We start from the raw sequence: 56,760 nt of genomic DNA on the forward strand, positions 1-56,760 counted from the left end.
GAACGCATCCATTTCATGCTCGCGCATCGTCCCGGCTTCACCGCGCCGACGCTCGCCGCGCGGCAGATCGCGACGCTCGACCAGTTCAGCCGCGGCCGGCTCGCCGTGCACTTCATCTCCGGCGGCTCGGACAGCGAACAGCAGCGCGACGGCGATTTCCTCGACCACGATGCGCGCTATGCGCGCACCGACGAATACCTCGGCATCCTGCGGCGGATCTGGACCGAAGCGCAGCCGTTCGATCACGACGGCACGCACTACCGGTTCAGACAGGGCTTTTCGGAAGTGAAGCCGTTCCAGCAGCCGCATGTGCCGATCTACTTCGGCGGCGCATCGGAAGCCGCGCTCGCCGTGGCCGGCAAGCACGCGGACGTCTACGCGCTGTGGGGCGAATCGCTCGACCAGGTGCGCGACCTGACGACGCGCGTGCGCGCCGAAGCCGCGAAGCACGGCCGCCAGGTGCGCTTCTCCGTGTCGTTCCGCCCGATCCTCGCCGCGACCGAGGACGAAGCGTGGGCGCGCGCGCATCGCATCCTCGACGAAACGCGCCGGCTGCGCGAAGCGGCCGGCCTCGGCGCCGGCGGCCCGCAGCAGAGCGAAGGCGCGCGCCGCCTGCTGGCCGCGGCCGAACGCGGCTCGCGCGTCGACAAGCGGCTGTGGACCGAGATCGCGAAGCTCACCGGCGCGCGTTCGAATTCGACGGCACTGGTCGGCACGCCCGAACAGGTTGCCGATGCGCTGCTCGACTACTACGACCTCGGCGTCTCGACGTTCCTGATCCGCGGCTTCGATCCGCTGGAAGATGCGATCGACTACGGCCGCGAACTGATTCCGCGCGTGCGCAGCGCCGTCGCTGCACGCGACGCGGCGCGCCGCGCGGCCTGACGCAACCAGGGAGACCCATACGATGTCCGCCGTTCTGTCCACGCCCGAACGCACTGCGTCGGGCCTTACGCTCGCCGCGTCGCCGCGCCAGCACTTCTGGTTCGACCCGCCCGCGCCACGCGTCGATGTCGCCGCCGAGCGCCGTCACCGTCAGGAACGGCTCGCGGCCGCGTTCCGCCTGTTCGCGCGCTTCGGCTTCGCACAGGGGCTCGCCGGTCACATCACCGCACGCGACCCCGAACTGCCCGACCACTTCTGGGTGAACCCGCTCGGCGTGCATTTCTCGCAGATCAAGGTGTCCGACCTGCTGCTCGTCAACGCACGCGGCGAAACCGCGATCGGCACGCGGCCGCTGAACAAGGCCGCGTTCGCGATCCATGCGGCGATCCACGAAGCGCACCCGCACATCGTCGCCGCCGCGCATACGCACTCGACGTACGGCAAGGCGTGGTCGACGCTCGGCCGCCCGCTCGATCCGCTCACGCAGGACGCATGCGTGTTCTACGAAGACCACGCGCTGTTCGACGACTTCACGGGAATGGTCGTCGACACGAGCGAAGGCGCACGGATCGCAGAGGCGCTCGCGAAGCCGGACGGCACCACGCACAAGGGCGCGATCCTGAAGAACCACGGGATCCTGACGGCCGGCCCGACGGTCGAGGCCGCCGCATGGTGGTACATCGCGCTCGACAACGCCGCGCACACGCAATTGCTGGCCGAAGCGGCCGGCACGCCGCAGCCGATCGATCATGAAACCGCCCGCCACACGCACGGCCAGATCGGCGGCCCCGAAGGCGCGCTGCATGCGTTCGACAGCCTGTTCGCGCGCGTCGTCGCCGACGAACCCGACCTGCTCGACTGAGCGCCCTTCCGCACGACCGGAGACCAGACCACATGACCCGAACCACCGTACCTGCGCCGTCGCGCGCCGACGCGCACGACGACAAACGCCGCAAGCTGCTGCGCGCGGCCGGCGCCGCCGCACTCGCCGCGCCCGCGATCACGCTCGGCCGCAAGGCCTGGTCCGCACCGCCGCTGAAGAAGCTCACGTTCGCGTGGAACCAGAACGCGTTCTGCCTGACGCCGATCGTCGTTGCGCAGGAGCGCGGTTTCTTCGAGAAGAACGGCCTGAAGGTCGAGCTGATCAACTACAGCGGGTCGACCGACCAGCTGCTCGAATCGATCGCGACCGGCAAGGCCGATGCGGCGGTCGGGATGATCCACCGCTGGCTGAAGCCGCTCGAAGCCGGTTTCGACGTGAAGATCATCGGCAGCTCGCACGGCGGCTGCGTGCGGCTGGTCGGCGCGAAGGCGGCCGGCGTGACGACGCTGCAGGCGCTGAAGGGCAAGACGGTCGGCGTCAGCGATCTGGCCGCGCCCGGCAAGCATTTCTTCTCGATCCTGCTCGCGAAGAACGGGATCGATCCCGAGCGCGACATCACGTGGCGGCAGTATCCGGCCGACCTGCTCGGCGTCGCGGTCGACAAGGGCGAGATCCACGCGATCGCCGACGGCGACCCGAACCTCTATCTGCTCGAGAAGCGCAGCAACGGCGCGTATACCGAACTGGCGACGAACCTGTCCGGCGAATACGCGCGCAAGGTGTGCTGCGTGATCGGCGCGCGCGGCGACCTCGTGCGCAACGACCGGCCGTCGGCCGCCGCACTCGCGCGCTCGATCGTGCAGGCCACCGAGTTCACCCACGACAACCCGAACGAAGCCGCGAAGGTGTTCGCGAAGTATTCGCCGAAGATCAGCCCCGAGGATCTGCGCAAGCTCTACGCGACGCTCACCTACACGCACCACCCGACCAACGTCGACCTGCAGCAGGAAATCGCGTTCTACGCGGACGATTTCCGCCGCATCAGCGTGCTGAAGAAGAGCACCGACCCGCAGCGCTTCGCGCAGCAGGTCTATGCGAACGTGCTGGGGTAACGCCATGTCGACGATCGAACACGCTTCTCCCGCACGCACCGCGTCTGCCCCTTCAAGCAGCAGTGCCGCCGTATCCGCGGCGCGCGTCGCCTGCACGGCGTGCGACGCCACGCTGGCCGCCGAAGCCCGCCGCGCGCGCACCTGGCCGACCGGCATCGCCGCCGCGCTCGCGTGGGCCGCGCTCGGCGCACTCACGCAACTGTGGCCGAACCGCGTCGTCGGCTTCACCGACTGGGCGTACACGGACACGTTCGGCACGGCCGCGTGGACGATCGCCGCGCTGCTGCTCGTCGCCGCAACGCTCGGCCATTTCGCCCCCGCGACGCGCACGCGGCTCGCGCGTGTGCGCCCGGCCGGCCCGTGGCTCGTCGCGCTGCCGCTCGTGCTCGCCGCGTGGGAAATCCTCACCGCGAAAACCGGCTGGCTGCCGACGCCGTTCTTCGCGCCGCCGCAGGCGCTGATCGAGGTCTACGTCGACGACTGGCCGCGCCTTCTCGGCAGCGCCGGCAACACGCTGAAGCTGCTCGCGCTCGGCTTTGCGTATGGCGTCGCGGTCGGTTTCGCGGTCGGCGTCTCGATCGGCTGGTCGCGCCGGATCGGCTACTGGGTGCATCCGGTGCTGCGCGTGCTCGGCCCCGTGCCGGCCACCGCACTATTGCCGCTCACGTTCTACTTCTTCCCGTCGAGCTATTCGGCCGCCGCGTTCCTGATCGCGCTCGCGACCGGCTTCCCGGTCGCGGTGCTTACGTGGTCGGGTGTCGCAAGCGTCAACAAGCAGTATTACGACGTCGCGCGCACGCTCGGTGCGAACGCGCGCTTCCTCGTGCTGCGCGTCGCGATTCCGGCCGCGCTGCCGCACGTGTTCGTCGGCATCTTCATGGGGCTGAGCGCGTCGTTCACGGTGCTGGTCGTCGCCGAGATGATGGGCGTCAAGTCGGGGCTCGGCTGGTACCTGAGCTGGGCGCAGGGCTGGGCATCCTACGTCAACATGTATGCGGCGCTGATCGTGATGGCGCTGCTGTTTTCCGGGCTGATCGCGCTGCTGTTCGCGGTGCGCGACCGCGCGCTCGCCTGGCAGAAAGGAACCGTCAAATGGTGAGCGCCGCCGTACTCGAATCGCACGTTGCCGCCACGCCTGCCGCCACGGCACCACGCGGCGCGCGCATCGACATCCGCCGCGTGAGCCATGCGTTCGACGGCCCCGGCGGTGCGCTGCCGGTGCTCGACGACGTCACGCTGTCGGTCGCGGCCGGCGAATTCGTCGCACTGCTTGGCCCGAGCGGCTGCGGGAAGTCGACGCTGCTGCGCCTCGTCGCAGGCCTCGACGCCGCGCGGCAAGGGACGATCGCGCAGGACGGCGTGCCGATCGCACAACCCGATCCGTCGCGCATCGTCGTGTTCCAGGACCCGACGCTGTACCCGTGGCGGCGCGTGCGCGCGAACGTCGCGCTCGGCCTCGAGGCGCGCGGCGTGGCGCGCCTGTCGCAGCATCGCGTCGACGATGCACTCGCGCGCGTCGGGCTGCAGGAATTCTCGAACGTGTTCCCGCATCAACTCTCCGGCGGGATGGCGCAGCGGGTCGCACTGGCCCGCGCGCTCGTCAACGATCCGCGCCTGCTGATTCTCGACGAGCCGCTCGGCAAGCTCGATTCGCTGACGCGGCTCACGATGCAGGCCGAACTCACCGCACTGTGGCAACGCGACGGTTTCTCCGCGCTGCTCGTCACGCACGATGTCGAGGAAGCGCTGTTCCTCGCGCAACGCGTGATCGTGTTCGGGCCGCGCCCCGCGCGGATCGTCGCCGAATTGCATGTCGACCTGCCCTACCCGCGCCATCGCGGCGACCCGCGCCTCGCCGAACTGCGTCACGACGCGCTGCGGCATCTCGGGCTCGATGCGAGCTGGTAGATGCGCGGTGCCGTTCGACGAGGGGCCGCCGCCCGGCGGGAATCCAGCCGATGAACGCGCCGACGTTCGCCGACTGGGCGCTCATGTTTCTGCAAGGGCTGTATCGCGCGCAAATCGTGCTGGTGCGCGTGCTGCATACGCTCGGGCTGACGGGTGATGCCGACGGTCAGCCTGCATGGCCGTGGCCCCATCGCATCGCGCTCGAAACGCTGCGCATCGACGCGGGGCTCACGCGGCAACTCGCATTCGCCGCCGCGGCGACGGCGCTGGCCATCGTGCTCGCGGGCGTCGCGCTCGCTTCGCGCAAGTGGCGTGTCGCGTCGGCGCTCGCCGCGCTGGCCGTGGCGTGGTTCGCGCCGTGGCCGCCGTCTTCGCTGTGGCTCTCGCCCGCCGTGCCGACGAGTTTCCAGCGCGATCCCGCGCCGTTTTCGGTAGCGAACGTGATGCGCGGCGCGCACCTGTATGCACAACACTGCGCGGCGTGCCACGGCGTGGACGGACGCGGCGAAGGGCCGCTCGCGGCCACGCTCTCGCACTGGCCGCCGACCTTCGCCGGCGCGCTGCTCGCCCGGCGTCTCGACGGCGAGCTGTTCTGGCGCGTGCGACACGGCACGCGCGACGAACACGGCGCGTCGACGATGCCCGGCTTCGCCGCGACGCTCGGCCCCCAGGACACCTGGGCCGTGCTCGACTACCTGAAGGCACTCGCCGCGGGCAGCGGCGCGCAGGCAGAAGGCGCGTGGCCCGTGCCCGTCCCGCTGCCGGCGCTCGACGTGCGCTGCGGCGCCGCCGCGCCCCAGCCGCTCGATCGCTGGCGCGAAGGCCAGCGCGTGCGCGTCGTCGCGCTCGCGCCGGGCGCGACGCCCCCGCCGGAAGACGCGCGCTGGCAAACCCTGCTCGTCACGGCACGCGGCGCGCCCGTGGCGCAGGCGGCCGCCACGGCGCGAGCCGATTGCGTCGCGTCGACGCCCGATGCGTGGCTCGCATTCGCGACGATCGCCGGCGTGGCACCCGACGCGCTCGGCGGCACGCAGCTGCTCGCCGATCGCCGAGGCTGGTTGCGAGCGCGCGCGTTGCCGGGCAGCGCCGGCTGGTCGGATGCCGACCTGCTGTGCCGTTCGGACGCCACCGCACGACCAGCGGCACCCTCGGCGAACGGCGATCCGCTGACTGCGCTGCTAATGCGCGTCGACGCCGAACCCGTACGCGACGTGCAGGCCGGGCTCCCGCATTGAATAAATCCCTGAACCGCTCTTCCTACCGACTTTCACGATGAATCCGACCCGACGCCATTTCCTCGCGCAAGCAAGCGCCCTCGCCACGATCGCCGCGGCCCCCGCTGCACTGCGCGCGCAATCGGGCGCGCGGCCGCTGCTGCGCGCAGGCGACCAGAAAGGCGGGCTGCGCGCGCTGCTCGAAGCGGCCGGCGAACTGAACGGCCTTGCATACGACATCGCGTGGACCGAGTTCCCGGCCGCCGCGCCGCTTGCAGAAGCATTGAACGCGGCTGCCGTCGACTGCGGGCCGATCGGCGACGCGCCGGTGATCTTCGCGCTCGCGTCGGGTGCCCGCATCAAGGTGATCGGCGCGAACCGTTCCGACCCGTACGGCACGGCGGTACTCGTGCGGCCCGATGCGGCGTTGAAAGGCGCCGCTGACCTGAAGGGCGCGCGCATCGGCACCACGCGCGGCTCGATCGGCCATTTCGTCACGCTGAAGGCGCTCGACGCGGCCGGCCTGCCGCCCGACGCCGTGTCGTTCCGCTTCCTGCCGCCGGCCGATACGATGCTGGCGCTCGCCACCGGCTCGATCGATGCCTGGGCGACCTGGGAACCCTATACCGCACTCGCCGAAACGAGCGGCCGCGCGCGCGTGCTCGTCAACGGCCGCGGGCTGTGGTCGGGCCTCAGCTACATCGCGGCGACCGACGCGGCGATCGCGTCGAAACGCGACGTGCTGCACGATTTCCTGCGGCGTGTCGTGCGCGCACAGACGTGGTCGTACCGGCATGTCGACGCGTATTCCGCTGCACTTGCACGCATCATCGGCATTCCGCCGGCGGCCGCGAAGCTGCAGTTCGAGCGCCGCAACACGCGCTGGCTGCCGATCGACGCGACGGTCATCGCCGAACAACAGCGCACGGCCGACTTCTACCTGAAGGCGGGGCTGCTGCGCCAGCCGCTCGACGTGCGCACGACGTTCGACCCGAGCTTCCCGCTCGCATGACCGGCCGCGCGACGGTGCGTAGCCGTCCAAACGGCTGCGGCACGATCTGGCACAATCGCAATCTCGCCATCCGCCTTCAGCCAGCGTCATGCCAGCCATCGCCGAACTCTTCGTCTACCCGATCAAATCCTGCGCCGGTATCGCGCTGTCGCGCGCGCAACTGCTCGAAACGGGCCTCGCATACGACCGCCACTGGCTGATCACCGACCCCGACGGGCTGATGATCACGCAGCGCACACACCCGCGCCTCGCGCTGATCCGCACCGCGCTCGACAGCGATGCGCTCGTGCTGAACGCGCCGGGCATGCGCGAGATCCGCACGCCGCTCGACGGCGACGTATCGCCCGCCACGCCGAAAATGGCCGCGACCGTGTGGCGCGACACCGTCGACGCGATCGACACGGGCGCCGAGACGGCCGCGTGGCTCACCGAATTCCTCGGCAAGCCCACGAAGCTCGCGCGCTTCGGGCCCGACGCGCGCCGCGGCTGCAATCGCAAATGGACCGGCGAGATCGATACGCACACGCAGTTCGCGGACGGCTACCCGCTGCTCGTGATCGGCCAGTCGTCGCTCGACGACCTGAACGCGCGGCTCACCGCGAAAGGCGCGCCGGCGATCCCGATGAACCGCTTTCGCCCGAACATCGTGGTGTCGGATCTCGATGCGTACGAAGAGGATTTCGTCGAACATCTCGATACCGAAGGCGCGACGCCCGTGCGGCTGCGCCTCGTGAAGCCGTGCACGCGCTGCCCGATGCCGACGATCGACCAGGTCACCGGCGCACCCGATCCCGCGTGGCCGCACGAGCCGACCGACACGATGCAGACCTATCGCGCGAACCCGAACTTCAACGGCGAACTGACGTTCGGCATCAACGCGATCGTCGTCGAAGGCGCGGGCACGTGGCTCGAAGTCGGCCAGTCGCTGGAAGCGGAGATCGGGTTCGGCGATTGAGCCGGGCGCACGGAGCCGCTCACCCAATCACATAGTCTGCGCAGCCGGGAAGCCGCCGCATACGGCAAGCCGCTTCCCGCATCGCCATTCGCCATCACGCAGCGCGCGGCCCCGCCTCGTTCGCCGCCGGCAACCGGATCGTCACGATCAGCCCGCCGCCGGCCGCATCGGCAAGCGTCACGCTGCCTTGATGCACGCGCGCGATCTCGCGCACGATCGACAGCCCGAGCCCCGTCCCTTCGACCGTCTGCGTCTTGCTGCCGCGATGAAAGCGCTCGAACACCGCATCGCGTTCGTCCGCCGGAATGCCCGGCCCGTTGTCGATGACGTCGAGCCGCGCATGTTCGCCATCGCGCGACACGCGCACCGTAATCACCGCGCTGTCGCCCGCATAGCGGATCGCGTTGTCGATCAGGTTGCCGATCATCTCGCCGAGCAGGTCGGACTGCCCGTGCACGTCGATGTCGGCCTCGTGCTCGAAACCGAGATCGATGTCGCGCGCACGTGCCACCGGCGACCAGTCGAGCGTCGCGCTGCGCGCAAGCCGGTGCAGCGCGACCGGCTTGCGTGCGACCGCATGGCCGCTGTCCGAATCGAGCCGCGACAGCGACAGCAGTTGCTGGACGATCTTCGCGGCCTGCCGCACCGCGCCGTTCGCACGCCGCAGGTGCCCGTTCGCGCGCAGCTGCTCGTCGGGCCGCAGCGCGAGCTCGACGCCCGCCTGCACGGCCGCGAGCGGCGTCTTCAGTTGATGCGCCGCGTCGGCGAAGAAGCGGCGCCGCGCGACCTGCATTCGCTGCGTACGGCCGATGTACTGGTTGATCGACTCGACGAGCGGCGCGAGTTCGCTCGGCACCGTGCCGGTATCGAGCGGCGTCGTGTCGTCCTCGCTGCGCGCGGCGACCGTCGCCGACAGCCGGTTCAGCGGCCGCAGCCCGCGCCCGACGCCGAGCCACACGATGCCGAGCGCAAGCACGACGAGCAGCCCTTCCTGCAGCAGCGACCCCACCAGAATCTCGCGCGCGAGCGCCTGGCGCGCCTCGATCGTCTCGCCGACCATCACCCACACGATGCGCGACTGCGCGGTCGGCACGTCGTGCACCGGGATGCGCAGCGCGGCCATCCGCAACTGCTCGCCGCGATAGACGACGTCGTAGTAGCGCGTGACGAACAGCGCACCGTCGCCCGCGTCGCGCCCGAGCGGCAGCGGCAGGTCCGGGTAGCCGGTGATCGTGTGGCCGTTGTCCTCGCGGATCAGGTAGTAGATCTTGCCGCCATCGCTCGATTCGAGCATTTCGAGCGCGAGATACGGCAGGTCGACCTCGATCTCGCCGTCGTTGAGCCGCACGCCTTCGCGGATCGACTTCAGCGACGACGACAGCGTGCGGTCGAACGCAACGTGCGCGGCGCTCATCGCGCGCTGGTACGTGAGCCACGAGTCGAGCGCGAGCAGGCCGAGCAGCGGCAGCAGCAGCCACAGCGCGACCTGGGTGCGCAGGTTCGGGCGGGTCACCCTGCCTCCCGCCGTGCCGTCTCTCGGAGGGCATGCGCCCCCTCGCGGGGCAGCGAACAACCGTGAGCGCAGGGGTGGCTCATTCAGCGGTCTCCGCCTTCGCTTCCAGCAGATAACCGAGCCCGCGCAACGTGACGATCGCGATACCCGTGTTCTCGAGCTTCTTGCGCAGCCGGTACACGTAGATCTCGATCGCATCGGCGTTCACCGACTCGTCCAGCCCGAAGATCTTCTCCGACAGCGTTTCCTTGTTGATCGCGCGGCCGTTGCGCAGGATCAGCACCTCGAGCACCGAGCGCTCGCGCGGCGTAAGCGACAGCGGCTCGCCGGCGAGATGGAAGCTGCGGTCGATACTGTCGTACGAAAGCGGCCCGCATTCGACCCGCGAATGCTCGTGGCCGAGGCTGCGGCGGATCAGCGCGCGGGCGCGCGCCTCCAGTTCGGTCAGTTCGAACGGCTTCGCGAGATAGTCGTCGGCGCCGAGATCGAGCCCTTTCACGCGATCCTCGACCGAGCCGTGCGCGGTCAGGATCAGCACCGGCACCGGATTGCGCCGCGCGCGCAGCCGCCGCAGCACTTCCAGCCCGTCGAGCTTCGGCAGCCCGAGATCGAGGATCACCAGCGCGTAATCCTGCGTGCGCAGCACGTGGTCGGCCGCCTCTCCGTCCGCCATGTGATCGACCGCGAAGCGCGCCGCGCTCAACGCGTCGTTCAGCGACTGGGCAAGGTTCGGATTGTCTTCGACGAGCAGCACACGCATGGGGATTCCGGGAAGGTCAGCGACAGGCCGCTACATTACATGATCCTTTCCATGGCGACGCCTCGCGGAAACACGGGTTGCGCCGCCGGCCGGCCCGGCCGACCGTCGCTCAGCGCTCGGCGGCGGGACCGTTCCGCGTCGCGAAGCGTGAACCGTCGCCTGCGCGCCGCCGCTCGCGCAAGCCGACCGCCACCGCCAGGAACGCGACGCTCGCGCCGACCGTGACGACGATCATCGGGCGTGCGGTGCCGTCCGACAGCCACGCCAGCACGCCGCCGCACGCGGCCGTGATCGCCATCTGGATAAAGAAGAACAGCCCGGACGCCGTCCCGGCGATCGTCGTATACGGCTGCATCACCGCAAACTGGCAGGCCGGAATCGCGATCCCGACGGCAACCATCACGAAGAACATCGGAATGACGAGCGCCGCCACCGCCGCCGGCGCGATCGCACCGCCGATCCACAACACGGCGGCGCTGGCCAGGTTGACACCCGCTGCCGCCGCGATGACCGAATCGGCCTTCCAGCGGGTGCCGGTCCGCGCGAACACGTTCGAGCCGATCAGGTAGCCGAGCACGGTCAGGCCGAAGATCGCCGCATACACCGGGCCGGATACGCCCCGTTGCCGCTGGAACAGCGTCGACGATTCCGCGATGAACGGGTAGTACGTGCAGTACGCAAAACTGATGGCGAGCGAGTAGCGCATGAAACGGCGTTCGCCGAGCAGGCCCGCGTACGTTCGCAGGAGCCCCTTGCCCGGCGCTGGCCGTGCGTCGCTTTCGCGAGTCTCGGGCAGGTAGCGCAACACCATCGCCGTCGCGACCAGCCCGCCCGCCGCCAGCACGCCGAACACGCCGCGCCATCCGAGCCACTCGGCAACCGCACTGCCGGCGAGCGGCGCAATCACCGGCGACAGCGCCATGCCGGCCGAAATCCGCCCCAGCATCGTGGCCTGCATCGCGGTCGGGAAGCGTTCGCGCACGATCACCCGGCCGATCACCGTTCCGCTGCAGCCGCCCAATGCCTGGAAGATGCGTGCGGCGACGAGCGACGTGATGCCGGTCGACCACGCGCAGGCGACGCTCGCGACCACGTAGAGACACAGGCCGCCGAGCAGGACGGGACGGCGGCCGTAACGGTCGGACAACGGCCCCGACACCAGCATCGACAGCGCATAGCCGACCATGTAGAGGGTCAGCGTGAGCTGCAACTGGGCGTCGGTGCCGCGCAGCGAGTCCGCCATCGCCGGCAGCGACGGCAGGTACGCATCGATCGTGACTCGCGGCAGGCACACGACGAGCAACAACAGGAACAGCCAGCCCCGCTGGGGTAATGAACGCGTTTTCATGCAGTGTGCCCGTCTCTGGTCGGATTGATGTGGTCGACTGCAATCTAAGGTCAAAGTGATATAAGCTGAAGGGCCATTAAATCCTCCATCGACTGGACCACTATGCCGCGAGGCAAAGCCGCGATTCCGCTTGATCTGCCGTGCCCTGCCGGGCTGTCCACGGGCAGTCCGCAGTCGAAGCAGGAGTGCATCGCCGACGCGTTGCGCGACGCGATCCTGAAGCGCCTGCTGCCCGGCGACAGCCCCCTGCCGTCCAGCCGCACCCTCGCCGCACGCTGGGGTGTCGCCCGGGGCACCGTCGAAGCGGCATACGACCGGCTGTGCTCCGAGGGCTACATCGCCCGCACGCAAGGGTCGGGGTCGCGGGTATGCGCGGTGGTGCCCGACAGCTATCTGCGCGCGGCCGCGCAGTCGCGCGACAACGGCCTTCCTCCTTCCGACGCACGCCCCGCAGCAGCGCGCACGACCGATGCCGCCGTGCCGGAACAAGGCGTGCGTCCGGGCGTCCCGTTCGTCGCGCGGCTTGCCGATCCCGGCCTGCTGCCGATGCAGCAATGGAAGAAGGCGCTCGGGGCCAGCCTGCTTGCCGCGACGGCGAACGACCTCGGGGCCACGCCGGCGCAAGGCGTCGAGGGCCTGCGCGACGAAATTGCCGCGTACCTGCGGGAATACCGCGGCATCCCGTGCGACGCCGGCGACATCTTCATCACGACCGGCATCCGCCATTCGATCGACCTCGTCGCGCGCACGCTGCTCGCGCCCGGTTCGACGGTGCTGATGGAGGATCCCGGCTATGCGTCGGCCTGGCAGATTTTCACGATCGCGGGTGCAACCGTGATCGACGTGCCGGTCGATCGGGAAGGCATCGACACGGCGTCGCTGGACCGCTATCCCGAAGCGCGCGCAGCCTATGTGACACCCGCCCATCAGGCGCCGCTCGGCGTCACGATGTCGGTGTCGCGCCGGCTCGAACTGCTCGACTGGGCGCAGCGCAACCGCGCGTGGATCATCGAAGACGACTACGACGGCGAATTCAGCTACCAGACCGCCCCGCTGCCCGCGCTGAAATCGCTCGACGCGTGCGATCGCGTGATCTACTGCGGCTCGTTCAACAAGACGCTGTTCTCGGGGCTGCGCATCGGCTTCATGGTCGTGCCGGCTGAACTGCGGCCGGCGCTGTCGGCCGTGTGGCATGCGACCGCGCGCTCGGTCGGCGCGGCACCCCAACTGGCGCTGGCCCGCTTCATCGCGCACGGTGATTTTGCGAAGCACCTGCGCGCCGCGCGTCACGCCTACCGCCAGCGGCGCGACATCGTGCTCGACCAGCTGGCGAAACACGCCCGCGGACGGTACACGGTGTCCGGCGAACACGCGGGCTTTCATTTCGTACTGTGGCTGCCGCCCGGGATGGACGACGCAACGTATGTCGCGCAAGCCCATGCGGACGGCGTCGAATTGCAGCCGATCCGCGGATTCTGTCGAAGCGCCCGGTGCGCAGCAGGCGTCGTCGTCGGGTATGCCGCGCTGACAGCCGCGCACGCGCGGCACGGCGGCCGACTGCTCGGCAAGCGGCTCGCGCAACCCGCGTAGCCGCCGTTGCCATCGTTGCCGCGCCGCCGGCAACCCGTTTCCCTCCCTTGTCAGAACGTGCCGCGCGCCGCGAAACGCGTGGCCGCCGCCGCTTCGACCTCGGGAAATCCATGACACAAAGGACACGATTGTGAACCGAAATGAAAGCAGGCTGAAAGTGCGCCGCAATTAACATCCGCTGCACTCGAACAACACTAGACGTAACTGGAGGAAGACATGCCGTTTGCACCGAAACACCTCGCCGCCGCGCTGGCGGTCGTTCTGGGCACTGCCGCCGGCAGCGCAGCCGCGCAGGTTCCGGCCGGGTATCCGGGGAGCTACCAGGGCGTGATCGACGCCGCGAAGAAGGAAGGCAAGCTGATCGTCTACTCGACGACCGACACGGGCCTCGTGCGCCCGCTGATCAAGGACTTCGAAAGCCTGTACGGCGTCAAGGTCGAGTACAACGACATGAACAGCACCGAGCTGTACAACCGCTACATCAGCGAGAACGCGGCGAGCAGCACCAGCGCCGACGTGCTGTGGAGTTCGGCGATGGACCTGCAGGTCAAGCTCGTCAACGACGGCCTGATGGCATCGTACGATTCGCCCGAAAGCCCGAACGTGCCGCAATGGGCGCAGTACCAGAAGCAGGCGTACGGCACGACGTTCGAGCCGCTCGCGATCGTCTACAACAAGCGCCTGATCCCCGAGAACGAAGTGCCGAAGACGCGCGCCGACCTGATCAAGCTGCTCACGTCGCAACCGGCGAAGTTCAAGGGCAAGCTCACGACGTACGACGTCGAGAAATCGGGCGTCGGCTTCAACGCGCTGACGCAGGACGCGCACCTGAACGAGAAGGTCACGTGGGAACTCGTGAAGGCGATCGGCACGACCGGTCCGAAGCTGCAGTCGAGCACCGGTGCGATGATGGAGCGCATCTCGTCGGGCGAGAACCTGATCGGCTACAACATCATCGGCTCGTACGCGTATGCGAAAGCAAAGAAGGACAAGTCGATCGGCTACGTGTTTCCGAAGGACTACACGCAGATCGTGAGCCGCCTGGCCACGATCTCGAAGAAAGCGAAGAATCCGAATGCCGCGAAGCTGTGGGTCGACTACCTGCTCTCCAAGCGCGGCCAGACGCTGATCGCGAACCAGGCGAACCTGTACGCGATCCGCACCGACGTGACCGGCGAAACATCGGCCGCGAGCCTCACGAAGGAACTCGGCGATTCGCTGAAGCCGATCCAGATCGGCACCGGCCTGCTCGTCTATCTCGACCAGTCGAAGCGGCTCGCGTTCCTGAAGCAATGGCAGCAGGCGATCAAGAGCTGATCGGCTGACCCGCTGACCTCGAGCCGCCCGCCCCGTACCGCGCGGGCGGCTCCTTCCCCTTACCGACTTCCTTGAGGCGGCCATCCGGATGGCCGCAGGGGCGAACTCATGCTTTCAACCAGCACACGGGCAACGGCACCGGCCGTTCCGCCCGCCACCGGCCCGCGCGACGCGATTCCCGCGCTGCCGGCCAACGGCCTGCAGCCGCTCGCCGGCATGCTGCGCTGGATCGTCGTCGCGGTACTGACCGTCGCGGTCGCGCTGCCGCTCGGCTTCATCCTGTTCCAGAGCCTGCTGTCCGCGCCGTTCTTCGATGCGAACAAGACGCTCGGCATCGAAGGCTTCCGCTTCGTCTTCACCGACCCCGACTTCTGGTCGGCCGTGAAGAACTCGTTCATCATCGCCGGCGGGATGCTGTTCATCTCGATCCCGCTCGGCGGCATCCTCGCGTTCCTGATGGTGCGCACCGACCTGCCCGGCCGCCGCTGGCTCGAGCCGCTGCTGCTCACGCCGGTGTTCGTGTCGCCGATGGTGCTCGCGTTCGGCTACGTGGTCGCAGCCGGCCCGGTCGGCTTCTACTCGGTGTGGTTCAAGGAACTGTTCGGGGTGCAGAACGTACCCTGGAACGTGTACTCGGTCTTCGCGATCACGATGATCGTCGGCCTCACGCACGTGCCGCACGTGTACCTGTATTCGTCGGCCGCGCTGCGCAACCTCGGCTCGGACGTCGAGGAAGCCGCGCGCGTGACGGGCGCCCGCCCGTTCCGCGTTGCGCTCGACGTGAGCCTGCCGATGACGATGCCCGCGCTGCTGTTCGCCGGCGTGCTCGTGTTCTTTCTCGGCTTCGAAGTGTTCGGGCTGCCGCTCGTGCTCGGCGACCCGGAAGGCCACCTCGTGCTCGCGACCTACCTGTACAAGCTGACCAACAAGCTCGGCGTGCCGTCGTATCACCTGATGGCCGCGGTCGCGGTGTGCATCGTCGCGATCACGTTCCCGCTCGTGCTGCTGCAGCGCCGGCTCCTGAAGACCGCGAACCGCTTCGTCACCGTGAAGGGCAAGGCCGGCCGCGCGACGGTGCTGCCGCTCGGCGTATGGCGCTGGGTCGCGCTCGCGATCGTCGCGCTGTGGCTGATGTTGACCGTGATCGTGCCGATCTCGGGCATCGTGCTGCGCGCGTTCGTGACCAACTGGGGCGAAGGCGTCGCGCTCGCCGAGGTGCTGACGCTGTCGAACTTCATCGAGCTGTTCGAGCAGGACAACCTCGTGCGTGCGATCGTCAACACGCTCGGCATCGGCGTGATCGGCGGCGCGCTCGCAATCGGCTTCTATTCGCTCGTCGCGTTTGCCGGCCACCGCCGCAACGACTGGGCGACGAAACTGCTCGACTACCTCGTGCTGCTGCCGCGCGCGGTGCCGGGCCTGCTCGCCGGCCTCGCGTTCCTGTGGATCTTCCTGTTCGTCCCCGGCCTGCGCGAGCTGAAGAACTCGATGTGGAGCATCTGGATCGCGTACACGGTCGTGTGGCTCGCGTACGGGATGCGGCTCATCCAGAGCGCGCTGCTGCAGGTCGGCCCCGAGCTCGAGGAAGCCGGCCGCAGCGTCGGTGCAACGCGCAGCCGCGTGTCGCTCGACGTGACGCTGCCGCTCGTGCGTTTCGGCCTGCTCGCCGCGTGGCTCCTGATCTTCATGATCTTCGAGCGCGAATACTCGACGGCCGTCTACCTGCTGTCGCCCGGCACCGAGGTGATCGGCGCGCTGCTCGTGTCGCTGTGGGCGACCGGCGCCGTCGACCAGGTCGCCGCGCTTTCTGTCATCAACATCGCGATGGTCGGTGCCGGTCTCGGCGTGGCCCTGCGTTTCGGAGTGAAACTTCATGGATAAGCTCATCGTCGACGACCTGCATCTCAGCTACGGCGCCAATCCGATCCTCAAGGGCGTGTCGTTCGAACTGAAGGCCGGCGAAGTCGTGTGCCTGCTCGGCGCATCGGGCAGCGGCAAGACCACGCTGCTGCGCGCGGTGGCCGGCCTCGAACAGCCGTCCGACGGCCGCATCCAGCTCGACGGCCGCGTGTTCTTCGACGGCGCGAACCGCGTCGACCTGCCCGTCGAGCAGCGTTCGCTCGGCCTCGTGTTCCAGTCGTACGCGCTGTGGCCGCACCGCACCGTCGCCGACAACGTCGGCTACGGGCTGAAGCTGCGCCGCGTCGCACCGGCCGAACAGAAGCGCCGCGTGCAGAGCGCACTCGACCAGCTCGGCCTCGGCCATCTCGCGGAGCGCTTTCCGCATCAGTTGTCGGGCGGCCAGCAGCAGCGCGTCGCGATTGCACGCGCGCTCGTCTACAACCCGCCGGTGATCCTGCTCGACGAGCCGCTGTCGAACCTCGACGCGAAGCTGCGCGAGGAAGCGCGCGCGTGGCTGCGCGAGCTGATCGTGTCGCTCGGGCTGTCGGCCCTGTGCGTGACGCACGACCAGACCGAGGCAATGGCGATGTCCGACCGCATCCTGCTGCTGCGCAACGGCCGCATCGAGCAGGAGGGCACGCCGGCCGAGCTGTACGGCGCGCCGCGCTCGCTGTATACGGCCGAGTTCATGGGCAGCAACAACCGGATCGATGCGCGCGTCGCGGCCATCGACGGCGAGCGCGTGACGCTGGCCGGCGACGGCTGGGAACTGCAGGCGCTCGCCCGCGACACGTTCGCGCCGGGCCAGGACGCGCAGGCCGTGATCCGCCTCGAGCGCGTGCAGGTCGCCGACGGCCCGGGCGCGAACCGGCTGCAGGCCGACCTCGTCACGTCGATGTATCTCGGCGACCGCTGGGAATATCTGTTCCATTGCGGCGAGATGCGCCTGCGCGCGTTCGGTCACGTGCCGCGCGCAGCGGGCAAGCACTGGATCGAATTCCCGGCCAACGACTGCTGGGCGTTCGCGAAAGCGGGCTGACCCGGTCGCGGCGGCACGCTCGCCGCTGCGCAGGCAGTCAAGCGCGCATCCGTTTGCAACTCGCATCGGCGGGCGCTTCATGGCGTCCGACGATGGCGCGCCGCGTACCCGTTTTCAGTTTCAACCCGCCTAAAACAACCAAGGAGACACCGTCAAAAATGAAGTCACGCGCAGAACTTTCTATTCGAGCAGTCGTCCTCACCGGTTCGGCTGCAGCCGCCTGTCTCGCCGCGCCGGTCGCGCACGCGCAGTCGTCGGTCACGATATACGGGATCATGGACGCCGGCATCGAATTCGCGAACCATGCGGCACCGGAAGGCGGCAATTCGTTCAAGCTGAAGTCGGGCAACAAGAACACGTCGCGCTGGGGCTTGCGCGGCGTCGAGGATCTCGGCGGCGGGTTGAAGGCCGTGTTCCGGCTCGAAAGCGGCATCGATCTCGCGAACGGCGCGTCCGACGACGGCCCGGACTCGATCTTCGCGCGCCGTGCGACGGTGGGCCTGAAAGGCAAATGGGGCGAGCTGACGCTTGGCCGCAACTTCACCGTCACGTACGACTACATGATGCCGTTCGACCCGATGGGTTACTCGCAAAACTATTCATGGGCATCGTCGTCGATGGCCACCGGCGGCCGCAAGGACGGCATGTTCACGCGTTCGTCGAACGCGGTGCGCTACGACGGTGAATTCAGCGGCTTCAAGTTCGGCGCGATGTACGGCTTCGGCAACGTGCCGGGCAGCGTGAAGACCAGCTCGAAGTACGACGCGGCGATCGGCTACGAGGGCGGCCCGTTCGCCGCGGTGGTCGCGTTCGACCGGCAAAACGGCGCGTCCGACAGCGTGACGCCGGCCGATCCGGTCAACTACATCCAGGGGATTCATGCGGGCCTGAGCTACGACTTCGGCAACCTGAAGACGATGGCCGGCTACCGCAACTACAAGCGCACGTATCGCACGAGCGCCGCGAACCAGTTGAGCGACATGTACTGGCTCGGCGGGTCGTATCAGTTCACGCCGACGTTCTCGCTGATCGCCGCCGTGTATCACCAGAACATCAAGGGCGGCACCGATGCCGATCCGACGCTCGTGTCGATGCGCGCGCAGTACGCGCTGTCGAAGCGAACGGTGCTGTATGCGGCAGGCGCATTTGCGATCGGGCAGCATGGGCAGAAGGTCGGCGTATCGCGCGATGTCAATGGGTACGGCACCACGCAGGTCGGAGTCACGGCGGGGATTCAGCAGCGGTTCTGAATCTGACCGAGTGGCGCGGGCGGCGGTACATGTGGCCGCCCGCCTCCATTCGATGCGGCACCGGTCCTCGTGCGCCGTCGCGCATCATCCTGCGCCATTCGAGCGCGCAATACGGCATCGGATAGGCACGAAGTGCGGTCTACTACGGCAACATAGCCTTGAATCGATCGAACAGTGTAGGCGGCAGCCTGATCTCGCCATCGCTATCAACGGCAGAATCAAATATCAAGGATTCCTTAGTCCATACCAAACGGACGGCATTCGGGTACGTGTAAGTACGCTCGGCAAGCAATCGCCTGTCAGATGTCCGATAGAGTCGCAAAAGAATGCGGTCCCCAGGCAGATAGGAGTATTGCGCCGTGTAGCGCCCCCCATCGTTCCTGGAGAGTTCGGTATCAAACTGCGTCGCTCGTGCGCGGACGTGCGCATCCTGATAGTAAGAACCGGCGCAGCCCAACACAGTCACAGCTGCCACGCCCAAACCGAGTGCTCTCATTCCAGATCTCATTCGTGCGGCGCGCCCCTCTTGGTGCGCGAGGCTGTATAGGACTAAGGCTAGCGAGCCTCGCTATCAGTCAATACGCTCCGTCAACCGTCTTCTGATCCTTCCCGTGGGAGAGCGGCCGCTGCATGCCGGTCGCCGTTCAGTCTGCGCGAATCACAAACACCGGTCGAACCCGGCTATCCGTATCGCTCCAGTGCTCACCGACCTCCGACAGCGGCACCGTGCGCGTATCGATCGTCAGGCTCGCCGGCCCGGCTGCCTCGAATACGCCGCGCACCGCGGCCAGCAGGCGCGGCAGCGACACACTGCCGAGGCCGCTGCCCATCAATTCGATTGCCGTTGCCCGCAGCACCGCGCCCGGCAACAGCACGTCCGCGCCGCCGATCGAGCCGATCTGCACAAAGCGCAGCCGGCGGCCATCGGGCGTCGCTTTCGCCGCGGCAACCAGCAGCGCCTGTGCGCTGCTTCCCCACAGATAATCGAGCACGACGTCCACGCCCGCGCGGAAATGCGGCTCGAGTGCACGCGCCAGATGCGCGTCGTCCTGCTGCAGCGACACGACAGCGTCCGCGCCCGCGTTCAGCAATGCTTGAAGCGCGGCCGCGTTGCGGCCGGTCGCGATCACCTTCGCGGCGCCGAGATGCTTCGCAATTCGCACCGCCAGCCGCCCCGACGTACCCGTCGCGCCGTTCACGAGCACCGTCTCGCCCGCAACGAGCCGCGCGCGCTCCGTCAGCGCGGCCCACGACGACATCCCGGGAATCGCGATCGCCGCGGCCGTGACGTCGTCGAGCGCGTCGGGCAGCGGCACGCACCGCGTATCGGGCGCGATCGCGCGCTCGGCCATCGCGCCGAACGGTGCGGGGGCGCCGAAGAAATAGACGCGCTGCCCGTCGTCGAGACGGCCCACGCCGTCGACGCCGACGACGAACGGATAGCGTGCGTCCGACGAGTAGTGCTTGCCGGACGCACGCGCCTGCGCGATCCGGCTCAACGCAGACGCCGCCACGTCGATCAGACGGTGACCCGGCATCGCACGCGGCGCGTCGAATTCCATATGGACGGGACGCTCGCCGGCGCCCGTCACGACTGCTGCTTTCATGGTGACTCCTTGAATCGGGGATCTCGATCGACGGTTCCGTTGCGTATCAGCGTGCGTCGAGCCACGCGCGCAGCGCGGGATCGCGTACGTCCAGCACGTCGAACAGGCCAAGCGCGCGCAACGCGGGCAATGCATCGATCGTGTCGGCTTCCGCGCGTGCCCGGTCGGCCGGCGCGGCGTTCGGGTCGGTCAGTACCCGCGCGTTGACCAGGAACGCGCCGACGGTGCCCTTGCGGATCGTCGTTCCGCCGGTTTCGATCCGGTCGGCATGGTCGGGAAGCATCTGTTCGGCTCGCATCGTGTCGTACTCCGGTTGTCATCGATGGACGCAGTGTAGGCGTGCAAATTCGGCCGATCTCCGGTATAACAGCCATTCGATACCGATATCCGGCCATGTCCGATCCACTCCTGCCCGCCCGATTCATCACGTCCGACGACGGCCCGTTCGTGGTCGCCGCCGTGCTGTCGCAACGTGACCCGCGCGTAACCGCGGCGCATTCGCATGCGCGTGGCCAGCTCGTCGGCGCGCTGAGCGGGCTGGTGACGATCGGTCTCGACGATCAGGACTGGGTCGTGCCGGCGATCCATGCGATCTGGATTCCGCCGCATTGCCGGCATGCGCTGCGCTCGTTCGGGCCGATTTCCGGTTGGTCGGCGTTCGTCGCCGAAGCACGCTGCGCGGCACTGCCGGCTACGCCGCGCGCGCTCCGCACGACGCCGCTGCTGCGCGAGGCCGTGCAACGCGCGGCAAGCTGGGGCGATTCGGAACTGGATGCCGCGCAGACGCGGATCGCCGACGTGATCCTCGATGAAATCGCGTCGTCGGAGGCCGAAGCGCTGGGACTGGTGCGGCCGCAGGATCCGCGGCTGATGAAGATCACCGATGCGCTTGCCGCGGATCTCGCGGACAACCGGCGGCTGGAGGAATGGGCCGAATGGGCCGGCATCAGCGCGCGGACGATGAGCCGTCGCTTCGTTGCCGAGACGGGGCTGACGTTCGCGCAGTGGCGTCAGCAGGCCAGGTTGCTACGAGCGCTGGAGAAAATCGCCGACGGCGTGCCGGTGACGACGATCGCGCTCGATCTCGGGTACGACAACGTGAGCGCGTTCATCGACATGTTCCGACGCGCGCTGGGGACGACGCCGGGGCGGTATATGGAGGATGGGCGGGGCATCGGTGTCGCGCATCGGCAGGTATGAAGCCGTCACCGCGGAGGGCGGCCGGAAACCGCCCGCCGCTCCCGATTCGTCAATACGTCCCGTCCCCCTTCTTCACGGCCTCGCCGCCCTTCCCCTTGAACTGCGCCGCCAACCGTTCCGCACTTCTCGCCAGCAGCGTCGTATCCACACCCACCGCGACGAACAGCGCACCCGCTTCCAGATAGCGCCGCGCGGCCGTCTCATCCGCGCTCAGAATGCCCGGCGCCTTGCCGGCCGCCTTGATCGTCCGGATCGCGCCGTCGATCGCGGCCTGTACGTCCGGATGCCCCGGATTGCCGAGATGCCCGAGATCGGCCGCGAGATCCGCCGGCCCGATGAACACGCCGTCGACACCTTCGACCCGCGCAATCGCATCGATCGCCTCGAGCCCCGCCCGCGTCTCGACCTGCACGAGCACGGCCATCTCGCCGTTCGCGCGATGCAGGTAATCACCGATGCGATTCCACCGCGACGCACGCGCCAGCGCACTGCCGACACCGCGAATCCCGTGCGGCGGATAACGCGTCGCCGCCACCGCCGCGCGCGCCTCGTCTGCGCTCTGCACCATCGGCACGAGCAACGTCTGCACGCCAAGGTCGAGCACCTGCTTGACGATCACCGGATCGTTCCACGGCACGCGCACGACCGGATGCGACGGATACGGCGCGATCGCCTGCAGTTGCGCGAGGATCGTCGGCACTGTGTTCGGCGCATGCTCGCCGTCGATCAACAGCCAGTCGAAACCGGCGCCCGCGACCACTTCGGCGCTGTACGGATTCGCGAGCCCGAGCCACAGCCCGACCTGCGCGTCGCCGCGTGCAAGCGCGGCCTTGAAGACATTCGAAGGGATCTGCATCGTTCGCTCACCTCATTCGAAGTAGCACTGGATCGTCCCGAGCGGGCCGTAGTCGACACTGAACGTGTCGCCCGGCCGCGCCGCGCACGGCCGCGTGAACGAGCCGCCGAGCACGATCTGCCCCGGCTCCAGCGCGACGTCGAAGCGCGACAGCCGGTTCGCGAGCCACGCGACACCGTTCGCCGGGTGGTTCAGCACGCCGGCCGCGACGCCCGTTTCCTCGACTACGCCATTGCGCGACATGATCGCCGCGACCCAGCGCAGGTCGACGTCCTGCGGCTTCACGGGCCGCCCGCCGATCACGACGCCCGCGTTCGCGGCATTGTCGGCGATCGTGTCGAAGACCTTGCGCGGCCGCTTCGTGTCGGGGTCGATCGACTGGCTGCGCGCGTCGATGATCTCGAGCGCCGGCACCACGTAGTCGACCGCGTCGTACACGTCGAAGATCGTGCAGTTCGGGCCGGCCAGCCGCTTGCCGAGCACGAACGCGAGCTCGACCTCGACGCGCGGCACGATGAAGCGTCCGGTCGGAATCGTGCCGCCGTCGGAGAAGAACATGTCGTCGAGCAGCGCACCGTAGTCGGGCTCGTCGATCTGCGACGTGTTCTGCATCGCCTTCGACGTGAGGCCGATCTTGTGGCCCTTCAGCGCGCGGCCTTCCGCGAGCTTGAGGGCCACCCACGCGCGCTGGATCGCATATGCGTCGTCGATCGTGATGTCGGGATGGTCGAGCGAGATCTGGCGGATCTGCTTGCGCTCGCGCTCGGCGTCGTGCAGACGCTGCGCGAGCTGGTCGATGATGGCGGGTTCGAGCATGGTCGGATCGGGAATGGGGTTCAGCCGGCCCGCTTGTAGCGAGCGTGGATGTTGTTGTGCTTGTACGAGCCGCTTTCGCTGAACTCGGTCAGCTCCATCGACAGCGCGAGGTAGCGTTTCGCGTACAGCGCCGCGAAATGCGCCTTGATTGCGTCGAACAGTGCGTCGCACGCGGCCTTCTTCTGCTCGTCGGTGCGGCCCGAGCCGATCTTGAGCGTCACGTGGACGAACGCATCGTCCTCGGTGCCGTCGGCCACGCAGTAGTCCTGCAGCTCGATCGCGCGCGAGCGGATGCCGCCCGTCGGGAACACGCCGCCCTGCGCGATCAGCGTGGCGTTGATCGTGCGCAGCAGCGCGGGAATGCGCGCGTCGTCGCGGATATTCGCGGTGTATTCGACGACGATATGTGGCATGGCTAGTCTCCTGTCGAATGCGTGGCGCAGTATTCAGGACAACGGAAAGATCGCGTTGATCTGCCCGGTACCCGAACTCGCAAAATAGTCGGTGACGATTTCGACGGGTTTATCGTAGCGATCCCAGCCGAGCAGGCCGAGCAGCATCGCCGTGTCGTGCATCCCGCCTTCGCCGTGGCAATGCGTGTTGTACTCGGGCAGCATCGCGCAGAAGGTCTTGAAATCGCCCTGCTTCCACAGCTCGACCACCCGCAGGTCGACCTGCCGGAAGAATTCTCGGCTGATCTGGTGGATCGATTCCTCGGGGCTGCCGTTGTCGTTGAAGCGGTGCGACAGCGAACCGCTCGCGAGGAACGCGACGTTCGAATCGCTCTTCTCGATCGCTTCGAGCAGCGCCTCGCCGAAGCGGCGGCTTTCGTCGAGCTGATGCCACATGCACCAGCCGGCGATCGACACGACCTTGAAGTGCTGGTCGGCGTTCATATAGCGCATCGGCACGAGCGTGCCGTATTCGAGTTCGAGGCTGTCGATCTCGTGCGCGCGCGTCGCGACCCCGCGCGCCGTCGCCGTCTCGGCGATCAGCCGGCCAAGCGCCGGGTTGCCCGGATACGCGTACTGCATGTCGCGGATGAAATGCGGCAGTTCGTTGCTCGTGTACGTGCCCGAGAACTGCGCATTGCAGTTCACGTGATAGCCGGCGTTCACGAGCCAGTGCACGTCCGACACGACGATCGTGTCGACGCCGAGTGCGCGGCAGCGCTCGCCGATCAGTTGATGGCCGCGAATCGCCGCCTCGCGGCAGCCGTGATGCCTGCCGGGCAATTCCGACAGGTACATCGACGGCACGTGCGTGATTTTTGCGGCGAGGGACAGTTTGCCCATCGTTCAAGTCTCCTGTCGGCCGGAGTTAGCGCTTTAGCGCTTACTCCAGCCCCATGCTTGGCGGTCGGCCGGAGTTAGCGCTTTAGCGCTTACTCCAGCCCCATGCTTCGCGGTCGGCCGGAGTTAGCGCTTTAGCGGTTACTCCAGCGCCATGCTTGGCCGGCGTGCCGGCTAAGGAATCATTCGTGCGGCCAGACAACCCGCGCCCGTTACACGCCCCAGCGCGGAATGTGGTGCGAACCCATCGAGATGCACACGTTCTTGATCTCCGCGAACACTTCGAAACTGTACTCGCCGCCCTCGCGCCCGGTGCCCGATTCCTTCACGCCGCCGAACGGCTGGCGCAGGTCGCGCACGTTCTGGCTGTTCACGAACACCATCCCGGCCTCGATGCCGCGCGCGAGGCGATGCACCTTGCCGACGTCCTGCGTCCAGATGTACGAAGCCAGGCCGTACGACGTGTCGTTCGCCAGCCGCAGCCCTTCCTCCTCGTCCTCGAACGGGATCAGGCACGCGACCGGCCCGAAGATCTCTTCCTGCGCGACGCGCATCCGGTTGTCGACGTCGGCCAGCACGGTCGGCCGCACGAAGTTGCCGTTGCGCAGATGGTCGGGCAGGCCCGCCGGCTTGTCCGCGCCGCCCGCGACCACGCGCGCGCCTTCCTGCTCGCCGATGCGGATATAGCCGGTCACCTTCTCCCAGTGCTGGCGCGTGATCATCGCGCCGAGATTCGTGGCCGGATCGGACGGATCGCCGACCACCAGGTTGTTCGCGCGCCGCGCGAATTCCTGCACGAAGCGGTCGTAGATCGTGCGCTGCACGAAGATCCGCGAGCCCGCCGTGCAGCGTTCGCCATTGATCGAGAAGATCGTGAACAGCGACGCGTCGAGCGCGCGGTCGAAATCGGCATCGTCGAAGATCAGCACCGGCGACTTGCCGCCAAGCTCCATCGAATACTTCTTCAGGCCCGCGCGCTCCATGATCCGCTTGCCGGTCACCGTACCGCCGGTGAACGACACCGCACGCACGTCCGGATGGCGCACCAGCGCGTCGCCGGCCGTCGCGCCATAGCCCTGCACGACATTGAGCACGCCCGGCGGAATACCGGCTTCGAGCGCAAGGCGGCCGAGCTGGTCGGCCGTCAACGGCGACAGCTCCGACATCTTCAGCACAGCCGTGTTGCCGAGCGCGAGGCACGGGGCCGTCTTCCACGTCGCGGTCATGAACGGCACGTTCCACGGCGACACCAGCGCGCACACGCCAACCGGCTGGTACAGCGTGTAGTTCAGCATCTGGTCGTCGACCGGATAGGTGCGGCCATTCATCTGCACGCACACTTCCGCGAAGAAGTTGAAGTTCTCGGATGCGCGCGGAATCAGCTGCTTGCTCGTCTGCGCGATCGGCAGGCCGGTGTCCTGCGTCTCCAGCGCCGCGAGCATCGGCACGTTCTTCTCGATCAGCTCGCCGAGCTTGCGCATCAGCTTCGCGCGCTCCTTGGCGGGCGTGTTCGCCCATTTCGGGAAGGCTTCCTTCGCGGCACGCACCGCCGCGTCGACCTCGGCCTCGCCGCCCGATGCGACGTCGGTAATGACCTCGCCCGTCGCGGGATTCAGCGTCGTGAACGTCTCGCGGCTCTCGACTTCGCGGCCGTCGATCCAGTGCTTGATGGTCATGCTCTCTCCTTGGGCGACGGGCTCAGCCGGCGCGATAGTAGTCTGCTTCGCCGACGATCGTGTTCACGAGCCGGCCAATCCCTTCGATCTCGGTCACGACCTCGTCGCCTGGCTTCGTGTCGGCCAGCCCCTCGGGCGTGCCGGTCAGGATCAGGTCGCCCGGCGAGAGCGTCATGAAGCCGCTGATGTGCTCGATCAGCGCCGGCACATCGAAGATCATGTCGCGCGTGCTGCCGCGTTGCGTCTCCTGGCCGTTCACCGTCGTGCGCAGCGTCAGGTCGCCCGCGTCGCCGATCTCGTCGCGGCTGACGAACCACGGCCCGAGCGGCGTGCAGGTGTCGCGGTTCTTCACGCGCAGGTTCGGACGGTAGTAGTTCTCGAGATAGTCGCGGATCGCATAGTCGTTCGCGACCGTATAGCCGGCCACGTAGTCGATTGCCTGCGCACGGCTCACGTTGCGCGCGGGCCGGCCGATCACGACGGCCAGCTCGCACTCGTAATGCATGTGGGTGGCATCCGCCGGGCGCACGGTGCGCGACCGGTGGCCGATGAACGTGTTCGGCCCCTTCAGGAAGATCAGCGGCTCGCTCGGCGCCTTGAACGCGAGTTCCTTCGCGTGGTCGGCGTAGTTGAGGCCGAGCGCGAACGTCGTGCGCGGCGCGACGGGCGGCAGCCACGCAACCACGTCCTCGGCAACGACGCGCCCCGTATCGAGACGGATCGTGCCGTCGCCGGCCGGTTCGGCCGCATGCAGTGCGCCGTTGTAGATCACGCGCGCCGTCTTCATCGTGTTTCCTCCGCAATCAGCGTGTGCCGCAACGTGCCGATGCCGGCGGCGGCGATCTCGATCGTGCTGCCCGCGCGGGCGCGCGGTGCGCCGCCCGCGACGCCGAGCAGCAGTACGTCACCCGCGTCGAACGACATGAAGGCCGTCACGTCGGCGATCAACGCGCGCACGGAGCGAATCAGCGTGGCCGTCGACGCGGACACGGCCACCTCGCCGTCGATCCGCACGGTCAAGCCGATCGCGTCGACATCGCCAAGCGCGGTGGCCGGCACGATGGCCGGGCCCAGCGGGCAGAAACCGTCACGGCACTTGAACCGCACGGCGGGACGGTAGTAATCGGGATGCGGCACCGACACGTCACTCGCCAGCGTGAAGCCGTGAAGGTAGTCGAGCGCCTGCTCGGCCGGCACGCGCGTCGCGCGCCGGCCGAACACGACAGCCACCGACGCGCCGATCTCCAGCGCGTCGACGCCGGCCGGCACGACGACGGCCGCGCCGTCGGCCGCATGCGTGTTGGCGGGCTTGATATACAGGATCGGCGCCTGCGGCGGGCGGCCGTAAGGCGGTGTGTTCACGGCATCGCCGAGCGCGTCGAGCGCCGCACGCTCGTTGAGCAGCGCACCGTAGACGGTACCGATGGCGACCGGCAACGGCGGCGCCGCGGCGGTCGTGCAAGACAGCTCCATGCGTCATTCCCCTGCCGCGCGTCGCGGCGCATCGTCAATAGTTAATATCTTAAGTAAACAATCAGGAGCTGGCAACCTCGATTACCCTGATACGCGAAATTCACTACCCGCGGCTGTTAAGATTGATGCGTCCCCGTCCACTGCTCACCCCGATGAACCGTACGCTCGACCATCGCAACCTGGCCATGCTGCTGCTCGAGGCCCGCGAAACGCTGATGGGCCTGTTTCGCCCTATTCTCAAGGAATTCGCGCTGACCGAACAGCAATGGCGGATCATCCGCGTGCTCGACGGCGAACCGGCGCATGCGCTCGAAGCGGGACAGATCGCGCGGCGTTGCTGCATCCTGAGCCCGAGCCTCACGGGCGTGCTGGAACGGATGGAGCGCGACGGCCTGATCACGCGCACGCGCGCGCAGGAAGATCAGCGCCGGCTGCTGGTCAGCCTGACGCCGCAAAGCAGGAAACTGGTCACGGAAATCGGTCCGCGGATCGACGAGCAGTATCGGCAGCTCGAGTCGCGGTTCGGCCAGGACGGCCTCGAAGACATCTATCGCGCGCTCGACCGGCTCATCGAGCTCGGCGGCAACACGTGATGACGGCGCCCGTTCCCGTCAACCGCGGGAACGGGCGCCGGTGCTGCGCGGGCGATCAGTGCACCGCGCCGCGTATCAGCTCGGTCACGGCAACGCCGCGCGACGTGCGCATGCATTCCTCGACGTAATCGATGAACGGCAACGGCTCGAAATCGATTTCATCGCGCACGCGGCGGTTGTCGAACACGCGATCGACCGTTGCGAACTCCCCGCAGCGCTGCAGCGCCCGGCCGATCACGCGCTCGAGTGCCGGATCGGTTCGCCCGAGCACATCGCGCACCACGAGCGGCAACTCGGCCGGCGCACACGCCACGTAGCGCGGCGCGCCCGTCATCCCCGCCGCCTCGTCCATTGCACGCACGATCTGCGCGACCTGCGGCGCCTCGTCGCCGGCCGACACGTGATACACGTCGTGCGCGAGTGTCGGCTTGACGGCCAGCAGCATCGTGGCACGCGCCACGTCGTCCACCGATACGATGTCGATACGCGTCATCGGCCGCGCGGTAAAGCGGCGCGCGGCATGCGCCAGCCGGAACATCCAGAACGAATTCGGCGCGGGCCGCGTCCCGAGCACCGTGTGGCCGACCACGTGCGACGGCCGCACCACGACGAGCGGCAGCCCGAGCGCGCGCAGGCGCTGCTCGGTCTCCGCCTTCGCGTGCAGATAGTCCGCCGCGAGCACCGCGCCCGGCAGGCCTTCTTCGTCGCGCGCGACGTCGTTCGCCGCTTCGCCCGCCGCCGCTTCCTGCACGATCCCGCCGCGGCCCGCATGCGCGTAGGCCGTGCCGACATACACGAAGCGCTGCAGGCGCGGCGCCCGTGCGAAACGTTCGGCAAAGCGCACCGCATCGGCGATGTCGGCCCGCAGGTGCGCGCCGTCAGCCGGCGACGCATGGCCCGCGCAATGAATCACATGCGTCGCGGCGGCAAGGCGCGGCGCGTCGGCGCCCTGCCACACGTCGCCGAGCGCACCGACGATTACGTTCGCATCGGTCAGGCGCGACGCCCAGTACGGCGCCAGCCCCGCGCGCAGCGCCGCCTCGCGCAGCCGCGCGACGGCGTGGCCGCGATCCTGCGCGCGCACGACGCAGACGATGCGGTCGAGCAGCCCCGCATTGACGAGCGCCGTCAGTACGGTACTGCCGATGAAGCCGGTTGCGCCGGTCAGCACCAGCCGCCCGACGTTCGCCGCCGCGACCGGTGCGCTGGCCGGCGACACGAGGCTCGTCCGCCAGTTAAGCGACAACGCGGTTTTCCAGATCAGCACGATAGTCTCCTTCGAAGAGTCGGCCGGGCAGCGCGGCGCCCGCGGTTGCGGGCTGCGCACGGCTCACCGGCCGGGCCGGGGCCTGACGCGCGCCCCGGCAGTCCCGATCGGGCGTGCGGCCCGCGATCGCGTCGATCGCGTCTCTGGCACGAGGCGGCGGCAGCCGCCGAGGACGGGCGTCCGCGGCACTGGATCGGGAAGATCCCAGTGTGGGGCCCGACCGCAGGCAAGTCTGTCCCGAAAGTTTCGTGAAAGTGTGCCGATTTGTATGCGATTGTCGGAGTCTGTCGTACCGGCCGCGCTGTCAAAACGCCGCCGCAGTCGATCGGGCCACCTTCCGAAGGTGCGATGCCGCCGTGGCCGGCCGGTTTTCCGCGGCTGGCCGCACGCGACAGATCGACGCGCCTCGCGGCCATGTCATCCCATGTCTTGAAGATCGACCCGGCTCCCATCGGCACCGCGATCGCCGGCGCGCGCGTGTTGGCGCGCGCCGGCGGAATAACCATGAATCGTCAGACGTCGTTCCATCTGAAATCGCAATGAACCCTATATGAATTTATTGCGGATTATCACTTGCGTTTCACACCAGTCTATCTAGACTGTTCAAGTCAAAACGGTCGAATGTGTCATTTTTTTGGAGACGATCACAATGCGCCTCACCATTCGTATTAATGGCAGCGAATCGGCAACCCGGAATTCCTTCGCGGTGCTGTGGGTCGATACCGACGAGGGGCTGTGGTCGCGCGAGGCACATCAGGGCATCGATCTTCCGACCTGGGGCAAGGTCCGCGACGTCGAGGGCGCAATGGCGCTCTGCGCGGCCGACGGCGGGAATGCCGTGTGCCAGTTGAAGGGACTGTCGTTCGATGCGACGCAGCGCGAACAGGGCCCCGCCGTACTCGCCGGCAATCACCCCGGCGCGTGGCGGCTGCAGGCCGTCGATCGCTGCACGAGCCAGCCGGAATATCGGGAATTCATTTCCGTCGCCCGATAGAAATAATCGATGTAATTCGTCTGCGGTTTTCGGGTTTATTCCGGTTTCAGCGATATTCATTTCGATATTCAGCATTAACGGCGCCCCATTTCGGGGCGTTTTTCATTCCCCGGTTTAAATAAATAACCGTGAACCGGGCAATTGATCGCGCACCGGGGACGGTCGGCATCGGCCGTAACGGAGATCGCGCCTCCCCGAATCGACACGCAGCGGAACGCCCATCTTTCATCGCCTGGCGCGTCGGTGAATTTCCACAGCCGTCCTGCCTTTCCCTCCCCTTTTCCGCCTTATGCCGGAAGGCCAGTACGCGTTTTTTCTCGGGGCCGGAACATACTTTCCCCACACGGCGTTTACTCATTTATTACAATCGCATTATTCAGACTGACTAGCCGCCCTTCGGCGGCCCGACCCGGCCATTGCATGAGCGTGAAAAAGAAGACCCACCCCGCCGATCCGTACGCGGCCGCGACCAAGAACCCGATGCTCGCATCGCGCCTGCCGATGTGGCGCTCGAAGCTGATCGTGATCCTCGTGTTCCTCGCATTCGCCGCGCTGATCGGCCGCGCCTTCTGGGTACAGGTCGCGAACAAGGCGTTCTACGTCGGCCAGGGCCAGAAACGCTACCAGCGCACGATCGAGCTCGACGCGATGCGCGGGCGCATCGTCGACCGCAATGGGGCGATGCTCGCCGTCAGCCTGTCGACCTATGAAATCTGGGCGAACCCGAGACAGGTCTCCGACACCGACTACCCGCAAATCTCGAAGCTGCTCGACTTGCCGCTCGTCGAGGTCAAGCGGCGCCTCGGCACCGACAAGACGTTCGTGCTGCTCAAGCGGCAGGTCGACGCGGACACCGCGGGCAAGCTCGACAAGCTCGCGATCGACGGCATCACGCAAATCGCGGATTCGAAGCGCTTCTACCCGGAAGGCGAATCGGCCGCGCACGTGGTCGGCTTCACGAACGTCGAGGACAAGGGCCAGGAAGGCGTCGAGCTCGCGGCAAATGCGCGCCTGGTCGGCACGTCCGGGCAGCGCGAGGTGATCCGCGACCGGCTCGGCCGCATCGTGTCGGACACGCGCCCGCTCGTTCCGGCGCAGCACGGCGCGACGATCGAACTGACGATCGACCGCCGCATCCAGCAGCTCGCGTTCAGCCAGCTCAAGGCGGCCGTGGTCGAGAACAACGCGGTGGCCGGCAGCGTCGTGGTGCTCGACGCGCAGAATGGCGAGATCCTCGCGCTGGCGAACTACCCGACCTTCGACCCGAACGACCGCGCGCGCCTCACCGGCCAGCAGTTGCGCAACCGCGCGGTGATCGACACCTTCGAACCGGGCTCGACGATCAAGCCGCTCGTCGTCGCGCTGTCGATCGACGAGCGCAAGGTCACGCCGAACACGATCATCAACACGTCGCCGGGCACCTACAAGATTGGCCCGGCCGTGATCCACGATACGTCCAATCACGGCTCGCTGACGGTATCGCAGGCGCTGCAGAAGTCGAGCAACGTCGCGCTCGCGAAGCTCGCACTGAACCTGCCCGCCGAAACGATCTGGAACAAATATCAGGAATACGGGATCGGCCGCGCGCCGGAACTCACGTTCCCGGGCGTCGCGTCGGGCCGGCTGCGCGGCTACAAGCGCTGGCGGCCGATCGAGCAGGCGACGATGGCGTACGGCTACGGCCTGTCGATGTCGCTGCTGCAGATCGCACAGACCTACACGGCCTATGCGGGCGACGGCACGCTGCACCCGGTGTCGCTGCTGAAGAACGGCACCGACCAGCAGACGATCGACGCGCATCGCGGCCACCGCGTGACATCGCCGCAAACGGCCGCGTCGATCCGCTCGATGCTCGAGATGGCGGTCGGCGAAGGCGGCACGGGGCGCCGCGCGCGCGTCGACGGTTACCGGATCGGCGGCAAGACCGGCACCGCGCGCAAGCAGGTCGGCGCGACCTATGCGAAGGGCAAGTACCGCGCGCTGTTCGCGGGGATGGCACCGATGAGCAACCCGCGCCTGATCGTCGCGGTGATGATCGACGAACCGCGCGGCAAGGGCTACTACGGCGGCACGGTGGCCGGCCCGGTGTTCGCGTCGGTCACGAGCGGCTCGCTGCAATTGCTCGGCGTGCCGCCCGATGCGCCGGTCGAGCCGGAAAAGACGCCGCCGGCGAAGGCCACCGCTGCGCAGAAGACAGTGGCTGCGCCGAAAGCAGCTGCGCAGGAAACGACGGCTGCCGCGCCCAAAACCACCGCGCCGCTGAAGACTGCGGCGCCGTCGAAAGCGCCGGTACGGCCGGCCGCAGCGGCAGGATGAGCGGTGCCAGTCCACGCGCCACGCCGGCCTCCGGCGCGCGTGGCACACCGGCTGCCTCTCGCCCCCACACGATTCCCCGCCATCGGGCACCGTCCCACTTTCTAGGAACGCCGCGCATCATTTGAGCGTTCCCGCTGCCGCCTCCTACAATTTTTTTGCGCATCGGGCAGCCCTGCCCGCGTGCGCGACTACAACAAAGGAGAGAGACGCATGCGATTCCACTGGAAGACGCTCGCACTGGCCATCGCGAGTGCCACGCTGGTCGGCGGAGTGCCCGCCCATGCCGCCGGCCCCGCCGACGTGAAAATCGGCTTCCTCGTCAAACAGCCGGACGATCCATGGTTCCAGGACGAATGGCGCTTCGCCGACCAGGCGGCGAAGGAAAAGCACTTCACGCTGATCAAGATCGCGACGCCGAGCGGCGAAAAGGTGTCGACCGCGCTCGACAGCCTCGCCGCGCAAAAGGCGCAGGGCGTGATCATCTGCGCACCCGACGTGAAGCTCGGCCCCGGCATCGCCGCCAAGGCGAAGCGCGCGGGGATCAAGCTGATGTCGGTCGACGACCAGCTCGTCGACGGACACGGCGCGCCGCTCCAGGGCGTGCCGCACATGGGCATCTCCGCGTACAAGATCGGCCAGCAGGTCGGCCAGGCGATCGCGGACGAGACGAAGCGGCGCGGCTGGAATCCTGCCGAGGTCGGCATCATCCGGATCGCGTACGATCAGTTGCCGACCGCGCGCGAGCGCACGACCGGCGCGGTGGATGCGCTCAAGGCCGCCGGCTTTCCGGCCGCGAACGTGATCGACGCGCCCGAAATGACGGCCGACACCGAAGGCGCGTTCAACGCGGCGAACATCGCGCTCACCAAGCATGCGAATTTCAAGCGCTGGGTCGCGTTCGGCTCGAACGACGACACGACGGTCGGCGCGGTACGTGCCGCCGAGGGGCGCGGCATTGGCGCCGACGCGATGGTTGCGGTCGGCATCAACGGCAGCCAGGTCGCGCTCAACGAATTCGCGAAGCCGAAGCCGACGGGCTTCTACGGCTCGATCCTGCTGAATCCGCGCCAGCACGGCTACCAGACGAGCATCAACATGGTCGACTGGATCACCAGGAACCAGGCGCCGCCGCCGCTCGTGCTGACGTCAGGCACGCTGATCACGCGCGACAACGAAAAGCAGGCGCGTGCCGCGCTCGGCCTGTGAGCCCGCCCAAGGAGCCGACATGACACGCACCATCCTCGTGACGGGCGCCGCCGGCGGCATCGGCCAGGCGCTGTGCCGCACCTTCCTCGCGGCCGGCGACCGCGTGCTCGCGCTCGATCGCGACCGCGCGGCGCTCGGCCGCTTCCTCGATACGCTCGGCGACGCACGCGTGACACCGGTCGTCGACGACCTGACCGACGCCGAACGACTGCGTTCAACGCTCGAATCGCATCCGCAAGCCGACGTGCTCGTCGCGAATGCGGGCACGGCGGCGTCGACCACGCTGCGCGACACGACGCCCGCCACCTGGCGCGCGGATCTCGACGCGAACCTGACGGCCACCTACGTCAGCGTCGAAGCCGTGCTGCCCGGCATGCGCGCGCGGGGGCGCGGCGCGATCGCGATCATCGGTTCGGTCAACGGCGTGCATGCGCTCGGGCATCCGGCGTACAGCGCGGCAAAGGCGGGGCTGATCAGCTACACGAAATCGCTCGCGATCGAATACGGCCGCGATGGCGTGCGCGCGAACATCGTGCTACCGGGCACCGTGAAGACGCCCGCGTGGGAAGCGCGCGTGCAGCGCAACCCGCAGGTGTTCGAGCAATTGAGGAAGTGGTATCCGCTCGACGATTTCGCGACGCCCGACGACGTCGCGCAGGCCGCGCTGTTCCTGTGCTCGCCGGCCGCGCGGATCATCACGGGCGTCGCGCTGCCCGTCGATGGCGGCCTGCTGGCCGGCAACCGCGTGATGGCGCAGGAACTGACGCTGGAGACGTTCTACCGATCGTGAAGATATCCGCAGGGCCGGCCGCCGCCCGGGCCGTCGCGCCCCGCCCGGTGCGCGGCGCGATGCCGCGCGCCGTCAATGCGAAGCCGCCGCGACCGGCTTCGTCATCCTGCCGAGCACGTGCTCGGTCATCCCGCGCGCGAGTTCGGTCTCGCCCATGAACACGGTGCCGATGCCCTCGTTCGACAGCAGCGCGGCCTCGTCGCCGCTGTTCGTGCACAGCACGACCTCGAGCGCGGGGTTGAGCGTGCGCGAGATCTCGACGATCTGCCGCACGTCGAACACGTCGGGCAGCGTGACGACCAGCATCCCGGCGCGCGCGATATGCGCCTGCACGAGCACGATCGGCTCGATCGCGTCGCCCGACACGGCGGCAACGCCTTCCGCGCGCAGCTTCTCGACGAGCTCGCGATTCTGCTCGACGACGACATACGCGATGCCGCGCTCGTCCAGCGCGTGCGCGATCCGCGTGCCGACCTTGCCGTAGCCGACGATCACGACCTGCCCGGTCAGGTGCGTCTGCGGCGTCGACATCGGCAGTGCGGCGAGCGGATCGTCGCGCGCCTCGAGCTTGCGCGCGAACGCCGAATGCTTGCGGATCCACGCGAGTGCCGGATCGATCATCGCGAACAGCAGCGTGTTCATCGCGATCGAGATCAGCGCAACCGCCAGAATCAGGCTCTGCCCCTCGGCCGACAGCAGCCCGAGCGCGCGGCCAAGCCCCGCGAGGATGAACGAGAACTCGCCGATCTGCGCGAGGCCCGCGCCGACCGTCAGCGCGGTGTTCAGCGGATAGCGGAACGCGATCACGAGCGCGACCGCCGCGAGCGTCTTGCCGATCACCACGATCGCCGCGACCTCGATCACGTGCAGCGGCTCCGCAAGCAGGATCTTCGGGTCGAACAGCATCCCGACCGAAATGAAGAACAGCACCGAGAACGCGTCGCGCAGCGGCAGCGTCTCGTCGGCCGCGCGCCGGCTGAATTCCGACTCGCGCATCATCATGCCGGCGAAGAACGCGCCAAGCGCGAACGACACGTCGAACAGCTTCGCCGCGCCGAACGCGATGCCGACCGCGGCCGCAATCATGCACAGCGTGAACAGCTCGCGCGAGCCCGTGCGCGCGACGAGCCACAGAATGCGCGGAAACACGCGCTTGCCGACCACCAGCATCAATGCAATGAACGCCGCGACCTTCAGCATCGTGACGCCGAGCGTGCCCCACACGCTGCCGCCGGCCGCGTGCACGTCGCCGGGCGGCGTGCCGCCAAGCAGCCCCGCGACGGGCGGCAGCAGCACCAGCACGAGCACCATCACGAGATCCTCGACGACGAGCCAGCCGACCGCGATGCGCCCGTTGACCGTCTCGACGAGCCCGCGCCCTTCGAGCGCGCGCAGCAGCACGACCGTGCTCGCGACCGACAGCGCGAGCCCGAACACGAGCGCCGCACCGACACTCCAGCCCCAGGTGAGCGCGAGCCCGCCGCCGAGCAGCGTGGCCACCGTAATCTGGACGATTGCGCCCGGCAGCGCGATCTTGCGCACCGCGAGCAGATCGCCGAGCGAGAAATGCAGGCCGACGCCGAACATCAGCAGCATCACGCCGACTTCGGCGAGTTGCTGCGCGAGCGACAGGTCGCCGACAAAGCCGGGTGTGCCGGGGCCGATCACGATGCCGGCGAGCAGATAGCCGACGAGCGGCGGCATTTTCAGCAGCGACGCGAAGTAACCGAAGATCATCGCGAGACCGAAACCGGCCGCGAGCAACGCAATCAGGCTGACGTCATGAGGCATCCCCCCTCCCGAGTTCTTGTAACTATTTAGTAAGGTTCAAGAACGAAAGGATAAGGGATGAGGCGGAAAAATGGCGCGACACCGCGAAAATTTCACGCGGCGGCGCGCCTTGGCGGGGTGCAACCCCGGCGAAACGAAAGGCGCCGCCCGAATGCGGCGGCGCCTTGAAGGTCATCGGACAGGCGGGGCTGGCGCCCCGCTGCCCCGTCAGCGCGACGCTTGCGGGAACCGCGCGCCGGGCGGCGGCTCGGGCCGGGTCGACGGCACGCTCTTGCGCACCTTCGCGACCTGCGCGGCCGTAATCGGCGCCCCCGTGTTGCCCCAGCTCGTGCGCACGAAGTTGGACACGTCCGCGACTTCCTGGTCCGACAGGCGCCAGCCGAACGGCGGCATCGTGAATGTCGACGGCGCGGTGCGCGTGCCCTGCAGCGCGCTGCCTTCCAGCACGACGTGGATCAGCGAGGTCGGATCGTCGCCCTGCACGACCGGGTTGCCGGCGAGCGCCGGGAACACGCGCGTATAGCCGTGGCCGTCGCTGCGGTGGCAAGCCATGCAGTTGTCGCGATAGACGGCCGCGCCAGGCTTGCTCGCATCGCCGGTCTGCAGCGCCTTCGCAGCGGCCGCGTCGTACACGTGCGGCTGCTCGCCCTGCACGCGCGGCGGCAGCGTCTTCAGGTAGCGTGCGATCGCGTTCAGGTCGTCGTCGGTCATGTGCTGCATGCTGTGGCCGACCACGTCCGTCATCCCGCCGAACGCGGCCGTGCGCAGCGTACGGCCCGTCTTCAGGAACTGCACGATCTCGGTTTCCGTCCACGTGCCGAGGCCGGTGCGCGGCTCGCCGCGCAGGCTCGTCGGCACCCAGCCGTCGATCGCCGCGCCGCCGGCCAGGAAATCCGGGCCGTCCGCGTCGGTCAGCCCGCGCTCCTGCATCGTCGGCGCGCGCGGCGTATGGCATGCGCCGCAGTGGCCGAGACCCTGCACGAGATACGCGCCGCGCGCGACCACCGGATCGGTGTACGGCGCTGCGTCGAACGGCTTCGGTGTCGGCGCGAACATCTTGCGCCAGATCCCGAGCGGCCAGCGCATCGACAGCGGCCACACGATGTCGACCGCGCGGTTCTCGTGCTCGACCGGCGCGACGCCGTGCATGAAGTACGCGTACAGCGCCTTCATGTCGTCGTCGGTCAGGCGCGCGTAGGACGGGAACGGCATGGCCGGATACATCGTGTCGCCGTTCTTGCGCACACCTTCGCGCACCGCGCGCGTGAAGTCCTCGACCGTCCAGCCGCCCAGGCCCGTTTTCGGGTCCGGCGTGATGTTCGTCGAGTAGATGCCGCCGATCGGCGTGTCGAATTTCAGCCCGCCCGCGAACGGCTTGCCGCCGCTCGCGGTGTGGCACGCGATGCAGTCGCCTGCCCGCGCGAGGTATTCGCCTCGCTTGATCAGGGCCGCGTCGGCGGATCGGGCCGCGGGTGCGGCCGCCGGGCCGGACGCCGCCGCGGGCGCTGCCGGCTGCGCGAAGGCCGCCGAGCCCGCGAAGCCGAACGCGGCCCAGGCCGCACCGGCCGCCAGCGCGCGCGACATGCGGCGCGCGACGTTGTGGTTCATCGTCCTCTTCATACGGTCACCAGCGGGGCGGGATTTTTCAGGTATTGCTCGCGGATCGCGCGTGCCGACCAGTAGGCCAGCGCCGCGATGATCCCGGTCGGGTTGTAGCCGATGCCCTGCGGCAGCGCCGATGCGCCCATCACGAACACGTTGTGCACGTCCCAGCACTGCAGGTAGCGGTTCAGCACGCTCGTCTTCGGGTCGGTGCCCATGATCGCGCCGCCGACGAGGTGGGTCGTCTGGTACGCGCGCGAATCGAAGTGCTTGCCGAATTCGCGCGTCGACACGCCGATCGCCTTCGGCCCCATCGCTTCCGCGATCTTCTTCATCTGCCCGGTCACGTACTGCGCCATCTTGATGTCGTTGTCCTTCCAGTCGAAGGTCATCCGCAACAGCGGCTGGCCGTACGAATCGCGATAGGTCGGATCGAGGTCGAGATACACGTCGCGGTACGACATGTTGGTGCCGTGCGCGTCCATCGAGATCGTGTGCGCGTAGTTGTCCTTGACCGCCTTCTTCCACGCCGAGCCCCACTGCGGCGTACCGGGCGGCGTCGCGATGCCGCTGATCGGCTTCACGCCGGCCTGGTTCACCCATAGCGGCGAGCCGCCGACGAAGCCGAGCGGGCCGTGGTCGAAGTTGTCCGCATTGAAATCGTCCACCGCGACGCCGTTGCCGCCCGCACCGATGAACGGGTTCGTGTAGGTGTCCTTGTCGAAGAACGCCTTGATCGTCGACAGGTTCTGGTACGCGAAATTGCGGCCCACGACACCTTCGCCCGAGATCGGGTCGTACGGCTTGCCGATGCCCGACAGCAGCAGCAGGTGCACGTTGTGGTACTGGAACGCGGCCACGATCACGAGATCGGCCGGCTGGTGCACTTCACGCCCGGCCGGGTCGACGTAGGTCACGCCCGTCGCGCGCTTCTTCGTGTCGTCGAGGTCCACGCGCAGCACGTGGCACTTCGAGCGCAGCTCGAAGTTCGGCGCCTGCTTCAGCGCGGGCAGGATGTTCAGGTTCGGCGACGCCTTCGAGTACATGTAGCACGCGTAGCCGCTGCAGTAGCCGCAGAAGTTGCACGGGCCCATCTGCACGCCGTACGGGTTCGTGTACGGGCCCGACGTGTTCGCCGACGGCAGCCGGTACGGATGCAGGCCGAGCGACCTGGCCGCATCGAAGAAGCGCTGCGCCGAATAGGTGTTGAGCTGCGCGGGCAGCGGGAAGTTGTCGCTGCGGTTCGCTTCGAACACGTTGCCGTCGCCGACCACCTTGCCGCCGACCTTGTACGCCTGCCCCGACGTGCCGAACACTTTCTCGGCGAAGTCGAAATGCGGCTCGAGCTCGTCGTAGGTCACGCCCGTGTCCTGGATCGTCATCCCTTCCGGGATGAACTTCTTGCCGTAGCGCTCTTCATAGTGGCTGCGCAGGCGCAGCTCTTCCGGCGTGATCCGGAAATGCACGCCCGACCAGTGCAGCCCCGCGCCGCCCACGCCCTCACCCGGCAGGAACGCGGCGAGCTGCCGGTACGGCAGTGCGGTGTCCTGCAGGCCGTGGCGGATCGACACGGTCGTCTTCGACAGGTCGAGGAACAGCTTCTTGCGGACGTTGTAGGTCAGCTCGTCGATCGTGTTCGGATACGCGCCGTCCGGATAGGTGTCGCGATACTCGCCGCGCTCGAGCGCGACGACGTTCAGGCCCGCTTCGGTCAGTTCCTTCGCGAGAATCGCGCCAGTCCAGCCGAAGCCGACGATCACCGCATCGACATGCGGTTTTTTCTCTGCGGCCATCAGCTGCGCTCCCCGTTGATCGAGACGGGGCCGTACGGATAAGGCTTGCCGTTCTGGTTGACGAAATCCATGAAGTCCGCGCGCGCGCCCGGAAAGCCGATCATCTTCCACGCGGCCATGTCGTGATTGCCGCCATGCACCGGATCGCAGAAGTAGCCTTCGCGCGTGTTCTGCAGCAGTTGACCGAAGAACACGCCGGGCGGCACGTCGTCGATCTGTGCGCTGCCCTTCTCCAGCGCGCCGAGCACGGTATCGCGCGTCGGCGCGTCGAGATCCGCGAATGCCTTGCCGTGGGTCTTCTCGCAATAGCGGTTGACCGCCGCGATGCCGAGCCGGTAGATGTCGCGCGGCACCAGCTTCAGCTGGTAGCCGAGCTCGGGCACGCCCTGCAGGAACGGCCCCTGCATGTACCAAGTGGCGCCGTGCGCATACGGCGTCTCCATCTGGCGGTCGATGAATTCGGGCGCGCCCGATTCGAGCGCACCGGGGCCTTCGGCGTCGGCCGGGATCAGCCGGTCGACCGCGGCCTGGACGAATGCCCACTCCTTCGCATCGAAAAAGGTCGGCTTGTACGGGGCGCGTTCGGCGTTGGCCGATGCGCCGGGCGCGTTGCCTGTCGTCGCGGAAGGCGACGACGAGCGCAGGTCGCAGCCAGCGACCGACGCGATCGGCACGAGCGCGACCGACGTGCGCAGGAAACGGCGGCGCGAGTTGGGTTTGTCAGGTGGCGTGGACATGGTCGGATGTTGATCGTTGGGGATCGGGGCCCGGACGCGCGCACTCCGCATGCGGCATGTCCGGCATGGCAGCCATGCCGCACGCGGCTGGCCGTCCTGTTCTTTCGTCTGTTGCGAACAACCACGATGCAGGCGCCGCCCGTGCAATGCGCGGCAGCGCCTTCATCCAGCAGCGCATCGCGCCGGTTCAGGCTGCACTGCACGGATCGGCCTCTTTGCGAGCCTTATCATCTGACAAATGCCGGCATCTGCCGGCATTTGCCCCTCATCGCTCACGACCCTCATTCAACTTAGACGCCCGGTTTGCCGACAGCAAGCGCGACGTGCACGACCCTCTTTCGGGTCCGGCGACGAGTGCGGCGAATTATATATGGAACCGGTTCCATCGAAAGGGGTATCAATGCAATTCAATCCATCGAAAATCGCAACAATTGAAAAACCCAGGAGCCGGAACGAACAAGGATCGCGTGATTACCGGCTGACGCCGACGTCAGGGAGAGGATTGATGTGTGGCGGGCTGCGCCGAAGGCTGTCTCTTTCCAGCCACGCGGAGCACCCGAGTGCGCTGATTTGCACGGCGATCTGGTAGCCTGCGCGACTCATGAGCAAACAGAAGAATGAACTGCCGGCGCCCGACGCGACCCGCATCAGCCGATTCCTCAGCTACCTGCTGCGCCACGCGCCGCAGACGATCGGGCTGCAACTCGACCCGGAAGGCTGGGCCGACATCGACGAACTGATCACCGGTGCTACCCGCTACGGGCATCCACTCGATCGCGCGACGCTCGAAATCGTCTGCGCGACCAACGACAAGCAGCGCTTCGCCCTCTCCGACGACGGCCGCCGCATCCGTGCGGTACAAGGGCATTCGACGCCCGTCGTGCAGCGCCGTTATCCACCCGTGCAGCCGCCCGAGCGCCTGTATCACGGCACCGCGACGCGCTTCCTGGATTCGATTCGGGCGCAAGGGCTGAAACCCGGCGCCCGTCATCACGTGCATCTGTCGCCGGACATCCGGACGGCGCTGGCCGTCGGCACACGCTACGGCGTGCCCGTGATTCTCGAGGTCGATGCGCAGCGCATGCATCGGCAAGGCCACACGTTCTTCGTCGCCGAAAACGGCGTGTGGCTGACCGGCACCGTGCCGGCGGAATTCCTGACGGAGATGGACCGGCCTGCGCGCTGAGACGCGCGTTCATCACGACCAGAACATCGACGCAATGGACAGCGCCAGCGCCGCGCAAAGCGGCGAGTAATACAGCGTGTCCATTCGTGCGAAACGCGACCCGCGAATCCGCTTGAAGAAGCCGACGTAACGGAAATCGCCGACGGCCCGCACCGCGAAGATCAGTGCGAGCGCAACGACCGCGAACGAGGTCGCGCCGCGATACGCGTTCGGCCCCAGCCAGCCGGCACGCACGGCAACCACGCATGCGCCGCCCAGCAACGCCGCGGCGACGGCAAGCGTGCCGATGGCGGTCGGCCGCAGCAGCGGCTCGCCGTCCTGCTCCGGGGTGGCCGCACGTTTGCCCCGCCGCCCGCCCAACGCCCAGTAGACGTGAATGAGCGCGATTGCGCAAAGCATCGGCACGCTGAAATACGCTCCGGTCATCTCGGTAAATGCCCTCGTCTCGTTGTCTTGTTGTCTCGTCATGTCGACGTGTTACCGGCAAAGATCCGGCTCGCGGCCCCGGCACGCGACACACGTGACGATACCGAAACCCGGCAACCCATGCATTGCGACGTCCGGTCGCAACCCGCCGCAACGCGTGTTGCGATGCAGTGCGCGTGCAGGCGCGCGCGGGCCGGCCGCTTGACTTCCCTCCGCGCACTACTACCCTGTTATTCCAGTACTGCAGTCGATACGCGCCTGCGCGAGATCGGCCGCACGTGCATCGTTCGCCGCATCGCGCACCTGCACGACAACGATAACGAAGGCCATGGAGGCGACTCATGCTGATCGGTGTGCCGAAAGAGATCAAGAACCACGAATATCGCGTGGGCCTCACGCCGGCCGGCGCGCACGAACTGACGCGGCACGGCCATCGCGTACTGGTGCAGCGCGGCGCGGGCACGGCGATCGGCCTGCTCGACAACGACTACACGGCCGCAGGCGCATCGCTCTGCGACGGCGCCGACGAAGTCTTCGCACGTGCAGACATGATCATCAAGGTCAAGGAGCCGCAATCGGCGGAATGCGCGATGTTGCGGCGCGGGCAGATTCTCTACACGTACCTGCATCTCGCGCCCGATCCCGAACAGGCGGCCGCGCTCGTGAAGTCCGGCGCCGTCTGCATCGCGTACGAAACCGTGACGGGCCCGGGCGGCGGCTTGCCGCTGCTCGCGCCGATGAGCGAGGTGGCCGGGCGCATGTCGATCCAGGTTGCGGCGACTCACCTCGAAAGCCCGCGCGGCGGGCGTGGCCTGCTGATGGCCGGTGTGCCCGGCGTGCCGGCCGCGCATGTCGTCGTGCTCGGCGCGGGCGTGGTGGGCACCGGTGCGCTGCAGATGGCGGTCGGCCTCGGCGCACGCGTCACCGTGCTCGACACCAACGTGAACCGGCTGCGCCAGCTTGACCTCGTCTTCGCCAACCGGATCGCGACCGTCTGCTCGAACGCGCACACGATCGACGAAGCCGTGCGAGATGCCGACGTCGTGATCGGCGCCGTGCTCGTGCCGGGCGCGTCGGCGCCGCGGCTCGTCACGCGCGACATGATCGCGACGATGCGCACGGGAGCGGTCGTCGTCGACGTCGCGATCGACCAGGGCGGATGCTTCGAAACCTCGCATGCGACGACGCACGCGGACCCGACCTTCGTCGTCGACGGCATCGTGCACTACTGCGTTGCGAACATGCCTGGTGCAGTCGCGCGCACGTCGACCTTCGCGCTGAACAACGCGACGCTCGGGCATGCGCTCGCACTCGCGGACAAGGGCTGGAAGCAGGCGATGAGCGACGATCCGCATCTGCGCGCGGGCCTGAACGTGTGCGACGGGCACATCACGTACGAAGCAGTCGCGCTGGCGCTCGGCCTGCCCTATGTGCCGGCGGCCGGCGTGCTGGCATGACGTGACCGCACGCAAGCGCCGCCGGCGGCTCGCGGCACGCGCCGCCGGCCGGGTTCACGCGCCCTTCGCGCCGCGGCGCTTCGACGCGCCGTCCGGGCCCGTCGTGCGCGCCAGTAGCGGCCTCAATTGCCCAAGCGTGCGCGTGTTCAGCACGTCGGGCCGCGTGAGCCAGCCGCGTCGCGCCTGATCGACGCCATACGCAAGATTGTCGAGTTCGTCCGTGCTGCACGCATCCGAGCCGATCGCCACCGGCACGCCGGCCTTCGCAGCCTCGCGGCACCAGATGTCCGGCAGGTCGAGCCGCCGCGGCTGCGCATCGAGTTCGACGAAGCAGCCGCGCGCCGCCGCGTGTGCGATCACACGCGGCACGTCGAGTTCGCATGCGTCGCGCTCGCCGAGCACGCGGCCCGTCGGGTGGGCGAGAATCGTGAAATGCGGATGGTCCATCGCACGCAGCATGCGCGCGGTCTGCGCGTCGCGCGACAGCTCGAAGCCGTCGCGTACCGCACCGACCACGAGATCGAGCCGGTCGAGCATCGCATCGGGCACATCGAGGCTGCCGTCCTCGCGAATGCCGGCCTCCACGCCCTTGAGCAGCACGAAATCGTCGAACGACGCATTGAGGCGATCGATCTCGTCGAGCTGCCGGGCAAGCCAGTCGAAGGAATTGCGGCCGCCGCCGGCACGCGGTGCCCGGTCGGTGATGGCAAGGTACGCGAGCCCGCGTGCGCGTGCCGCATCGGCCATCGCGCGCAGGTTGTCGCGGCCGGCCGATGCGTCGGTATGCGCGTGCAGGTCGCCGTGGACGTGCTTGCGCTCGACCAGCGCCGGCAGCGTGCCCGCGCGCGCTGCGTCGATCTCGCCGCGATCCTCGCGCAATTCGGGCGGCACGTCGTGCAGCCCGATCGCTGCGTAGACCGACGCCTCGGTCGCGCCGGCAATCCGTTCGTCGCCGCGAAACACGCCGTACTCGTTGATCTTCAGCCCGCCGGCCTGCGCGATCCGGCGCAATGCGATGTTGTGCGCCTTCGATCCGGTGAAGTAGACGAGCGCCGCGCCGAACGCGTCGGCATCGACGACGCGCAGGTCGACCTGCAACCCGCTGGCGAGCACGACGCTCGACTTCGTCTTGCCGTGCGCAAGCACGCGCGCCACCTCGCCGTAGCCGACGAACGCTTCGGCGACGGCTACCGGATCGCGAGCGGTCACGAGGATGTCGAGATCGCCGACCGTCTCGCGGCGGCGGCGAAAACTGCCGGCCGGCACGACCTTGCCGATACCCTCGATCGCGCGCAGGCGCTCGAGCAGCGGCAGCAGCGAGTGCGCCGCATCCGGCAGCAGGAAGCGTTGGGGTTCGCGTTTCAGCCGGTCGTCGATCGCCTCGAGCAGATGCGCTTCGGTTTTCGCGCCGAAGCCCGGCAGCTCGCGCACGTGCCCGCTCTTCGCTTCCGCGCGAAGCTGTTCGAGCGAATCGACGTGCAGTGCATCATGCAGCGCCTTCACGCGTTTCGCACCGAGCCCCGGCACGTCGAGCAGTTCGACGATCGCACCCGGCAGCGCATGGCGCAGCGTTTGCTGCAGTTCGCAGGTGCCGGTCGCGGCGATTTCGCGCAGCTTCGATGCGAGATCGGGCCCGATCGACGGAATCTTCCCGAGATCGTCGCCGTTCGCGATCATCGTCGGAATATCGCGCCCGTAGTCGGCAATCGTCCGTGCGGCGTTGCGATAGGCACGCACCCGGAACGGATTCGCGCCCTGGATCTCGAGCATGTCGGCAATCTCGGCGAACACGGCCGCGCACCCGGCATTGTGGATCGGCATGATCGGCGTGGCTCCCTTCCACGTGGATGGCGCCGCGCGTGCGCGACGGCGTCTGCCCGCCCGGCGGCGCATGCTGACGCCGCCGGGCGCCCGTTCATCATCGTACGCCGGCCGCCCCGTATGTGCAGCGCCGTTACGGTCGCGATGCCAGAATCAGAGGGAGGCGCGCGGCGTCGTGGCGTAATGCCGCTCGTAGATCGACTGGCAATGCGTGCAGCGTTCGGCGGTCGGGCGCGCGAGCAGGCGCTCATAGCCGACCGAGCCGTCGCAGTCGATGCATTCGCCGTAGCTGCCGTCGCGCATCCGCTGCTGGGCGCGGCCGATCGCGCGCAGCTCGTTCAGCTTCATGCCGATCAACGCATGATCGACGTCGACGAACAGATCCGCATTCGCCTCGTCGCCCTCGTCCGGCGACGCGCCGGCGAGGTCTGCGTAGGATTCCGACGCGCGCTGGTCTTCGCTCGTGCGGATGTCCGCACGCAACGTCTGCTCGCTCTCGCTCAGCCGCTGTTTCAGCGTCTGCCGTTGTTGTTCGTCGAGCGACATGGCCGTCTCTCCTGTTCCGGGTTCCGCGCGCAGCATTGCGGCGCGCAGTATCGCGCCGGTGCGCGGCGGGCAGGCGTCACCGCCGCCACCGTGTCCGGATGTGCGCCCGGAATCACGAAGCACCGGACGCATTCGACGCAGGATAAACCCATTGAACACGCGTGTGTTGACTGGAATCAGCGAGCGATGCGATACGCGTGAAGCGCTCACGGAAACTGGGGACGGATACGAAAATGCCCCGCACCGATCGCGCTGCAACGCCCGGCAGCATAGCCGCAGCGCAGCAATTCACCGCACTGTCGAACCCGTCCTTCGGTCGGCGTCACCCGCCGGTGCGATGACCGGCGTGGCTTGCCTCACCCAATGATTCGTGATCCTCAGAAAGCATTGCGCCCGATGAATCCCCGCACGACCGTCAACAGGATGATCTTCATGTCGAACCAGAAGCTCCAGTTCTGCATGTAGAACAGATCGAACTTCACGCGTGCTGCCATCGCCTCGACCTTGCGCGTCTCGCCGCGATAGCCGTTCACCTGCGCCCATCCGGTGATGCCGGGCCGCACGCGGTAGCGGTACATGTAGCAGTCGATCAGTTGCCGGTAAAAGTCGTCGTGTTCGATCGCATGCGGGCGCGGGCCGACGACCGACATCTGCCCGAACAGCACGTTGAAGAACTGCGGCAGCTCGTCGAGCGACGTGCGCCGCAGGAACGCACCGACGCGCGTGATACGCGAATCGTTGCGCGACGCCTGCCGAATGACACCCGGTTGTGCGCGATGCACGCGCATCGTCCGGAACTTCAGGATGTCGAACTCCCGGCCGTCGACACCCTTGCGGCGCTGCCTGAACAATACGGGCCCCGGCGACGACAGCTTGACCGCGATCGCCAGCAGCGACAGCAGCGGCAGCAACGGAATCAGCACGCCGAATGCGAACAACCGGTCGAATGCGAACTTCGCCCACAGCTCCGGCGCTGAGCGCGGCGTGGTCGCGAGATTGATCGCCGGCATGCCGAGCACGTCGGTCGCCGAGCGATCGACCACCGCCATCTGTCGCACATCGGGCAACAGCCGCAGTTCCACGAACTCGTCGCGCAACTCGCGGACGATGCGCTGGATCCGCCACTCGTGCGACATCGGCAGCGTGACCCATACCTCGTCGATCTCGCCGCCGCGAATCAGGTCGCGTAATGCGTTCCAGTCGTCGATCACCGGCACGCCGCCGATGCCGCCGGAGGCGGCCGGTGCGTCGTCGTCGAATACGCACGCCGCCACGAAAGGGCCCTGCGGCGCGAGCTGCATCCGCTCGACCGCGACACGCCCGTACGCCGTTGCACCGACCACCGCGACGCGGCGCTGCCGCGCACGCGGATCGTCACGCGTCAACGCGAGCGCCAGCAGCGCGGTACGCCCGAGCAGCAGCGCGGCGTCGCCGGCCAGCACCGTGCGCACGATCCAGCGTGTCGTGATCGTGCCGCCGCGGTTCATGATCCACATCGCGGCGGCCACCGTCAGCACGCTCGCGCAGACGAGCGCCACCATCGTCTGCGTCAGCGCATGCGTGCCGCCTTGTGGCGCCACGCTGCCGCGCACGGTGCGCAGGTAGCGCGGCAGCAATGCCACGGTCAACACGCACAGCAGCGCGATCGCGCCGCGCTGCGCGTCGGACAGTCCGTGCCAGGCAAGGCCCGACGACGCCTGCGCCGCGAGTGCGCCTGCCAGCACGAGCACGACGTCGGTCGCTGCGATCGCGGCGCGCCGCATCGCGTTCGTTCCACCGGACCTCGACTGCATCGTCACGCACCATGTGCCGGGAACCTGCAACGCCCATCCGGCATGCGAAGCCGAACCGGTGCGGGCCTCGCCGTCTCGCGCGTGCCCAGCAACCTGCGATAGTCGGCGCGAATCAGGTCGTAGCATTCACATGCGTGATGTTCGAGGCCGTCGCGGTCGAGCACCGTGATGCGGCCGCGGCGTTGCCGGATCAACCCGGCTTCCTGAAGGTTGCCCGCCGCTTCCGTCACGCCTTCGCGTCGCACGCCGAGCATGTTCGCGATCGTCTGCTGCGTGACGGCCAGTTCGTCGCCGTCGATGCGATCGTGCGCGAGCAGCAGCCAGCGGCTGAGCTGCTCGCTGACCGAGTGATGGCGGTTGCACAGCGCGCTGCGCGAGATCTGCGCCATCGTCGCCTGGCAGTAGTTGAGCAGCAGCCGGTAGGTCGCCGGCGATCGCTCGAATTCGGCGCGCATCACGCAGCTCGGCACGCGATAGGCCATCCCGCCGATGCGGACCTCGACCCGGTGCGACGCCGCGGCGCCACCGACCAGCGTCGCCAGCCCGACCACCCCCTCGCGGCCGACCTGCGCCACCTCGACCATCGCACCGTCTTCCATCAGGTGCTGCACCGACATCATCGACGTCGTCGGGAAATGCACGTGACGCATCGGCTCGCCGACCCGGTCGAGCATCCCGGCCTTGATCCTGACCAGTTCGAGATGCGGTGCGATGGCGCGGATGCTGTCCTCGGGGAGGGCATCGAGGATGGCATTCGCCGAGTAGCTCGAGTGAAGATGAAGCATGTCTGTATCCCTTTTATCGTCCGCGCCGCCTGCAGCCGCGTGCACGGAACTCGTTATCGCGATGCGCGCCTGGACGTTGACAGGGGTTGCGGCCACAACCCTGATTCCGACTGACCCTCGGCTTGCCGCCGCCGGATCGAATCGGCCCGTCCCATTTCGACACGCCAGCCCGAATAAGCGATTTACGTGCCAATACATGCCTATCATTAATATATGAATCACATCCGATTTAGATCGCCCCGAATAACCCGCTCAAAAACAAAAAAAGCGTCTCATTTCCGGACACTCTTCCTGGAGATGGACACTGCACCCCATTTGACTGATCATTTCCCCGGTATCGAACCGAGGCAGCCGCGCCGGTGCCGCGAGGCTTGCCGCTCATATACTTACAGCTGATTTTCAATTGTTTCCATGATGTGCCAGATCGCACTCCACCGCGGCGCCACGCATCACACGGTCGTTTGAAACTGTCTCAAATTTGAATCGACACACCAATTTCAGGCTCTGTTACCCACCGCACATTTCGAAAGCAAGCAATTGATTTATATCTACATTTCATCGATCTTCATTCGTTTGTCAAATAATGTTCAATGCCTGCCAGGCACTTTCGCCGTACGATGCGCGGTGCTGCGCGATTGATTCCCGGCCGACACCGAATGAATGTGCGGCGCCTCATTCCGTTTCCGGATGATTAATTCCGTGAAAATGAATCATTAAATCCGGATAACGTTTGCATTCATCAAAAAAACGTCAAACTTTGTGAAATGACGCAGTATGCAATTGAATGAATTCAGTGACGTGCTAGCCTTTTCGCCAGTATCGTCACTCTATTTTTGACGAACACAAGTCCGCACGAGCGTTCGAATTCCCTATTTTCGGGAGTTCGCCGCGACGGCGCGCGACCGCCACCCTACGAGGATGCGCCGTGACTCACCAGGCCCCTGACGCCGTCGCGTATGCGAACGGCATGATCGAGCTTTCCCACAGCTTCGATGCGAACCGGTTTCTCGCCGCCATCGACCGCGACGAGCTCGCGACGCTGGTCCCCCACCTTCAACTCGTTCACCTGAAATCGGGGCAAGTGCTCTGCGAACCCGGCGCAATGCTCGCCGCGGTCTACCTGCCCGTCACGACCGCGATTTCGCTGCAGTACGTGTCGTCCGGCGGCATGACGCTGGAAGTCGCGGAGATCGGCAGCGAGAGCGTGGTGTGCGACGACGTGATCGGCGGCAGCGGCCGGATGCCCTGCCGGGCCGTCGCCTGCCGCGACGGTTTCGTCTACCGGCTCGACCGGCGCGTGTTCGCCGCCGCGTTCGATGCATCGCCGGTGATCCGCCACCTCGTGTTCGTCTGCGTGCGGCTGCTGATGGCGCAGGTCTCGCAGATCACGTTCTGCAGCCGTCATCATGTACTCAAACATCAGTTATGCAGATGGTTCCTGCTCGCGTACGACCGAACCCGCAGCATCGAGATCCAGGTGACGCACAGCATGCTGGCGCAGATGCTCGGCGTACGGCGCGAAACGGTCACCGATGCCGCCGGCGAAATCCAGAAGCTGGGCCTGATCCGGCAATACCGCAGCTCGATCGAGCTCGCCGACCTCGACGGCCTCGAAAAAATGTCGTGCGGCTGCCGCGCGATCGTACGCGACGAGATGAAGCGCATCCTGTCGGCCGACTCGGGTGTGCCGGCCGCGGCGCGCGCCTGACCGGCCTGCCCGCCCGGCGCGGCGCTTCGGTTCGCGGAGTTAGTTGTTTGTAGGGTGGCGAACAGAACGCCACGTCTGCCAATGGTCTACTGATGCCGGACTGCCGGGGGGACGTCAGCGCGTATCGCGCGTCTGCCCGAGCGGACGACACCACGCACGCCGGAGCAGCACGTGAAAAACGAAATCAGAACTATCCTGAAGCACGTCGCCCATCTCGAAGCCACGATCGATTCGATCGGCGACGGGGACGACCTCTACGACGCGGGCCTCTCCTCGCTCGACACGATCCAGTTGATGCTCGCGATCGAGAAGCAATTCAACATCGAGATTCCCGACGAGATGCTGAACCGCAACCTGTTCCGCAGCGTCGACGCGCTCGCGAACACGATCGCCACGCTGCAACGCACCGAGCATTCCGCATGAGCGCGCTGCTTCCCGAACTCGCGGCCGACAGCGATTCGCGTCGGCTCGACGAGGCCGCGCATGCCGTCGCACAGATCGCCGCGCAGCACGCGGACGCAGTCGACCGCGACGCGCGCTGCCCCGTCGAGGCGATCGAAGCGATGCGCGCGCGCCGCCTGCTCGGCGCGATGGTGCCGACCCATCTGGGCGGCGCTGGCGCGTCGCTGGAAGACATTGCGTCGGCTTGCTCGATTCTCGGCCAGGCCTGCGCGTCGTCGGCGATGGTGTTCGCGATGCACCAGATCCAGGTGGCCTGCATCGTCAACCACGCGGCCGACCAGGGCTGGCACAAGCTGTTCCTGCAGCAGCTCGTGCGTCACCAATGGCTGCTCGCATCGGCCACGTCGGAAGACGGTGTCGGCGGCAACCTGCGCGCGAGCCAGTGCGCACTCGAAACCGACGGCGGCGAGTTCCGGCTGCGCAAATCCGCGCCGACGATCTCGTACGGCGACTATGCGGACGGCATCCTCGCGACCGCACGACGCGATGCGGACGCGCCGGCTTCCGAGCAGGTGCTCGTCACGCTGCTGCGCGACGGCTATACGCTTACGCGCCGCGGCGAATGGGACACGCTCGGGATGCGCGGCACCTGCAGCAACGGTTTCGAGCTCGACGCGCAGGGCGCCGCCGTCCAGTGCCTGCCGGCGCCGTTCGCGAAGATCGCCGAGGACACGATGGTGCCGGTGTCGCACATCCTGTGGGCCGCGGTATGGATCGGCGTGGCCGGCGACGCGTTCCACCGCGCGCACCAGTTCTTCCGCGCGCAGGCCCGCCAGACCGACGGCGCGCCGTCGCCCGCATCGCGGCGCATCGCCGAATCGCTCGCGCTGATGCAGGCAATGCAGGCCCGCGTCGACAACGTGCTGCGCCTCCATGCGAATGCGACGGCGCGCTCGTGGTCGGCCGGCATGGCCTGGGCCGCCGAGATCAACACGCTGAAGACCTACGTGTCGACGACCGCGCTGGAAGTCGCGCACCAGGCGATGATGATCTGCGGGATGGCCGGCTACAAGCAAGGCACGCCGTTCAGCATCGGCCGCCACATTCGCGACCTGCACGCGGCGCCGCTGATGATCAGCAACGACCGCATTGCCACCAACACCTCGAACCTGCTGCTCGCGCTGCGTCCTGCGACGCTGGAGAAACATACGTGAACGATCGCCTTGCCGTGCCCTCCGCCGCCTCCGCTCCCGCCGGCGCACCGCTCGACCGCGCGGGCGTCAACCCGCTGCGCGACGAGCTGATCGACGCGGGCCTGCTGATCTCGACCGGCATCCAGGGCCTGTTCGGCCGCAGCGAACGGTTCGAGCGCGTCGTGGGAGCGCTCGACGCGTTCGTCACGCGCATCGGCGCCGACCAGCAGGCGGAAGTGCTGCGCTTCCCGCCGGCGATGAGCCGCACCGAGTTCGAGCGCAGCGAATACATGAAGAGCTTCCCGCAGCTCGCCGGCAGCGTGCATGCGTTCTGCGGCGACGAGCGCCAGCACCAGCGCGTACTGCAGTGCCTCGATCGCGGCGACGACTGGACGGAAAGCCAGAAGCCGACCTACGTCGTGATGACGCCGGCCGCGTGCTACCCCGTCTACCCTGTCGTCGCACGCGCGGGCGCGCTGCCGGCCGACGGCCGGATCGTCGACGTCTTCTCGTACTGCTTCCGCCACGAGCCGTCGCTCGATCCGACCCGCATGCAGTTGTTCCGGATGCGCGAGTACGTGCGGATCGGCACGCCCGAGCAGATCGTGTCGTTCCGCGAGACCTGGATCGAACGCGGCACGCGGATGATCGAGGCGCTGCGCCTGCCCAATGCGATCGATCTCGCGAACGATCCGTTCTTCGGGCGCGGCGGCAAGATCGTCGCGAACAGCCAGCGCGAGCAGAACCTGAAGTTCGAGCTGCTGATCCCGATCGAGCACGACGATCGCCAGACCGCGTGCCTGAGCTTCAACTACCACATGGACCATTTCGGGCTGCTGTGGGACATCCGCACCGCGACGGGCGACGTCGCGCACACGGGCTGCGTCGGCTTCGGCCTCGAACGGCTCACGCTCGCGCTGTTCCGCCACCACGGCTTCGACATCGACGCCTGGCCGCGCGAAGTCCGCGACGTGCTGTGGGGCACGCCATGAAATTCGTATCCCGCGGCGGCGAAGACGCGTCGTTCGAGGATGTGCGCCACCGCGCGCGCCACTACCGGCCGCATCCGCTGCACAGCCAGGAGATGGTCTGGAAACAGACCAACTGCTACGTCGACATGTGGCTCGAGGTGCTCCGGTGGTGGGGCTTCAATCCGTATGCGGCGCTGCCGTTCACGATCGCGCTGGATTTCGAGGGCGACCAGTTCACGTTCTTCAAGTTTCCGCACGACGAACTGGAGCGGCTGTACGGCATCGTCGTGCAGGAACACTCGATCTACGAACCGCTCGACCAGCACATCGAGACGCAGGTCGCGCGCGGCCACCTGATGATCGTCGAGGTCGATGCGTGGTTCCTGCCCGATACGCGCGGCAGCAGCTACCGCGCGCAGCACACGAAGACGACGATCGGCATCGATGCGATCGACCGCGCGAAACAACAGATCGGCTACTTCCACAACAGCGGCTATTACGTGGCCGAGGATTTCGACTACAACGGGCTCGTGGGCGCCAGCTCGCCGATGACGCTGCCGCCGTACGTCGAATGCGCGAAGCGGCGGTTTGCGCCGCTCGACGAGCGCGCGCTGTGCGAAGCGTCGCTCGCCGCGCTGCAGCGCCACCTGCGGCGCCTGCCGGTCGTCGACCCGATCGCCGCGTTCCGGCGGCAGTTGCAGACCGACGCACGAACGCTCGCCGATTCGCCGCTCGAGCACTTCCATGCGTACTCGTTCAACTCGGTGCGGCAGCTCGGCGCGAATTTCGAACTGTTCGGCCACTACGCGCGCTGGCTGCAGGCCAGCGGCTGCGTCGGGCCGTTCGCCGAGATCCGCGCCGCGTGCGATCGCATCGCGTCCGAAGCGATGGTGCTGGAATTCCGGCTCGCGCGCGCCTGTGCACGCGGCAAGGAGGAGCGCGGCGACTCGACGCTCGAAGCAATCGAGGCCGCGTATGCGGATGTGGTCGCCTGCGCGCGACAGATCGCCTTGCCGCTGCGGCACTTGACGCCCGTGCGCAGCGACACTGCGGCACCCGTGCCGGTCATGCGGTGACGCGCACGCGTGCCCTGCCCGCGTGGTCGATGCTGGCGACGGTCGCGGGTGCTGTGCGGGAACCGCGCGACCTCCCGGCCGCCGGCGGCGGCTGGATCCCGGCGACCGTGCCCGGTACCGTTGCGCAGGCGCTCGCGCTCGCCGGCCGGCTCGACGAAGCCGAGTCGCTCGACGAGCGCGACCACTGGTACCGGATCGAACTGCGCGGACACGGGCCGCGCGTGCTGCGCTTTCACGGCCTCGCGACGCTCGCGCAAGCGTGGCTCGACGACACGCCGATCCTCCGCTCCGACAGCATGTTCGTCACGCATGACGTACCCGTATCGCTCGACGGTACGCACCGGCTGACCCTCTGTTTTCGCGCGCTCGCCCCGTACCTGCGCGACACGCGCGCACCGCGCCGGGCGCGCTGGCGCACGCGGCTCGCGGAGCCGGCGGCACTACGCGCGATCCGCGCGTCGCTGTTCGGGCACATGCCGGGCTGGTTTCCGCCGCATGTGCCGACCGGCCCGTGGCGGCCCGTCGACGTGCTCGATCCGGCCGCCGGGCCGGTTCTCGTCGATTGCGACCTGCGCGCGCGCATCGAAGGCGACACCGGCTGGCTCGACGCGGAACTGACGTTCGCCGCGCCGCTGCCCGACGCGCTCGCGGCACGGCTGTCGTGCGGCCAGCACCACGCCACGCTCGAACGTGCCGGCGCCGACCGCCTGCGCGCGAGCGTCGCGGTGCCCAGCGTGTGCCGCTGGTGGCCGCATACGCACGGCGAGCCGGTGCTGTACGACATCGCGCTGCATATCGGCGACGAGCGGCGACCGCTCGGCGCGACGGGTTTCCGCACGATCGAAGTCGACGCCGGTGCGGACGGCAAGGGCTTCGGGCTGCGCATCAACGGCGTGCCCGTATTCGCACGCGGCGCGTGCTGGAGCAGCGCCGCGCCGCTCGCGCTGCACGCGGACGATGCCACCTACGCCCGCCTGCTCGGGCACGCGCGCGACGCCGGCTTCAACATGATCCGCGTCGGCGGCACGATGACCTACGAGGCCGACGCGTTTCACGCCTGGTGCGACCGGCTCGGGCTGCTGGTCTGGCAGGATTTCATGTTCGCGAACTTCGACTACGCGCTCGACGATCCCGCGTTTGCGGACAACGTCGATCGCGAAGCCCGGCAGTTCCTCTCGCGTCACGGCGCATCGCCATCGCTTGCCGTCCTGTGCGGCGGCAGCGAGATCGCGCAACAGGCCGCAATGTCCGGGCTCGGGCCGAAGCAGCGCTTCCTCGAGCTGACCGCCGACCGGCTGGCCGGCCATGCGGCCGCACGCCGGCCCGACGTCCCGTACGTGCCCGATTCGCCCGACGGCGGCGTGCTGCCGTTCGCGCCGCGCGAACGCGTGTCGCACTACTACGGTGTCGGCGCGTACCTGCGCCCGCTCGACGACGCCCGCCGCGCGGACGTGCGCTTCGCGAGCGAATGCCTCGCGTTCTCGAACGTGCCGTGCGACGCGACGCTCGCCGAGCTCGGCTGGCCCGGCGTGCATGAGCCACGCTGGAAGGCAGCCGTGCCGCGCGATCCGGGCACGTCCTGGGATTTCGAGGACATTCGCGACCACTATCTGCAGACGCTGTACGACGTCGCGCCAGACCGGCTGCGGCGCGAGGATCCCGCGCGCTATTTCGAGCTGTCGCGCGCGGTGATCGCGGACCTGATGCGCGAAACGTTTTCCGAATGGCGGCGCACCGGCTCGCGCTGCGCCGGCGCGCTCGTCTGGCAGTTCCAGGACGTGATGCCGGGCGCCGGCTGGGGCATGATCGACGCCTTGCACCGGCCGAAATCGGCGTGGCATGCGTTGCGGCAGGTCCTGCAGCCGGTGCAGGTGCTGCTGGTCGACGAAGGCTTGAACGGGCTCGACGTGCATGTCGTCAACGAGCGCCCTGCGCCGCTGTCGGCCGCGCTCGAGCTGGTTGCGCTGCGCGACGGCCGCACGCCGGTCGCGCGCGCCGGCTGCCCGGTACGGATCGCGGCGCACGACACGGTGCGGATCGGCTCGGCCGAGCTGCTCGGACGCTTCTTCGACTGGACCTACGCGTACCGTTTCGGGCCCTGCGAGCACGACACCGTCGTCGCGACACTGCGCGCCGACGACGGCGCGCTGCTGTCGCAGGCATTCCATTTCCCGTCCCGCACGCATCCGGCCGTGCTGGCGCGCCGCGAACTCGGGCTGGAGGCGTGTGTGTCGCGCACCGGCGACACGTGGCACGTCGACATCGACACACGGCATGTCGCGCGTCACGTGCAGATCGATGCGCCGGGCTACGTGCCGCGCGACGACTGGTTCCATCTCGCGCCCGGCACGCCGGCGCGCGTCGCGCTCGTTCCGCTCGAAACGGCCGGGAAGAATGGGGCTGCGGCCGATGGGCCGCCAGCCGTGGAAATCCGGGCAGTCAACGCCGCGCGCACGGTGCGCGCCACGCAGGCCGGTTGACGCGACGCTCGCGGCTGCCGACAGCCGAGAGCGCCCCTGTCGAATCTCAGTCGGACGAGCCCGTGCCGCGCGGCCGCTCGATCCCGTATGCCTCCATCCAGCGATACAGCGTCGCACGCGATACGCCGAGTTCGCGCGCCGACGCGGCGACGCGCCCCCGCGTGCGCAGCAGTGCGGTTTCGATTGCCTCGCGCTCGATCGACTTGCGGATGTCGGCCACCGACGGAGACGCGGCATCGAGACAGTATTCGAGTTCCAGATCCTGCGCGGTAATCAGGC

The 56,760-nt window shown here is 67.8% G+C and carries 53 protein-coding genes (2 of these 53 cut by a window edge); 29 read left to right on the forward strand and 24 right to left on the reverse strand.

What is annotated here, in order from left to right:
- The 8 genes from B7G54_RS03310 to B7G54_RS03345 form a co-directional block, all read left to right on the forward strand.
- Positions 1-885 carry the 3' portion of an LLM class flavin-dependent oxidoreductase gene (locus tag B7G54_RS03310; protein ID WP_085037731.1) on the forward strand. It extends 201 nt beyond the left edge of the window, so the window shows 885 of its 1,086 coding nt (coding positions 202-1,086); its start codon lies off the left edge, out of view; its stop codon occupies positions 883-885.
- 22 nt (positions 886-907) lie between these two features.
- Positions 908-1,747: a class II aldolase/adducin family protein gene (locus tag B7G54_RS03315; protein ID WP_085037732.1), complete on the forward strand. Its 840-nt coding sequence runs from the start codon at positions 908-910 to the stop codon at positions 1,745-1,747.
- A gap of 32 nt (positions 1,748-1,779) precedes the next feature.
- On the forward strand, positions 1,780-2,820 hold the full coding sequence (locus tag B7G54_RS03320) for an ABC transporter substrate-binding protein (RefSeq protein WP_085037733.1): 1,041 nt from the start codon (positions 1,780-1,782) through the stop codon (positions 2,818-2,820).
- Between the two features lie 4 nt (positions 2,821-2,824).
- Positions 2,825-3,919: an ABC transporter permease gene (locus B7G54_RS03325; protein WP_085037734.1), complete on the forward strand. Its 1,095-nt coding sequence runs from the start codon at positions 2,825-2,827 to the stop codon at positions 3,917-3,919.
- Positions 3,913-4,728 (forward strand): ABC transporter ATP-binding protein, encoded by an 816-nt coding sequence (locus B7G54_RS03330; protein ID WP_085037735.1) that lies wholly within the window; start codon positions 3,913-3,915, stop codon positions 4,726-4,728. The genes B7G54_RS03325 and B7G54_RS03330 overlap by 7 nt, the downstream gene beginning before the upstream one ends.
- A 50-nt stretch (positions 4,729-4,778) precedes the next feature.
- Positions 4,779-5,963, forward strand: coding sequence for a c-type cytochrome (locus B7G54_RS03335; protein ID WP_085037736.1), 1,185 nt, complete (start codon positions 4,779-4,781; stop codon positions 5,961-5,963).
- A gap of 37 nt (positions 5,964-6,000) precedes the next feature.
- A complete protein-coding gene (locus B7G54_RS03340; RefSeq protein WP_085037737.1) occupies positions 6,001-6,954 on the forward strand; it encodes an ABC transporter substrate-binding protein in 954 nt (317 codons plus the stop codon).
- Positions 6,955-7,042: 88 nt separating this feature from the next.
- Complete coding sequence (locus tag B7G54_RS03345; protein ID WP_085037738.1) at positions 7,043-7,909, forward strand: MOSC domain-containing protein; 867 nt, start codon at positions 7,043-7,045, stop codon at positions 7,907-7,909.
- A gap of 94 nt (positions 7,910-8,003) precedes the next feature.
- Here B7G54_RS03345 and B7G54_RS03350 read toward each other — a convergent pair whose 3' ends face one another.
- The 3 genes from B7G54_RS03350 to B7G54_RS03360 form a co-directional block, all read right to left on the reverse strand.
- Positions 8,004-9,422 carry a sensor histidine kinase gene (locus B7G54_RS03350; protein ID WP_085037739.1) on the reverse strand — a complete coding sequence of 473 codons (1,419 nt, stop codon included), beginning with the start codon at positions 9,420-9,422 and terminating at the stop codon, positions 8,004-8,006.
- Positions 9,423-9,501: 79 nt separating this feature from the next.
- Entirely contained in the window at positions 9,502-10,182 is a 681-nt protein-coding gene (locus tag B7G54_RS03355; RefSeq protein WP_011355366.1) for a response regulator, read from the reverse strand.
- A 109-nt stretch (positions 10,183-10,291) separates the two neighbouring features.
- Positions 10,292-11,530, reverse strand: a complete 1,239-nt coding sequence (locus B7G54_RS03360; RefSeq protein WP_085037740.1) for a multidrug effflux MFS transporter — start codon at positions 11,528-11,530, stop codon at positions 10,292-10,294.
- Between the two features lie 102 nt (positions 11,531-11,632).
- Between B7G54_RS03360 and pdxR the strand changes: the two genes are divergently transcribed.
- From pdxR to B7G54_RS03385, 5 genes are all read left to right on the forward strand, one after another.
- Positions 11,633-13,120: a MocR-like pyridoxine biosynthesis transcription factor PdxR gene (gene pdxR, locus B7G54_RS03365; RefSeq protein ID WP_085037741.1), complete on the forward strand. Its 1,488-nt coding sequence runs from the start codon at positions 11,633-11,635 to the stop codon at positions 13,118-13,120.
- 216 nt (positions 13,121-13,336) lie between these two features.
- Positions 13,337-14,437 (forward strand): ABC transporter substrate-binding protein, encoded by a 1,101-nt coding sequence (locus B7G54_RS03370; RefSeq protein WP_085037742.1) that lies wholly within the window; start codon positions 13,337-13,339, stop codon positions 14,435-14,437.
- Positions 14,438-14,545: 108 nt separating this feature from the next.
- Entirely contained in the window at positions 14,546-16,318 is a 1,773-nt protein-coding gene (locus tag B7G54_RS03375) for an ABC transporter permease (protein WP_085037743.1), read from the forward strand.
- A complete protein-coding gene (locus tag B7G54_RS03380; RefSeq protein WP_085037744.1) occupies positions 16,311-17,378 on the forward strand; it encodes an ABC transporter ATP-binding protein in 1,068 nt (355 codons plus the stop codon). Before B7G54_RS03375 ends, B7G54_RS03380 begins: the two co-directional genes overlap by 8 nt.
- Positions 17,379-17,536: 158 nt before the next feature.
- The gene (locus B7G54_RS03385; RefSeq protein ID WP_085037745.1) at positions 17,537-18,628 is read left to right on the forward strand and encodes a porin; all 1,092 of its coding nucleotides are present in this window, start codon (positions 17,537-17,539) and stop codon (positions 18,626-18,628) included.
- A 142-nt stretch (positions 18,629-18,770) separates the two neighbouring features.
- Here B7G54_RS03385 and B7G54_RS03390 read toward each other — a convergent pair whose 3' ends face one another.
- From B7G54_RS03390 to B7G54_RS03400, 3 genes are all read right to left on the reverse strand, one after another.
- Complete coding sequence (locus B7G54_RS03390; RefSeq protein WP_244289241.1) at positions 18,771-19,124, reverse strand: hypothetical protein; 354 nt, start codon at positions 19,122-19,124, stop codon at positions 18,771-18,773.
- Positions 19,125-19,272: 148 nt separating this feature from the next.
- Positions 19,273-20,235, reverse strand: a complete 963-nt coding sequence (locus tag B7G54_RS03395; protein WP_085037746.1) for a quinone oxidoreductase family protein — start codon at positions 20,233-20,235, stop codon at positions 19,273-19,275.
- A 46-nt stretch (positions 20,236-20,281) separates the two neighbouring features.
- Entirely contained in the window at positions 20,282-20,533 is a 252-nt protein-coding gene (locus B7G54_RS03400) for a hypothetical protein (RefSeq protein ID WP_085037747.1), read from the reverse strand.
- Between the two features lie 95 nt (positions 20,534-20,628).
- On the opposite strand from B7G54_RS03400, the gene B7G54_RS03405 reads away from it, so the two are divergent.
- Positions 20,629-21,435 carry an AraC family transcriptional regulator gene (locus B7G54_RS03405; protein ID WP_085037748.1) on the forward strand — a complete coding sequence of 269 codons (807 nt, stop codon included), beginning with the start codon at positions 20,629-20,631 and terminating at the stop codon, positions 21,433-21,435.
- 49 nt (positions 21,436-21,484) lie between these two features.
- Here the strand turns inward: B7G54_RS03405 and hpaI are convergent, their stop codons facing one another.
- The 7 genes from hpaI to B7G54_RS03440 form a co-directional block, all read right to left on the reverse strand.
- Positions 21,485-22,291 (reverse strand): 4-hydroxy-2-oxoheptanedioate aldolase, encoded by an 807-nt coding sequence (hpaI, locus tag B7G54_RS03410; RefSeq protein ID WP_085037749.1) that lies wholly within the window; start codon positions 22,289-22,291, stop codon positions 21,485-21,487.
- 12 nt (positions 22,292-22,303) lie between these two features.
- Positions 22,304-23,107, reverse strand: coding sequence for a 2-oxo-hept-4-ene-1,7-dioate hydratase (hpaH, locus tag B7G54_RS03415; protein WP_085037750.1), 804 nt, complete (start codon positions 23,105-23,107; stop codon positions 22,304-22,306).
- Between the two features lie 20 nt (positions 23,108-23,127).
- On the reverse strand, positions 23,128-23,520 hold the full coding sequence (locus B7G54_RS03420; protein WP_039356869.1) for a 5-carboxymethyl-2-hydroxymuconate Delta-isomerase: 393 nt from the start codon (positions 23,518-23,520) through the stop codon (positions 23,128-23,130).
- A 33-nt stretch (positions 23,521-23,553) separates the two neighbouring features.
- A complete protein-coding gene (hpaD, locus tag B7G54_RS03425) occupies positions 23,554-24,402 on the reverse strand; it encodes a 3,4-dihydroxyphenylacetate 2,3-dioxygenase (RefSeq protein WP_085037751.1) in 849 nt (282 codons plus the stop codon).
- 209 nt (positions 24,403-24,611) lie between these two features.
- The gene (gene hpaE / locus B7G54_RS03430; protein ID WP_059696297.1) at positions 24,612-26,075 is read right to left on the reverse strand and encodes a 5-carboxymethyl-2-hydroxymuconate semialdehyde dehydrogenase; all 1,464 of its coding nucleotides are present in this window, start codon (positions 26,073-26,075) and stop codon (positions 24,612-24,614) included.
- A 22-nt stretch (positions 26,076-26,097) separates the two neighbouring features.
- The gene (locus tag B7G54_RS03435) at positions 26,098-26,862 is read right to left on the reverse strand and encodes a fumarylacetoacetate hydrolase family protein (protein ID WP_085037752.1); all 765 of its coding nucleotides are present in this window, start codon (positions 26,860-26,862) and stop codon (positions 26,098-26,100) included.
- A complete protein-coding gene (locus B7G54_RS03440; RefSeq protein WP_085037753.1) occupies positions 26,859-27,548 on the reverse strand; it encodes a fumarylacetoacetate hydrolase family protein in 690 nt (229 codons plus the stop codon). The genes B7G54_RS03435 and B7G54_RS03440 overlap by 4 nt, the downstream gene beginning before the upstream one ends.
- 152 nt (positions 27,549-27,700) lie before the next feature.
- Between B7G54_RS03440 and hpaR the strand changes: the two genes are divergently transcribed.
- Positions 27,701-28,141: a homoprotocatechuate degradation operon regulator HpaR gene (gene hpaR, locus B7G54_RS03445; protein WP_048245409.1), complete on the forward strand. Its 441-nt coding sequence runs from the start codon at positions 27,701-27,703 to the stop codon at positions 28,139-28,141.
- 55 nt (positions 28,142-28,196) lie between these two features.
- Here hpaR and B7G54_RS03450 read toward each other — a convergent pair whose 3' ends face one another.
- A complete protein-coding gene (locus tag B7G54_RS03450) occupies positions 28,197-29,408 on the reverse strand; it encodes an SDR family oxidoreductase (protein WP_085037754.1) in 1,212 nt (403 codons plus the stop codon).
- A gap of 348 nt (positions 29,409-29,756) precedes the next feature.
- Here B7G54_RS03450 and B7G54_RS03455 point away from each other — a divergent pair, with 348 nt between their 5' ends.
- The 5 genes from B7G54_RS03455 (at position 29,757) to B7G54_RS03475 (ending at position 34,714) form a co-directional block, all read left to right on the forward strand.
- Positions 29,757-29,951, forward strand: a complete 195-nt coding sequence (locus tag B7G54_RS03455; RefSeq protein WP_085037755.1) for a hypothetical protein — start codon at positions 29,757-29,759, stop codon at positions 29,949-29,951.
- 106 nt (positions 29,952-30,057) lie between these two features.
- Entirely contained in the window at positions 30,058-30,402 is a 345-nt protein-coding gene (locus tag B7G54_RS03460; RefSeq protein ID WP_085037756.1) for a DUF3564 family protein, read from the forward strand.
- 420 nt (positions 30,403-30,822) lie between these two features.
- The gene (locus tag B7G54_RS03465) at positions 30,823-32,718 is read left to right on the forward strand and encodes a peptidoglycan D,D-transpeptidase FtsI family protein (protein WP_085037757.1); all 1,896 of its coding nucleotides are present in this window, start codon (positions 30,823-30,825) and stop codon (positions 32,716-32,718) included.
- 210 nt (positions 32,719-32,928) lie between these two features.
- On the forward strand, positions 32,929-33,924 hold the full coding sequence (locus B7G54_RS03470; RefSeq protein WP_085037758.1) for an arabinose ABC transporter substrate-binding protein: 996 nt from the start codon (positions 32,929-32,931) through the stop codon (positions 33,922-33,924).
- Between the two features lie 19 nt (positions 33,925-33,943).
- Positions 33,944-34,714, forward strand: coding sequence for an SDR family oxidoreductase (locus tag B7G54_RS03475; RefSeq protein ID WP_085037759.1), 771 nt, complete (start codon positions 33,944-33,946; stop codon positions 34,712-34,714).
- A 72-nt stretch (positions 34,715-34,786) separates the two neighbouring features.
- On the opposite strand, the gene B7G54_RS03480 is transcribed toward B7G54_RS03475, so the two are convergent.
- The 4 genes from B7G54_RS03480 to B7G54_RS03495 form a co-directional block, all read right to left on the reverse strand.
- Positions 34,787-36,505, reverse strand: coding sequence for a cation:proton antiporter domain-containing protein (locus B7G54_RS03480; RefSeq protein ID WP_085037760.1), 1,719 nt, complete (start codon positions 36,503-36,505; stop codon positions 34,787-34,789).
- A gap of 207 nt (positions 36,506-36,712) precedes the next feature.
- Positions 36,713-38,125: a c-type cytochrome gene (locus B7G54_RS03485; protein WP_085037761.1), complete on the reverse strand. Its 1,413-nt coding sequence runs from the start codon at positions 38,123-38,125 to the stop codon at positions 36,713-36,715.
- On the reverse strand, positions 38,122-39,900 hold the full coding sequence (locus B7G54_RS03490) for a GMC family oxidoreductase (protein WP_085037762.1): 1,779 nt from the start codon (positions 39,898-39,900) through the stop codon (positions 38,122-38,124). The genes B7G54_RS03485 and B7G54_RS03490 overlap by 4 nt, the downstream gene beginning before the upstream one ends.
- Positions 39,900-40,637: a gluconate 2-dehydrogenase subunit 3 family protein gene (locus tag B7G54_RS03495; RefSeq protein WP_085037763.1), complete on the reverse strand. Its 738-nt coding sequence runs from the start codon at positions 40,635-40,637 to the stop codon at positions 39,900-39,902. The genes B7G54_RS03490 and B7G54_RS03495 overlap by 1 nt, the downstream gene beginning before the upstream one ends.
- 56 nt (positions 40,638-40,693) lie before the next feature.
- Between B7G54_RS03495 and B7G54_RS03500 the strand changes: the two genes are divergently transcribed.
- Positions 40,694-41,119: a hypothetical protein gene (locus B7G54_RS03500; RefSeq protein WP_165765537.1), complete on the forward strand. Its 426-nt coding sequence runs from the start codon at positions 40,694-40,696 to the stop codon at positions 41,117-41,119.
- A gap of 119 nt (positions 41,120-41,238) precedes the next feature.
- Positions 41,239-41,823, forward strand: a complete 585-nt coding sequence (locus tag B7G54_RS03505; protein ID WP_085037764.1) for an RNA 2'-phosphotransferase — start codon at positions 41,239-41,241, stop codon at positions 41,821-41,823.
- A gap of 12 nt (positions 41,824-41,835) precedes the next feature.
- On the opposite strand, the gene B7G54_RS03510 is transcribed toward B7G54_RS03505, so the two are convergent.
- Positions 41,836-42,249 carry a DUF3995 domain-containing protein gene (locus tag B7G54_RS03510; RefSeq protein ID WP_085037765.1) on the reverse strand — a complete coding sequence of 138 codons (414 nt, stop codon included), beginning with the start codon at positions 42,247-42,249 and terminating at the stop codon, positions 41,836-41,838.
- 341 nt (positions 42,250-42,590) lie between these two features.
- Here B7G54_RS03510 and ald point away from each other — a divergent pair, with 341 nt between their 5' ends.
- The gene (ald, locus tag B7G54_RS03515) at positions 42,591-43,706 is read left to right on the forward strand and encodes an alanine dehydrogenase (protein ID WP_085037766.1); all 1,116 of its coding nucleotides are present in this window, start codon (positions 42,591-42,593) and stop codon (positions 43,704-43,706) included.
- 54 nt (positions 43,707-43,760) lie between these two features.
- On the opposite strand, the gene polX is transcribed toward ald, so the two are convergent.
- The 4 genes from polX to B7G54_RS03535 all read right to left on the reverse strand — a co-directional run bounded on the left by polX (position 43,761) and on the right by B7G54_RS03535 (position 48,651).
- On the reverse strand, positions 43,761-45,527 hold the full coding sequence (gene polX / locus B7G54_RS03520; RefSeq protein ID WP_085037767.1) for a DNA polymerase/3'-5' exonuclease PolX: 1,767 nt from the start codon (positions 45,525-45,527) through the stop codon (positions 43,761-43,763).
- Between the two features lie 153 nt (positions 45,528-45,680).
- Complete coding sequence (locus B7G54_RS03525; RefSeq protein WP_085037768.1) at positions 45,681-46,073, reverse strand: TraR/DksA family transcriptional regulator; 393 nt, start codon at positions 46,071-46,073, stop codon at positions 45,681-45,683.
- Between the two features lie 377 nt (positions 46,074-46,450).
- Entirely contained in the window at positions 46,451-47,866 is a 1,416-nt protein-coding gene (locus B7G54_RS03530) for an undecaprenyl-phosphate glucose phosphotransferase (protein WP_244289242.1), read from the reverse strand.
- Between the two features lie 2 nt (positions 47,867-47,868).
- Positions 47,869-48,651: a Crp/Fnr family transcriptional regulator gene (locus tag B7G54_RS03535; RefSeq protein ID WP_085037769.1), complete on the reverse strand. Its 783-nt coding sequence runs from the start codon at positions 48,649-48,651 to the stop codon at positions 47,869-47,871.
- A 925-nt stretch (positions 48,652-49,576) separates the two neighbouring features.
- Between B7G54_RS03535 and B7G54_RS03540 the strand changes: the two genes are divergently transcribed.
- The 6 genes from B7G54_RS03540 to B7G54_RS03565 all read left to right on the forward strand — a co-directional run bounded on the left by B7G54_RS03540 (position 49,577) and on the right by B7G54_RS03565 (position 56,481).
- A complete protein-coding gene (locus tag B7G54_RS03540) occupies positions 49,577-50,359 on the forward strand; it encodes a Crp/Fnr family transcriptional regulator (RefSeq protein WP_175130424.1) in 783 nt (260 codons plus the stop codon).
- Positions 50,360-50,530: 171 nt separating this feature from the next.
- The gene (locus B7G54_RS03545; RefSeq protein ID WP_085037771.1) at positions 50,531-50,782 is read left to right on the forward strand and encodes an acyl carrier protein; all 252 of its coding nucleotides are present in this window, start codon (positions 50,531-50,533) and stop codon (positions 50,780-50,782) included.
- Entirely contained in the window at positions 50,779-51,975 is a 1,197-nt protein-coding gene (locus B7G54_RS03550; RefSeq protein ID WP_085037772.1) for an acyl-CoA dehydrogenase family protein, read from the forward strand. The genes B7G54_RS03545 and B7G54_RS03550 overlap by 4 nt, the downstream gene beginning before the upstream one ends.
- The gene (locus tag B7G54_RS03555) at positions 51,972-52,946 is read left to right on the forward strand and encodes an amino acid--[acyl-carrier-protein] ligase (protein ID WP_085037773.1); all 975 of its coding nucleotides are present in this window, start codon (positions 51,972-51,974) and stop codon (positions 52,944-52,946) included. The genes B7G54_RS03550 and B7G54_RS03555 overlap by 4 nt, the downstream gene beginning before the upstream one ends.
- A complete protein-coding gene (locus tag B7G54_RS03560; RefSeq protein ID WP_085037961.1) occupies positions 52,943-54,001 on the forward strand; it encodes a DUF1839 family protein in 1,059 nt (352 codons plus the stop codon). Before B7G54_RS03555 ends, B7G54_RS03560 begins: the two co-directional genes overlap by 4 nt.
- A complete protein-coding gene (locus B7G54_RS03565; protein WP_085037774.1) occupies positions 53,998-56,481 on the forward strand; it encodes a glycoside hydrolase family 2 protein in 2,484 nt (827 codons plus the stop codon). Before B7G54_RS03560 ends, B7G54_RS03565 begins: the two co-directional genes overlap by 4 nt.
- 46 nt (positions 56,482-56,527) lie before the next feature.
- Here the strand turns inward: B7G54_RS03565 and B7G54_RS03570 are convergent, their stop codons facing one another.
- Positions 56,528-56,760 carry the 3' end of a sigma-54 dependent transcriptional regulator gene (locus B7G54_RS03570; protein ID WP_085037775.1) on the reverse strand. The gene runs 1,159 nt beyond the window's last position, so only the last 233 of its 1,392 coding nucleotides appear in the window; its start codon lies beyond the right edge, outside the window — the gene reads right to left on this strand; it ends in the stop codon at positions 56,528-56,530.

This window comes from Burkholderia puraquae (assembly GCF_002099195.1).
Classification (GTDB): Bacteria; Pseudomonadota; Gammaproteobacteria; order Burkholderiales; family Burkholderiaceae; genus Burkholderia; species Burkholderia puraquae.

What these genes read in the sequence shown, in the direction of transcription:
- B7G54_RS03315 (WP_085037732.1), top strand. Translation starts at nt 908, where the DNA reads ATGTCCGCCGTTCTGTCCACGCCCGAACGCACTGCGTCGGGCCTTACG.
- B7G54_RS03320 (WP_085037733.1), top strand. Translation starts at nt 1,780, where the DNA reads ATGACCCGAACCACCGTACCTGCGCCGTCGCGCGCCGACGCGCACGAC.
- B7G54_RS03325 (WP_085037734.1), top strand. Translation starts at nt 2,825, where the DNA reads ATGTCGACGATCGAACACGCTTCTCCCGCACGCACCGCGTCTGCCCCT.
- B7G54_RS03330 (WP_085037735.1), top strand. Translation starts at nt 3,913, where the DNA reads ATGGTGAGCGCCGCCGTACTCGAATCGCACGTTGCCGCCACGCCTGCC.
- B7G54_RS03335 (WP_085037736.1), top strand. Translation starts at nt 4,779, where the DNA reads ATGAACGCGCCGACGTTCGCCGACTGGGCGCTCATGTTTCTGCAAGGG.
- B7G54_RS03340 (WP_085037737.1), top strand. Translation starts at nt 6,001, where the DNA reads ATGAATCCGACCCGACGCCATTTCCTCGCGCAAGCAAGCGCCCTCGCC.
- B7G54_RS03345 (WP_085037738.1), top strand. Translation starts at nt 7,043, where the DNA reads ATGCCAGCCATCGCCGAACTCTTCGTCTACCCGATCAAATCCTGCGCC.
- B7G54_RS03355 (WP_011355366.1), bottom strand. Translation starts at nt 10,182, where the DNA reads ATGCGTGTGCTGCTCGTCGAAGACAATCCGAACCTTGCCCAGTCGCTG.
- B7G54_RS03360 (WP_085037740.1), bottom strand. Translation starts at nt 11,530, where the DNA reads ATGAAAACGCGTTCATTACCCCAGCGGGGCTGGCTGTTCCTGTTGTTG.
- pdxR (WP_085037741.1), top strand. Translation starts at nt 11,633, where the DNA reads ATGCCGCGAGGCAAAGCCGCGATTCCGCTTGATCTGCCGTGCCCTGCC.
- B7G54_RS03370 (WP_085037742.1), top strand. Translation starts at nt 13,337, where the DNA reads ATGCCGTTTGCACCGAAACACCTCGCCGCCGCGCTGGCGGTCGTTCTG.
- B7G54_RS03375 (WP_085037743.1), top strand. Translation starts at nt 14,546, where the DNA reads ATGCTTTCAACCAGCACACGGGCAACGGCACCGGCCGTTCCGCCCGCC.
- B7G54_RS03380 (WP_085037744.1), top strand. Translation starts at nt 16,311, where the DNA reads ATGGATAAGCTCATCGTCGACGACCTGCATCTCAGCTACGGCGCCAAT.
- B7G54_RS03385 (WP_085037745.1), top strand. Translation starts at nt 17,537, where the DNA reads ATGAAGTCACGCGCAGAACTTTCTATTCGAGCAGTCGTCCTCACCGGT.
- B7G54_RS03390 (WP_244289241.1), bottom strand. Translation starts at nt 19,124, where the DNA reads ATGAGAGCACTCGGTTTGGGCGTGGCAGCTGTGACTGTGTTGGGCTGC.
- B7G54_RS03395 (WP_085037746.1), bottom strand. Translation starts at nt 20,235, where the DNA reads ATGAAAGCAGCAGTCGTGACGGGCGCCGGCGAGCGTCCCGTCCATATG.
- B7G54_RS03400 (WP_085037747.1), bottom strand. Translation starts at nt 20,533, where the DNA reads ATGCGAGCCGAACAGATGCTTCCCGACCATGCCGACCGGATCGAAACC.
- B7G54_RS03405 (WP_085037748.1), top strand. Translation starts at nt 20,629, where the DNA reads ATGTCCGATCCACTCCTGCCCGCCCGATTCATCACGTCCGACGACGGC.
- hpaI (WP_085037749.1), bottom strand. Translation starts at nt 22,291, where the DNA reads ATGCAGATCCCTTCGAATGTCTTCAAGGCCGCGCTTGCACGCGGCGAC.
- hpaH (WP_085037750.1), bottom strand. Translation starts at nt 23,107, where the DNA reads ATGCTCGAACCCGCCATCATCGACCAGCTCGCGCAGCGTCTGCACGAC.
- B7G54_RS03420 (WP_039356869.1), bottom strand. Translation starts at nt 23,520, where the DNA reads ATGCCACATATCGTCGTCGAATACACCGCGAATATCCGCGACGACGCG.
- hpaD (WP_085037751.1), bottom strand. Translation starts at nt 24,402, where the DNA reads ATGGGCAAACTGTCCCTCGCCGCAAAAATCACGCACGTGCCGTCGATG.
- hpaE (WP_059696297.1), bottom strand. Translation starts at nt 26,075, where the DNA reads ATGACCATCAAGCACTGGATCGACGGCCGCGAAGTCGAGAGCCGCGAG.
- B7G54_RS03435 (WP_085037752.1), bottom strand. Translation starts at nt 26,862, where the DNA reads ATGAAGACGGCGCGCGTGATCTACAACGGCGCACTGCATGCGGCCGAA.
- B7G54_RS03440 (WP_085037753.1), bottom strand. Translation starts at nt 27,548, where the DNA reads ATGGAGCTGTCTTGCACGACCGCCGCGGCGCCGCCGTTGCCGGTCGCC.
- hpaR (WP_048245409.1), top strand. Translation starts at nt 27,701, where the DNA reads ATGAACCGTACGCTCGACCATCGCAACCTGGCCATGCTGCTGCTCGAG.
- B7G54_RS03455 (WP_085037755.1), top strand. Translation starts at nt 29,757, where the DNA reads ATGCCGCCGTGGCCGGCCGGTTTTCCGCGGCTGGCCGCACGCGACAGA.
- B7G54_RS03460 (WP_085037756.1), top strand. Translation starts at nt 30,058, where the DNA reads ATGCGCCTCACCATTCGTATTAATGGCAGCGAATCGGCAACCCGGAAT.
- B7G54_RS03465 (WP_085037757.1), top strand. Translation starts at nt 30,823, where the DNA reads ATGAGCGTGAAAAAGAAGACCCACCCCGCCGATCCGTACGCGGCCGCG.
- B7G54_RS03470 (WP_085037758.1), top strand. Translation starts at nt 32,929, where the DNA reads ATGCGATTCCACTGGAAGACGCTCGCACTGGCCATCGCGAGTGCCACG.
- B7G54_RS03475 (WP_085037759.1), top strand. Translation starts at nt 33,944, where the DNA reads ATGACACGCACCATCCTCGTGACGGGCGCCGCCGGCGGCATCGGCCAG.
- B7G54_RS03480 (WP_085037760.1), bottom strand. Translation starts at nt 36,505, where the DNA reads ATGCCTCATGACGTCAGCCTGATTGCGTTGCTCGCGGCCGGTTTCGGT.
- B7G54_RS03485 (WP_085037761.1), bottom strand. Translation starts at nt 38,125, where the DNA reads ATGAAGAGGACGATGAACCACAACGTCGCGCGCCGCATGTCGCGCGCG.
- B7G54_RS03490 (WP_085037762.1), bottom strand. Translation starts at nt 39,900, where the DNA reads ATGGCCGCAGAGAAAAAACCGCATGTCGATGCGGTGATCGTCGGCTTC.
- B7G54_RS03495 (WP_085037763.1), bottom strand. Translation starts at nt 40,637, where the DNA reads ATGTCCACGCCACCTGACAAACCCAACTCGCGCCGCCGTTTCCTGCGC.
- B7G54_RS03500 (WP_165765537.1), top strand. Translation starts at nt 40,694, where the DNA reads ATGTCCGGCATGGCAGCCATGCCGCACGCGGCTGGCCGTCCTGTTCTT.
- B7G54_RS03505 (WP_085037764.1), top strand. Translation starts at nt 41,239, where the DNA reads ATGAGCAAACAGAAGAATGAACTGCCGGCGCCCGACGCGACCCGCATC.
- B7G54_RS03510 (WP_085037765.1), bottom strand. Translation starts at nt 42,249, where the DNA reads ATGACCGGAGCGTATTTCAGCGTGCCGATGCTTTGCGCAATCGCGCTC.
- ald (WP_085037766.1), top strand. Translation starts at nt 42,591, where the DNA reads ATGCTGATCGGTGTGCCGAAAGAGATCAAGAACCACGAATATCGCGTG.
- polX (WP_085037767.1), bottom strand. Translation starts at nt 45,527, where the DNA reads ATGCCGATCCACAATGCCGGGTGCGCGGCCGTGTTCGCCGAGATTGCC.
- B7G54_RS03525 (WP_085037768.1), bottom strand. Translation starts at nt 46,073, where the DNA reads ATGTCGCTCGACGAACAACAACGGCAGACGCTGAAACAGCGGCTGAGC.
- B7G54_RS03530 (WP_244289242.1), bottom strand. Translation starts at nt 47,866, where the DNA reads ATGCAGTCGAGGTCCGGTGGAACGAACGCGATGCGGCGCGCCGCGATC.
- B7G54_RS03535 (WP_085037769.1), bottom strand. Translation starts at nt 48,651, where the DNA reads ATGCTTCATCTTCACTCGAGCTACTCGGCGAATGCCATCCTCGATGCC.
- B7G54_RS03550 (WP_085037772.1), top strand. Translation starts at nt 50,779, where the DNA reads ATGAGCGCGCTGCTTCCCGAACTCGCGGCCGACAGCGATTCGCGTCGG.
- B7G54_RS03560 (WP_085037961.1), top strand. Translation starts at nt 52,943, where the DNA reads ATGAAATTCGTATCCCGCGGCGGCGAAGACGCGTCGTTCGAGGATGTG.